The sequence below is a fragment of the Achromobacter sp. Root565 genome (assembly GCF_001427425.1).
Taxonomy (GTDB): domain Bacteria; phylum Pseudomonadota; class Gammaproteobacteria; order Burkholderiales; family Burkholderiaceae_B; genus Achromobacter; species Achromobacter spanius_D.
In genome coordinates, this window is the sequence record NZ_LMGO01000001.1 from 2127028 (window position 1) to 2184698 (window position 57671).

48 protein-coding genes (2 of these 48 only partly in view) are annotated in these 57671 nt (G+C 65.8%); 16 read left to right on the top strand and 32 right to left on the bottom strand.

Translation table 11 applies throughout. From position 1 onward, the window contains the following. A protein-coding gene (locus tag ASD71_RS09530) for an ABC-F family ATP-binding cassette domain-containing protein (RefSeq protein ID WP_156395108.1) crosses the window boundary here: on the top strand, positions 1 to 181 show its final stretch. Its footprint begins 1754 nt before the window's first position; only the last 181 of its 1935 coding nucleotides appear in the window; its start codon lies off the left edge, out of view; the stop codon is at positions 179 to 181. A 94-nt stretch (positions 182 to 275) separates the two neighbouring features. Here ASD71_RS09530 and ASD71_RS09535 read toward each other — a convergent pair whose 3' ends face one another. Genes ASD71_RS09535 through ASD71_RS09545 form a run of 3 tightly spaced genes read right to left on the bottom strand, consistent with a single transcriptional unit; the run spans position 276 to position 4015 of the window. Beyond that, complete coding sequence (locus ASD71_RS09535; RefSeq protein WP_056562507.1) at positions 276 to 581, bottom strand: chorismate mutase; 306 nt, start codon at positions 579 to 581, stop codon at positions 276 to 278. A 6-nt stretch (positions 582 to 587) separates the two neighbouring features. After that, the gene (locus ASD71_RS09540; protein WP_056562510.1) at positions 588 to 2882 is read right to left on the bottom strand and encodes a UvrD-helicase domain-containing protein; all 2295 of its coding nucleotides are present in this window, start codon (positions 2880 to 2882) and stop codon (positions 588 to 590) included. After that, entirely contained in the window at positions 2879 to 4015 is a 1137-nt protein-coding gene (locus ASD71_RS09545; protein ID WP_369818963.1) for a fatty acid desaturase, read from the bottom strand. Before ASD71_RS09545 ends, ASD71_RS09540 begins: the two co-directional genes overlap by 4 nt. On the opposite strand from ASD71_RS09545, the gene ASD71_RS28615 reads away from it, so the two are divergent. Together ASD71_RS28615 and ASD71_RS09550 are read left to right on the top strand one after the other, a co-directional pair. Next, entirely contained in the window at positions 3935 to 4111 is a 177-nt protein-coding gene (locus ASD71_RS28615) for a hypothetical protein (RefSeq protein WP_369818969.1), read from the top strand. The genes ASD71_RS09545 and ASD71_RS28615 overlap by 81 nt on opposite strands. Before the next feature lie 433 nt (positions 4112 to 4544). Further along, positions 4545 to 4832, top strand: a complete 288-nt coding sequence (locus tag ASD71_RS09550) for a hypothetical protein (RefSeq protein WP_235512076.1) — start codon at positions 4545 to 4547, stop codon at positions 4830 to 4832. Here ASD71_RS09550 and ASD71_RS28530 read toward each other — a convergent pair. Further along, the gene (locus ASD71_RS28530; protein WP_056566690.1) at positions 4816 to 6231 is read right to left on the bottom strand and encodes an RsmB/NOP family class I SAM-dependent RNA methyltransferase; all 1416 of its coding nucleotides are present in this window, start codon (positions 6229 to 6231) and stop codon (positions 4816 to 4818) included. The genes ASD71_RS09550 and ASD71_RS28530 overlap by 17 nt on opposite strands. A 1090-nt stretch (positions 6232 to 7321) precedes the next feature. After that, entirely contained in the window at positions 7322 to 7987 is a 666-nt protein-coding gene (gene purN, locus ASD71_RS09560) for a phosphoribosylglycinamide formyltransferase (RefSeq protein WP_056566693.1), read from the bottom strand. A 102-nt stretch (positions 7988 to 8089) separates the two neighbouring features. On the opposite strand from purN, the gene ASD71_RS09565 reads away from it, so the two are divergent. The 4 genes from ASD71_RS09565 to coaBC all read left to right on the top strand — a co-directional run bounded on the left by ASD71_RS09565 (position 8090) and on the right by coaBC (position 13799). After that, positions 8090 to 9055 carry a bifunctional riboflavin kinase/FAD synthetase gene (locus ASD71_RS09565; RefSeq protein ID WP_056562519.1) on the top strand — a complete coding sequence of 322 codons (966 nt, stop codon included), beginning with the start codon at positions 8090 to 8092 and terminating at the stop codon, positions 9053 to 9055. Continuing rightward, a complete protein-coding gene (ileS, locus tag ASD71_RS09570; protein ID WP_056562522.1) occupies positions 9045 to 11906 on the top strand; it encodes an isoleucine--tRNA ligase in 2862 nt (953 codons plus the stop codon). The genes ASD71_RS09565 and ileS overlap by 11 nt, the downstream gene beginning before the upstream one ends. A gap of 2 nt (positions 11907 to 11908) precedes the next feature. Further along, on the top strand, positions 11909 to 12439 hold the full coding sequence (gene lspA / locus ASD71_RS09575; protein ID WP_056562525.1) for a signal peptidase II: 531 nt from the start codon (positions 11909 to 11911) through the stop codon (positions 12437 to 12439). A 163-nt stretch (positions 12440 to 12602) separates the two neighbouring features. Continuing rightward, positions 12603 to 13799 (top strand): bifunctional phosphopantothenoylcysteine decarboxylase/phosphopantothenate--cysteine ligase CoaBC, encoded by a 1197-nt coding sequence (gene coaBC, locus ASD71_RS09580; RefSeq protein WP_056562527.1) that lies wholly within the window; start codon positions 12603 to 12605, stop codon positions 13797 to 13799. A 76-nt stretch (positions 13800 to 13875) separates the two neighbouring features. Here the strand turns inward: coaBC and ASD71_RS09585 are convergent, their stop codons facing one another. The 6 genes from ASD71_RS09585 to ASD71_RS09610 all read right to left on the bottom strand — a co-directional run bounded on the left by ASD71_RS09585 (position 13876) and on the right by ASD71_RS09610 (position 19313). Continuing rightward, positions 13876 to 14865: a tripartite tricarboxylate transporter substrate binding protein gene (locus ASD71_RS09585; RefSeq protein WP_056562530.1), complete on the bottom strand. Its 990-nt coding sequence runs from the start codon at positions 14863 to 14865 to the stop codon at positions 13876 to 13878. Between the two features lie 113 nt (positions 14866 to 14978). Next, positions 14979 to 15668, bottom strand: a complete 690-nt coding sequence (locus ASD71_RS09590) for an AroM family protein (protein WP_056562533.1) — start codon at positions 15666 to 15668, stop codon at positions 14979 to 14981. Next, positions 15665 to 16594, bottom strand: coding sequence for a DUF1177 domain-containing protein (locus ASD71_RS09595; protein WP_056562536.1), 930 nt, complete (start codon positions 16592 to 16594; stop codon positions 15665 to 15667). The genes ASD71_RS09590 and ASD71_RS09595 overlap by 4 nt, the downstream gene beginning before the upstream one ends. Continuing rightward, entirely contained in the window at positions 16591 to 17295 is a 705-nt protein-coding gene (gene pepE, locus ASD71_RS09600) for a dipeptidase PepE (protein WP_056562539.1), read from the bottom strand. The genes ASD71_RS09595 and pepE overlap by 4 nt, the downstream gene beginning before the upstream one ends. 62 nt (positions 17296 to 17357) lie before the next feature. Further along, on the bottom strand, positions 17358 to 18125 hold the full coding sequence (locus tag ASD71_RS09605) for an IclR family transcriptional regulator (RefSeq protein WP_056562543.1): 768 nt from the start codon (positions 18123 to 18125) through the stop codon (positions 17358 to 17360). A 147-nt stretch (positions 18126 to 18272) separates the two neighbouring features. Further along, positions 18273 to 19313, bottom strand: coding sequence for a metal-dependent hydrolase (locus tag ASD71_RS09610; RefSeq protein WP_056562546.1), 1041 nt, complete (start codon positions 19311 to 19313; stop codon positions 18273 to 18275). A gap of 107 nt (positions 19314 to 19420) precedes the next feature. On the opposite strand from ASD71_RS09610, the gene ASD71_RS09615 reads away from it, so the two are divergent. The 3 genes from ASD71_RS09615 (at position 19421) to ASD71_RS09625 (ending at position 21367) form a co-directional block, all read left to right on the top strand. Continuing rightward, positions 19421 to 20059, top strand: a complete 639-nt coding sequence (locus tag ASD71_RS09615; RefSeq protein WP_056562549.1) for a DedA family protein — start codon at positions 19421 to 19423, stop codon at positions 20057 to 20059. A gap of 13 nt (positions 20060 to 20072) precedes the next feature. Beyond that, the gene (locus ASD71_RS09620) at positions 20073 to 20624 is read left to right on the top strand and encodes a hypothetical protein (protein WP_056562553.1); all 552 of its coding nucleotides are present in this window, start codon (positions 20073 to 20075) and stop codon (positions 20622 to 20624) included. A gap of 92 nt (positions 20625 to 20716) precedes the next feature. Then, positions 20717 to 21367, top strand: coding sequence for a dUTPase (locus ASD71_RS09625; protein WP_056562557.1), 651 nt, complete (start codon positions 20717 to 20719; stop codon positions 21365 to 21367). Positions 21368 to 21449: 82 nt separating this feature from the next. On the opposite strand, the gene ASD71_RS09630 is transcribed toward ASD71_RS09625, so the two are convergent. The 6 genes from ASD71_RS09630 to ASD71_RS09655 form a co-directional block, all read right to left on the bottom strand. After that, positions 21450 to 22562, bottom strand: a complete 1113-nt coding sequence (locus ASD71_RS09630; protein WP_056562560.1) for an NADH:flavin oxidoreductase/NADH oxidase — start codon at positions 22560 to 22562, stop codon at positions 21450 to 21452. 94 nt (positions 22563 to 22656) lie between these two features. After that, positions 22657 to 23427, bottom strand: a complete 771-nt coding sequence (gene ehuA, locus ASD71_RS09635; protein ID WP_056562563.1) for an ectoine/hydroxyectoine ABC transporter ATP-binding protein EhuA — start codon at positions 23425 to 23427, stop codon at positions 22657 to 22659. Further along, positions 23424 to 24095, bottom strand: coding sequence for an ectoine/hydroxyectoine ABC transporter permease subunit EhuD (gene ehuD / locus ASD71_RS09640; RefSeq protein WP_056562567.1), 672 nt, complete (start codon positions 24093 to 24095; stop codon positions 23424 to 23426). Before ehuD ends, ehuA begins: the two co-directional genes overlap by 4 nt. Beyond that, positions 24092 to 24745, bottom strand: a complete 654-nt coding sequence (ehuC, locus tag ASD71_RS09645) for an ectoine/hydroxyectoine ABC transporter permease subunit EhuC (RefSeq protein WP_056562569.1) — start codon at positions 24743 to 24745, stop codon at positions 24092 to 24094. The genes ehuD and ehuC overlap by 4 nt, the downstream gene beginning before the upstream one ends. Positions 24746 to 24754: 9 nt before the next feature. Then, positions 24755 to 25666, bottom strand: a complete 912-nt coding sequence (gene ehuB / locus ASD71_RS09650) for an ectoine/hydroxyectoine ABC transporter substrate-binding protein EhuB (protein ID WP_082578843.1) — start codon at positions 25664 to 25666, stop codon at positions 24755 to 24757. Between the two features lie 178 nt (positions 25667 to 25844). Then, complete coding sequence (locus tag ASD71_RS09655) at positions 25845 to 26999, bottom strand: ABC transporter substrate-binding protein (RefSeq protein WP_056562572.1); 1155 nt, start codon at positions 26997 to 26999, stop codon at positions 25845 to 25847. Positions 27000 to 27280: 281 nt separating this feature from the next. Between ASD71_RS09655 and ASD71_RS09660 the strand changes: the two genes are divergently transcribed. Then, on the top strand, positions 27281 to 27706 hold the full coding sequence (locus tag ASD71_RS09660; protein WP_056562575.1) for an OsmC family protein: 426 nt from the start codon (positions 27281 to 27283) through the stop codon (positions 27704 to 27706). Between the two features lie 129 nt (positions 27707 to 27835). Further along, complete coding sequence (locus tag ASD71_RS09665) at positions 27836 to 29125, top strand: Nramp family divalent metal transporter (protein ID WP_056562579.1); 1290 nt, start codon at positions 27836 to 27838, stop codon at positions 29123 to 29125. A gap of 76 nt (positions 29126 to 29201) precedes the next feature. Here ASD71_RS09665 and ASD71_RS09670 read toward each other — a convergent pair whose 3' ends face one another. Both ASD71_RS09670 and ASD71_RS09675 read right to left on the bottom strand, forming a co-directional pair. Next, on the bottom strand, positions 29202 to 29423 hold the full coding sequence (locus ASD71_RS09670) for a hypothetical protein (protein ID WP_056562582.1): 222 nt from the start codon (positions 29421 to 29423) through the stop codon (positions 29202 to 29204). 171 nt (positions 29424 to 29594) lie between these two features. Beyond that, positions 29595 to 30227 (bottom strand): TetR/AcrR family transcriptional regulator, encoded by a 633-nt coding sequence (locus ASD71_RS09675; protein ID WP_056562585.1) that lies wholly within the window; start codon positions 30225 to 30227, stop codon positions 29595 to 29597. Between the two features lie 127 nt (positions 30228 to 30354). On the opposite strand from ASD71_RS09675, the gene ASD71_RS09680 reads away from it, so the two are divergent. Beyond that, positions 30355 to 31638 carry an MFS transporter gene (locus tag ASD71_RS09680; RefSeq protein ID WP_056562588.1) on the top strand — a complete coding sequence of 428 codons (1284 nt, stop codon included), beginning with the start codon at positions 30355 to 30357 and terminating at the stop codon, positions 31636 to 31638. A gap of 35 nt (positions 31639 to 31673) precedes the next feature. On the opposite strand, the gene ASD71_RS09685 is transcribed toward ASD71_RS09680, so the two are convergent. Next, positions 31674 to 32378: a GntR family transcriptional regulator gene (locus ASD71_RS09685; RefSeq protein WP_056562592.1), complete on the bottom strand. Its 705-nt coding sequence runs from the start codon at positions 32376 to 32378 to the stop codon at positions 31674 to 31676. A gap of 127 nt (positions 32379 to 32505) precedes the next feature. On the opposite strand from ASD71_RS09685, the gene ASD71_RS09690 reads away from it, so the two are divergent. From ASD71_RS09690 to ASD71_RS09700, 3 genes are all read left to right on the top strand, one after another. Further along, on the top strand, positions 32506 to 33501 hold the full coding sequence (locus ASD71_RS09690; protein WP_056562595.1) for a tripartite tricarboxylate transporter substrate binding protein: 996 nt from the start codon (positions 32506 to 32508) through the stop codon (positions 33499 to 33501). Positions 33502 to 33566: 65 nt separating this feature from the next. Next, positions 33567 to 34367, top strand: coding sequence for an enoyl-CoA hydratase/isomerase family protein (locus ASD71_RS09695; protein WP_056562597.1), 801 nt, complete (start codon positions 33567 to 33569; stop codon positions 34365 to 34367). Between the two features lie 21 nt (positions 34368 to 34388). Beyond that, positions 34389 to 35660, top strand: a complete 1272-nt coding sequence (locus ASD71_RS09700; RefSeq protein ID WP_056562599.1) for a CaiB/BaiF CoA-transferase family protein — start codon at positions 34389 to 34391, stop codon at positions 35658 to 35660. A 44-nt stretch (positions 35661 to 35704) separates the two neighbouring features. Here the strand turns inward: ASD71_RS09700 and ASD71_RS09705 are convergent, their stop codons facing one another. The 12 genes from ASD71_RS09705 to ASD71_RS09760 form a co-directional block, all read right to left on the bottom strand. Continuing rightward, positions 35705 to 36433: an ABC transporter ATP-binding protein gene (locus ASD71_RS09705; protein ID WP_056324308.1), complete on the bottom strand. Its 729-nt coding sequence runs from the start codon at positions 36431 to 36433 to the stop codon at positions 35705 to 35707. Beyond that, a complete protein-coding gene (locus tag ASD71_RS09710) occupies positions 36430 to 37233 on the bottom strand; it encodes an ABC transporter ATP-binding protein (RefSeq protein ID WP_056562602.1) in 804 nt (267 codons plus the stop codon). Before ASD71_RS09710 ends, ASD71_RS09705 begins: the two co-directional genes overlap by 4 nt. Continuing rightward, the gene (locus ASD71_RS09715) at positions 37230 to 38318 is read right to left on the bottom strand and encodes an ABC transporter ATP-binding protein (RefSeq protein ID WP_056562605.1); all 1089 of its coding nucleotides are present in this window, start codon (positions 38316 to 38318) and stop codon (positions 37230 to 37232) included. The genes ASD71_RS09710 and ASD71_RS09715 overlap by 4 nt, the downstream gene beginning before the upstream one ends. After that, on the bottom strand, positions 38315 to 39244 hold the full coding sequence (locus ASD71_RS09720) for a branched-chain amino acid ABC transporter permease (protein ID WP_056562608.1): 930 nt from the start codon (positions 39242 to 39244) through the stop codon (positions 38315 to 38317). The genes ASD71_RS09715 and ASD71_RS09720 overlap by 4 nt, the downstream gene beginning before the upstream one ends. 150 nt (positions 39245 to 39394) lie before the next feature. Beyond that, the gene (locus ASD71_RS09725) at positions 39395 to 40540 is read right to left on the bottom strand and encodes a branched-chain amino acid ABC transporter substrate-binding protein (protein WP_056562612.1); all 1146 of its coding nucleotides are present in this window, start codon (positions 40538 to 40540) and stop codon (positions 39395 to 39397) included. Between the two features lie 239 nt (positions 40541 to 40779). Next, positions 40780 to 44601, bottom strand: a complete 3822-nt coding sequence (gene putA, locus ASD71_RS09730) for a trifunctional transcriptional regulator/proline dehydrogenase/L-glutamate gamma-semialdehyde dehydrogenase (RefSeq protein ID WP_056562616.1) — start codon at positions 44599 to 44601, stop codon at positions 40780 to 40782. 172 nt (positions 44602 to 44773) lie between these two features. Further along, on the bottom strand, positions 44774 to 45457 hold the full coding sequence (locus ASD71_RS09735; protein WP_056562619.1) for a membrane integrity-associated transporter subunit PqiC: 684 nt from the start codon (positions 45455 to 45457) through the stop codon (positions 44774 to 44776). Positions 45458 to 45463: 6 nt separating this feature from the next. Beyond that, positions 45464 to 47128 (bottom strand): intermembrane transport protein PqiB, encoded by a 1665-nt coding sequence (locus ASD71_RS09740; protein WP_056562622.1) that lies wholly within the window; start codon positions 47126 to 47128, stop codon positions 45464 to 45466. A gap of 46 nt (positions 47129 to 47174) precedes the next feature. Further along, positions 47175 to 48491, bottom strand: coding sequence for a paraquat-inducible protein A (locus tag ASD71_RS09745; RefSeq protein WP_056562624.1), 1317 nt, complete (start codon positions 48489 to 48491; stop codon positions 47175 to 47177). Beyond that, on the bottom strand, positions 48491 to 50803 hold the full coding sequence (gene clpA, locus ASD71_RS09750; protein WP_056566700.1) for an ATP-dependent Clp protease ATP-binding subunit ClpA: 2313 nt from the start codon (positions 50801 to 50803) through the stop codon (positions 48491 to 48493). The genes ASD71_RS09745 and clpA overlap by 1 nt, the downstream gene beginning before the upstream one ends. 55 nt (positions 50804 to 50858) lie before the next feature. Then, positions 50859 to 53069, bottom strand: coding sequence for a penicillin-binding protein 1C (gene pbpC, locus ASD71_RS09755; protein WP_056562627.1), 2211 nt, complete (start codon positions 53067 to 53069; stop codon positions 50859 to 50861). Next, a protein-coding gene (locus tag ASD71_RS09760; protein ID WP_082578844.1) for an MG2 domain-containing protein crosses the window boundary here: on the bottom strand, positions 53066 to 57671 show its 3' portion. 617 nt of this gene lie beyond the right edge of the window; 4606 of the gene's 5223 nt are visible here — the last part of the coding sequence; its start codon lies off the right edge, out of view; its stop codon occupies positions 53066 to 53068. Before ASD71_RS09760 ends, pbpC begins: the two co-directional genes overlap by 4 nt.

Consider the following 57671-nt stretch of genomic DNA (forward strand, 5'->3'; position numbering starts at 1 on the left):
GAAACTGGCGGCCCTGGACGCGGTGATCGCCGATCCGGACCTGTATTCCGACGCGCGCCGCGCCGAACGCCAGAAGGTCATGGCGGAACACGGCGAACACGGCAAGCGGATGGGGGAACTCGAAGAGCAGTGGCTTGAGCTGCAGGGCTCGCTGGAAGAGATAGACCAGAGCGAAGCCTGATCCAAATGAAATCGGCCCCAATTTGGGGCCGATTTCTTTGGGCTTGCTTGTACCCGCACGCTTGCCTGGGCAAGCCTGGGTCACGCGACTGCGGTTACGAGTACGGACGCTCGCGCAGGCGGGTGTGGTTGTCGATGACCGTGTCGATCACTTCGCGCAGGATGGTTTCAGCCAGATCCGGCGGCACGCCCGCTTCCAACGCCAGCCGGCGGATGCGCTCGACCTGCTGGGCCTCGCGCTTGGGATCGACCAGATCCATGCCGTGGTTGGTCTTTAGTTCGCCGATCATGTCGGTGCACCGGAATCGCACACCCAGCAGCAGCATGATCTGCTGATCGATCTCGTCGACTTCGGCGCGTAGGGACGCCAGCTCGGCTTTGGGGGAATCGTTGGTGGCCATATGTAGTCAACCCTGAACAATGTCGAGCTTGGCGATGCCCAGCGCCAACGTCTTGGCGCCTACGTCGCGGAAGTGGATTTCCGCCTGTGCGTCCTGACCCGCGCCGCTCAGACCGATGATGGTGCCGTCGCCGAAACGCGCATGACGGACGCCCTGACCCACACGATACTGCTTGTCGCCCACCGTGACGCCGGTGGCGACGCCGCGGGGTTGACGCGGCGCAATGGTGTTGGTCGGCTTGCGGCCGAAGGCGTCGCCCCGGTTGCCGCCGCCCCAGCCCGCGCCCGTGGCGCTGAGCGGCGCCAGTCCGGCTTTGGGCGTCAGCCACTTCAGGTGCTGTTCGGGAATTTCGTCCAGGAAGCGCGAACGCATGGCATAGCGCGTCTGGCCATGCAGCATCCGGCTTTGCGCCAGGCTGATGTACAGGCGCTGGCGCGCACGGGTGATCGCCACATACATCAGGCGGCGCTCTTCTTCCAGACCCGCCGGCTCGAGGATGCTGTTCTCGTGCGGGAACAGCCCTTCCTCCAGGCCGGTGATGAACACGGCGTCGAACTCCAGCCCCTTGGCGGCATGCACCGTCATGAGCTGGACGGCGTCCTGCCCTTGCTGGGCCTGGTTGTCGCCGGCTTCAAGCGCCGCATGCGACAGGAACGCGGCAACCGGCGTCAGGTTGTCGCCCGCAACCGGCGGCGCGTCCACCACGCCCGGCATGAGCGTGGACGACATGTCTTGGTCGGGCACCACGCCGGCGGGCATGCCGTCGTAGTTTTCCTCGGACGCGAACACCGCCGCAGCGGTGATCAGTTCGTTCAGGTTTTCCAGCCGCTCGGCGCCTTCGCGTTCGGCCTTGTAATGGGCGTTCAGGCCGCTGGTCTCGAGCATGTGCTCGACCATTTCAGGCAGAGGCAGCTCGCGCGTTTCTTCGATCAGGCGATGGATCAGTTGTGCAAACTGGGCCAGATTCGAGCCGCCCTTGCCACCGACCAGCGCCACCGCGCCATACAGGCTGGTGTCGTGCTGGCGCGCGGCGTCAGCCAGTTGCTCGAGCGTGCGTGCCCCGATGCCGCGCGTTGGAAAGTTGACCACCCGCATCCACGAGGTGTCGTCGTGCGGATTGGCCATCAGACGCAGGTAGGCAAGCGCGTGCTTGATTTCCTGGCGTTCGAAGAAGCGCAGGCCACCGTAAACCTTGTACGGAATGCCGGCGGAAAAGATGGCGTGCTCGATGACGCGCGACTGCGCGTTGCTGCGATACAGGACGGCGATTTCGCGGCGGTCGCTGCCTTCGTGGATGAGCGAACGGATTTCGTCCACGATCCATTGGGCTTCCATGCCGTCGGATGGCTGCTCGATGACGCGCACCGGCTCGCCTTCGCCCTGGTCCGTCCAGAGATTCTTGCCCAGGCGGCCCGAGTTGTGGCCGATGAGGGCGTTGGCCGAATCCAGGATGTGACCGAAGGAGCGGTAGTTCTGCTCCAGGCGGATGACGGTGCCGTGCGCGTAGTCGCGCTCGAAGTCGGCCATGTTGCCGACGTTGGCGCCGCGGAACGCATAGATGGACTGGTCGTCGTCGCCCACGGCAAAGATCGCCGCGCCACCGCCGGCCAACAGGCGCAGCCACTTGTACTGCAGGGTGTTGGTGTCCTGGAACTCGTCGACCAGGATATGCCGGAAGCGTCGTTGATAGTGTTCGCGCACGGGCGCGTTGCGAGACAGCAGTTCGTAGGCGCGCAGCAGCAGCTCGGCGAAGTCGACCACGCCTTCGCGCTGGCACTGGGCTTCGTAGAGCTGATAGATCTCGATCAGGCGGCGGCGATGGGCGTCGTAGGCTTCGACGTCAGGGGGGCGCAGGCCCTCTTCCTTGGCGCCGTTGATGAAGCGCTGCACATCGCGGGGCGGGTATTTTTCATCGTCGACGCCGTTGGCCTTCATGAGGCGCTTGATGGCCGCAAGCTGGTCCGTGACGTCGAGGATCTGAAAGCTCTGCGGCAGACCGGCGTCGCGGTGATGCGCGCGCAGCATGCGGTTGCACAGGCCGTGGAACGTGCCGATCCAGAGGCCGCGCGTATCAATCGGCAGGATCGCCGACATGCGCGCCAGCATTTCGCGGGCGGCCTTGTTGGTGAACGTGACCGCCAGCAGCCCAAAAGGCGAAGCCTGGCCGGTTTGAATCAGCCAGGCCATGCGGGTGGTGAGCACCCGGGTCTTACCGCTGCCCGCCCCGGCCAGGACCAGGGCGTGCTGCGGTTCTAACGTTACTGCGGCGCGTTGTTCAGGGTTTAGCTTCTCTAGCATCATGCCGCGTAGCGGCGCAGATGTTGAGCGAACTGCTCAAGCCCAGCGATGCCGCTTTGCTGGGCCCGCTGGCACCAGGCCTGCAGGTCGTGAAGAAGCTGTTCGCTGCTGGCGCTGGAGCTTTCCCAGATGCGGCCGAGTTCGCGGCGCATCTGCACCAGCGTCGACAGCGACTGGTTCTGGGCGATGGCCTTGTCCACGGCAGCCAGTTGCTCGGGCTGCAGGATTTCTTCGTTGCGATGGATGGCGCGGCGCACGCTATGCAGCTTGGTGTAGCCGCATTCGGCGTTGCCTTCCTGACGCGAGGCCTTGAGCTTGGCCAGTTCTTCGCGGGCGGCGCCCTTGATCACGTCCGCATAGCGGGCCATGACTTCGTAGCGGTGCGTGATCACGCCTTGCAGCGTGCGCAGGTCGATGCCCGTGCGGGAGTCGTCTAGCTTGAGCTTGGGCGCAACCTTCTTGATCTTGGCCAGGCCAAAGAACTTCAGGATGTTGATATAGCACCAGCCGATGTCGAACTCGTACCACTTGGCCGAAAACTTGGCCGACGTGCCGTGGGCGTGGTGGTTGTTGTGCAGCTCTTCGCCGCCAATCACGATGCCCCACGGGAACACGTTGGTGCTGGTGTCCGGGCTGTTGTAGTTGCGATAGCCCCAGAAGTGGCCGATGCCGTTGACGACGCCGGCGGCCCAGAAGGGAATCCAGGCCATCTGGACAGCCCAGACCGTGACGCCGGCGGCGCCGAACAGGGCGACGTCGATGGCGAGCATGGTCAGCACGCCCCAGAGGCTGTGCTTGCTGTACACGTTGCGTTCGAGCCAGTCGTCGGGCGTACCGTGGCCGAACTTGGCCATGGTTTCCTTGTTGTTCGATTCTTCGCGGTACAGCTCGGCGCCGCGGAACAGAACCTTCCAGATGCCGAACAGCATGGGCGAGTGCGGGTCACCTTCCTTTTCGCATTTGGCGTGATGCTTACGGTGAATAGCCACCCATTCCTTGGTGACCATGCCGGTCGTCATCCAGAGCCAGAAGCGGAAGAAGTGCATGACAGCCGGATGCAAATCCAGACCGCGGTGCGCTTGGCTGCGATGGAGAAAAACCGTGACCGCAACAATCGTGATGTGCGTCACGACCAAAGTGAAAACGACGATCTGCCACCAAGTCGCTTGGGTCAGGCCGCCGGCAATAAAGGAGAGGATGTAATCCATAAAGCTGTTATGAGCCTCGCATGAGAAGGTGGCTGAAAGTTTAGCGTACCTTAGCCGCCTGATGACAATCTAGTTTCAAAATAGTTATTGAGAGAAATCAATGACTAAGCGGCGGTTTTGAGCCAAAAAGCCGCGCCCGACGCGCTTTGGGCGCGCGCAGAGCCTTTACTTGTGCTGCTGCGGCGGCTTTGCCCAGAGGGGGACAGCATGAATTTCGCAGTCGCACCGGGTTTTGGCACCATTTGGCGTTTAAAGTTCCGGTAAGGCAAACCCGCGGTCTTGAAGGCGCCACGATACCGGGGCACACTGCACCCCGTTCCGCCCGCCAACTGTCTCATTTCTCCCACGAATGCCGCCCAACACAATGCGTCACCGTTTTCTAGCTGCCCTGACCGTACTCGGCATGGGGATCTCGGCCCCAACTTTTGCGCAAACCCTGAAGTCCGGGGACGTCGCCGTGCTGGCTTCCTACTATGAGATCCGTGGTTCGGATTGCCTGGCGCTACGGGCGCCGCGCGTGTCGATTACGCAGATGCCGACGCTAGGCAAGGCCAGCATCCTGCAGACGCGCGGGCAGTCCAATAATTCCGGGCGATGCGCGTACAAGGCGGTGCCCGTGGCGCAGGTGGTCTACCAGGCCGACCAGCCGGGTTCCGACACGCTGTCCTGGGAAGTGAAGTACCAGAACAAGACCATCGGAACCCGCCGCTACAGCGCGACGGTGGGGGTCACGCCGGGTCCTTGACCTCGGATTCCTTGACGTCAGAAGCTTTCACTTCGGCTTCCTCGACAACGGCCTCCTCAGCCATCACGGTCTGAGCGTCGGCTTGAGACTCGGCCTCTGCGCCATCGGCCGCGTCGACCCGGTCGTCCTCTTCTGCGAGGTCGGCTTCAGCAGCCTCAGCGGCATCCGTGCCGGCCCCCTTCTTCTTGCGCTCGAATACGGCGGCGAAGAAGCCATCGGTGCCGTGCAGGTCCGGACGCAACTGCACGTACGGGCCTTCCAGCTTCAGTGCCTCGCAGCGGGCACCCAGGATTTCGGCGGCGTCCACCCGTTCGAAATCGGGGTGGCTGGCCAAAAAGCGCTCTGCCTGGACTTCGTTTTCTTCGGCCAGCAGGCTGCACGTGGCGTAAACCAGTCGGCCGCCGGGTGCGACGCAGCGTGCGGCGCTGTTCAGGATGCGTTCCTGGAGCTGACCCAGTTCCGCCAACGCCTCGGGGTGCTGGCGCCATTTCAGGTCCGGATTGCGGCGCAGGGTGCCGATGCCGCTGCAGGGCGCGTCAACCAGCACGCGCTGCGCCTTACCAGCCAGACGCTTCACGCGGGCGTCGTTTTCATTGTCGATCACCACGGGCACCACGTTCGAGAGGCCGCTGCGCGCAAAACGGGGCTTGGCGCGCGCCAGGCGAGCCGCCGAGACGTCAAACGCGTACAGCCGGCCGGTCGAACGCATCAACGCGCCCAGAAGCAGCGTCTTGCCGCCCGCGCCCGCGCAGAAATCGATGATCATTTCGCCGCGGCGCGGGGCGACCAGAAGCGCGAGCAACTGGCTGCCTTCGTCCTGGACCTCGATGCTGCCGTTTTCGAATTGGGGCCACCGGTTGATGGCGGGCCGGCCTTCCATGCGAATGCCCCAGGGCGAATAGGGCATCGCCGTGGGCTCATAACGGCCCGCGCCTTGCTGCAGCTCCGCCAGCATGGCGTCGCGCTCGGCCTTGAGCGGGTTCACGCGCAGGTCCAGGCTGGCCTGGCGGTTCAGGGCCTCGACCAGTGTTTCCGGGCTTTCCATGGCGCTCAGGCGCTCGTCCAGCCAGTCAGGAATGCTGCCGCGCACGGCGCGGGGCAAGGTGGCGACATCGATACGCGTGACGCGTTGCAGCCACTCGGCCTCGGCGGCGTCCATGCCTTCCTGAAGGAACTCGGCGCCCAGGGTCGCGTTCAAGCCCAGGATGGCAAGACGGCGCGATGCGGGGCCAACGCCGCTTTCGCCGTACTGCCGGTAGCGGCGCAGGTGGCGCAGCACGTCATAAACGGCCTCGGCGACTTCGGAACGGTCGCGCGCGCCCAGATTCGGGTGATGGCGCAGCCAGTGCGAGAGCGCAGCGTCTGCCGGATAGGTCCACTGCAGGATTTCACCCAGCACGCGCTGCACCTGGTCGATGCGGATGGCCGCGTGCGACAGACGGGGACGATTGGACTGGGGCTTTTGCGGCGCGTGATCACGTTCGCCACGATATTCGCCGCGCTGGCCACCGAAGGACGAGCGGGAGTCCGGGCGTCCTTGCCCTTCGCTGCGATCCTGGCCGTACGAATTGCGTTCACCGCCTCGGCTTTCGCCGCGATCCTGCCCAAAGGAGCCGTGACCTTCGCGGCGGTCCTGGCTGTACGAACCGCGTTCACCGCCGCGGCCCTCGCCACGCTGGCCGCCGAACGACGAGCGGGAATCCGGGCGTCCCTGGCCTTCACGGCGATCCTGGCCGTACGAGCCGCGTTCGCCGCCACGGGCTTCGCCGCGATCTTGTCCATAGGAACCGCGACCCTCGCCGCGCTGGCCGCCGAACGACGAGCGGGAGTCCGGGCGTCCTTGGCCTTCGCGACGATCCTGTCCGTACGAACCGCGTTCGCCGCCTCGGGCACCGCCGCGATCTTGTCCTTGGGAACCGCGCCCCTCGCCGCGCTGGCCGCCAAACGACGAGCGGGAGTCCGGGCGCCCCTGCCCTTCGCGACGTTCCTGGCCGTACGAAGCGCGTTCGCCGCCACGGGCACCACCGCGGTCTTGTCCATAGGAACCGCGACCCTCGCCGCGCTGGCCGCCAGACGGCGAGCGGGAATCCGAGCGTCCCTGCCCTTCGCGGCGATCCTGGCCGTAAGAAGCGCGTTCGCCGCCACGGCTTTCGCCGCGATCCTGGCCAAAGGAGCCGCGGCCTTCGCCACGCTGACCCCCGAACGACGGGCGGGAGTCGGGGCGGCCTCGGCTTTCGCCGCGCTCTTGGCCGTAGCCGCCGCGATCGCCCGCACGTTCGTCGCGCGCGCGGTCGCCGGATTCCGCCCGGTCACGCGGCGCCGGTTTGCGGGCGTCGCCCTTGGGACGCGAGAAGAAAGACCGGCCGTCGCGGCCTTCCGAGCCGCCGCCGAAGGAGCCGGCCGGACGGGAACGCGGGGATTGGGGTTTAGTCATGGTGTATTCCAATGGGGCGGAGGCGTTCCGCCCGAAAAATGCTTTTCAGGGCCGTTCAAGCGGCCGGCGACCAGGAGAAAAGGCGCACAGGGTCGCCCTGGACGGCCACGCGGTGATCGTTTGTCAGGGTAACCCGGCCTTCGGCGAGCCAGCGAACGGCAGCCGGAAAGGCCTGATGTTCGACGGCCAGCACGCGCTCGGCCAGCAACTCCGGGGTGTCCCCCGCCAGGACCGGCACGCAGCCCTGGGCGATGATGGGACCGTGGTCCAGTACCGGGGTGACGAAATGCACCGTGCAGCCATGCACGCGCACACCGGTTGCCAGCGCCTGCGCATGCGTGTGCAGGCCGGGAAATGCGGGCAGCAGCGACGGATGGATGTTGACCAGGCGGCCGGCGTAATGGTTGACGAAGCCGGGCGTCAGCACGCGCATGAATCCGGCCAAGATGACGTAGTCGGGCGCATAGCGGTCGATTTCGGCAGCCAGCGCGGTATCGAAGGCTTCGCGGCTGGCGTAGTCCTTGTGATACAGGGCGGCGGTGGGGATGCCCTGGGCGGCAGCCCACTCTAGCCCGCCGGCATCAGGACGGCTGGCGATGACGGCGGCGATTTCCGCCGGCCAGCGTTCGTCGCGGCAGGCCTCGGCCAGCGCCTGCATGTTGCTGCCCCGCCCCGAGATCAGGATGACGAGGCGGCGCTTGATAGAAGAAGTTTCCGGCAAGATGAACAATTCCAAGGGGAAACGGACGGTTCCAACCCCCAAGACCCGGCGCGCGGGCGGGATAAGAACAAACCCGTAATCCAAAATTGTAAACTCTCGCTCGTGAAACCATCGCTGCGCATCTACCGATCCCTGCCCCCGCCCGACCGGCGCGCCCCTTGCGCGCTCACGATCGGCAATTTCGACGGCGTCCATCGCGGGCACCAGGCCATGCTTGCCCGCGTCTGCCACGTGGCCCGCGAGCGCGGGCTGACGCCGGCCGTAATGACGTTCGAGCCGCACCCGCGGGAGTATTTCGCCACCCTCAACCAGCGCCCGGAACTGGCGCCGACCCGAATCTCGGGGCTGCGCGACAAGCTGGCCGCGCTGGCGCGCTATGGCATTTCGCAGGTCGTGGTCGAGCGGTTCAATGCCCGGCTGGCTGAAATGTCGGCCAATGCCTTCATCGAACACCTGCTGGTGCAAGGTCTGCAGACGAAATGGCTGCTCGTGGGCGAGGACTTCCGTTTCGGGCACAAGCGCAGCGGCGATATCGACCTGCTGCGCGAAGCCGGCATGATGCATGGCTTCGAGGTCCAGACGCTGGCGGACGTGACGGACCGCCAGGGCCATCGCATTTCCAGCTCCGAGGTGCGCACCGCGCTGGCGGTGGGCGACCTGGAGCGTGCGCGCCATCTGCTGGGCCACCCCTTCCATATCAGCGGCCACGTCATCCACGGCCAGAAACTTGGCCGCACACTGGGTTTTCCGACCATGAACCTGCGCGTGGCCGAACGATGCGCCGCGCGTTCGGGCATCTACGTGGTGCAGGTTCATGGGTTGGCCGACCGCGCGTTGCCGGCGGTCGCGAGCCTGGGCGTGCGCCCGACGGTCGAGGACCGCGGCAGAGTGCTACTTGAGTCACACCTCCTCGACGAGTCCGTCAACGCTTACGGTAAACTCGTACGCGTTGAATTCCTGCAAAAGCTGCGGGACGAAGAAAAATTTCCTGACCTCCCTTCCCTGACTGCCGCCATCGCCGAAGACGCGCGAAACGCGCGCGCCTATTTTGCCGTTCATGGACTATAAAAAGACCCTCAACCTGCCCGATACCCCCTTCCCCATGCGGGGCGACCTCGCCAAGCGCGAGCCCGCCTGGATTGCGCAATGGGAGGAAAACCACGTCTACCAGGCGATCCGTGCGGCCAGCCGCGGCCGGCCCCGCTTCGTGCTGCATGACGGCCCGCCCTATGCGAACGGCGACATCCACATCGGCCACGCGGTCAACAAGATCCTGAAGGACATCATCGTCAAGAGCCGCAACATGGCTGGCTATGACGCGCACTATGTGCCCGGCTGGGACTGCCACGGCATGCCCATCGAGATCCAGATCGAAAAGAAGTACGGCAAGCACCTGCCCGTGGCGGAAGTGCAGTCCAAGGCCCGCGCCTACGCCCTCGAACAGATCGATCGCCAGCGCAAGGATTTCAAGCGCCTGGGCGTCCTGGGCGAGTGGGATCGTCCGTACATGACGATGAACTACAGCAACGAGGCCGACGAGATCCGTGCGCTGGGCCGCATCCTGGACAAGGGTTACGTGTTCCGTGGCCTGAAGCCGGTGAACTGGTGTTTCGACTGTGGCTCGGCGCTGGCCGAAGCTGAAGTCGAATACGCGGATCGCGTGGATCCGGCCGTCGACGTGGCCTTCCCGTTTGCCGAGCCTGCCAAACTGGCCAAGGCCTTCGGCCTGGATTCGGTTGACGACGGCGCCATCGTGATCTGGACGACCACGCCCTGGACCATCCCGTCCAACCAGGCGCTGAACGTCCATCCCGAAATCGAATACGCGCTGGTGCGAGTTACGCCCACGCCCAAGTTCGGCCCCCTGCTGCTCATCGCCAAGGAACGCGTCGAGGCCTGCCTGAAATCCTGGGAGCTCGAAGGCGAAATCATCGCCACGGCGCCCGGCGAGGCCCTGTCCGGCATCGAGTTCCGCCATCCGCTGGCGCAGTTCAACGCCGCCTACGATCGCAAGTCGCCCGTGTACCTGGGCGACTACGTGACGGCCGACTCCGGCACCGGCGTGGTGCACTCGGCGCCGGCCTACGGTATCGAAGACTTTGTGTCGTGCAAGGAGCACGGCATGAAGGACACGGACTTCATCAGCCCGGTCATGGGCGATGGCAAATACGTGGACAGCCTGGCGCTCTTTGGCGGCCTGTCGATCTGGGACGCGAATCCCAAGATCGTCGAGGCGCTCAAGGAAGCCGGCGCGCTGATGCACGTCGAAAAGCACAAGCACAGCTACATGCATTGCTGGCGCCACAAGACACCGATCATCTATCGCGCGACCAGCCAATGGTTCGCGGGCATGGATGTCTCCCCCAAGGACGGCAACCCGACCCTGCGCGAATCGGCGCTGGCCGGCATCGAAGCCACGGCGTTCTACCCCGCCTGGGGCCGCGCCCGTCTGCACGCCATGATCGCCAACCGTCCGGACTGGACCCTGTCACGCCAACGCCAATGGGGCGTGCCGATGGCGTTCTTCGTGCACAAGGAAACCGGCGAGCTGCATCCGCGCACCGCTGAATTGCTTGAGCAGGTGGCGCAGCGCGTTGAACAAAACGGCATCGAGGCCTGGCAGGCGCTTGATCCCCGCGAACTCCTCGGCGACGAAGCCGACCTGTACGAAAAGAACCGCGACACGCTCGACGTGTGGTTCGATTCGGGCAGCACGCACGCCACGGTGCTGGGTGGCAAGGACGGCGAATTTGCCGGCTCGCATGGCGCCGAACTCGGCTGGCCCGCCGACCTGTATCTGGAAGGCTCGGATCAGCATCGCGGCTGGTTCCATTCGTCGCTCCTGACCGGCTGCATGCTGTACGGCCAGCCGCCCTACAAGGCCCTGCTGACGCATGGCTTCGTGGTGGACGGCCAGGGCCGCAAGATGAGCAAGTCGGTCGGCAACGTCATCGCCCCGCAGAAGGTGTCGGATTCCCTAGGTGCCGAAATCCTGCGCCTGTGGGTGGCCTCCACCGACTATTCGGGTGAGCTGTCGATTTCGGACGAAATCTTGAAGCGTGTGGTCGAAGGCTATCGCCGCATCCGCAACACGCTGCGCTTCCTCTTGGCCAACCTGGCCGACTTTGACGCGGTGTCGCAATCGGTGCCTTACGGCGACCTCTTCGAGATCGATCGCTACGCGCTTGCCATGACGGCGCAGATGCAGTCCGAGGTGCAGGCCAACTACGAACGCTACGACTTCCATCCGGCCGTCTCGCGCCTGCAGACGTTCTGCTCGGAAGACCTGGGTGCGTTCTACCTGGACATCCTGAAGGACCGCCTGTACACGTCGGCCCCTGGCAGCCGCGCCCGCCGCTCGGCGCAGACGGCGCTGCTCGACATCACGCAGACGCTGCTCAAGCTGATGGCGCCCATCCTGTCGTTCACGGCGGAAGAGGCCTGGAAGGAACTGGTTGCCTCCGCCTTGAAGAACCAGGCCGACGCGGCCCGCGCCACGATCTTCACCGAGGTCTATCACGTGCTGCCGCCGTTTGCGGACGCCGATGCCCTGACCGCCAAATGGACGCGCCTGCGCGCCATCCGCGCCGAGGTCCAGCGCAAGCTGGAAGAAGTGCGCACGGCGGGCGACATCGGTTCGTCGCTGCAGGCCGAAGTCGAGCTGTACGCCAACGGCGAAGACCAGCAATTGCTGGCCAGCCTGGGCGACGACCTGCGCTTTGTCCTGATCGTCTCGCGCGCCGCCGTTCACGCGGGCCAAGGCGACACCCGCATCGAGGTCACGCCGTCGGCCCACAAGAAGTGCGAACGCTGCTGGCACTGGCGTCTTGACGTCGGCCAGGACGCCGATCATCCCGAGATCTGCGGCCGCTGCGTGTCCAATCTGTTCGGCTCGGGCGAAGCCCGCGACAAGGCTTGAACATGGCCCGCCCCTCCGCACCCGGGGTGACGGACGCCGCCCCCGCCCGCGCCGCACCGGCGCGCGTGGGTGGCTGGCTGGCGCTGGCCTTGCTGATCATCGTCCTGGACCAGTTGACGAAGATCTATTTCAACACGTCGTTCCAGTACGGCGAACGCGTCAACATCCTGCCCTTCTTTGACTTCACGCTGGTGTTCAACCGCGGAGCTGCGTTCAGCTTCCTCGCCTCCGAAGAAGGTTGGCAGCGCTGGCTGTTCACCGGACTCGGCTGCGTGGCGGCGGTGGTCATCGTATGGATGCTGCGCCGCACGCACGGCCAGCCGCGTTTCAGCCTGGCGCTCACACTCATCCTGGGCGGCGCCATCGGCAACGTCATCGACCGCGTGGTGTATGGCCACGTGGTGGACTTTCTGCTCTTCTACTGGAACGACTGGCAGTTTCCCGCCTTCAACCTGGCGGACGTCGGCATCACCTGCGGCGCGGTGCTGCTGGTGCTGGACGAACTGCTGCGCGCCCGCAAGCCGCAGGCCTGACGAGACGGGGGGCATTGCGCCCCCCCTTCCCTTTCGCTTCCCGCGGCTTTCGTCCGGTTTGATGCCCCCTCTAATACATGACGAACGGCGCATTGCGGCAATGCAGAATAAAATCCCTTCCAATTCCTCGATTACGCGGCGCTGAACCCGCCGCCCCGTCCTCATGCTCGATCTCGCCCGCAAACGCATCGTCCTCGGTCTGACCGGGGGCATCGCCTGCTACAAAATCGCCGAGCTGGTGCGGCGCATGACCGAACAAGGCGCCACGGTGGACGTGGTGATGACCGAGGCGGCCACGCACTTCATCACGCCGGTCACCATGCAGGCACTGTCGGGCCGCCCTGTGTTCGTCGACGCCTGGGATGCGCGCGTGCCCAACAACATGGCGCACATCGACCTGACGCGTGGCGCGGATGCCGTGCTGATCGCGCCCGCCAGCGCCGACTTCATGGCCAAGGTGGCGCACGGCATGGCCGACGACCTGCTGTCCACACTGTGCGTGGCCCGCGCCTGTCCGCTGCTGGTGGCGCCCGCCATGAACCGCGAAATGTGGGCCAACCCGGCCACACAGCGCAACGTCGAAACCCTCCGAGGCGATGGCGTCACCGTGCTGGGCCCCTCGGCGGGCGAACAGGCCTGCGGCGAGACCGGCGATGGCCGCATGCTCGAAGCTCACGAGATCCTGACCGACCTGATCGCCTTCTTCCAGCCCAAGCTGCTGGCCGGCCGCCACGTGCTGCTGACCGCCGGCCCCACGTCCGAACCCGTGGATCCGGTGCGCGTGCTGAGCAACCGTTCCTCCGGCAAGACGGGCTATGCACTGGCCCGCGCCGCCCGCGAAGCCGGCGCCCGCGTCACGCTGATCACCGGCGCCACGTTCCTGCCCATTCCGCGCGGCGTGACCGCCCTGCCTGTCACCACCGCCCGCCAGATGCACGACGCCGTCATGGCCAGCGTGGGCGACGCGGACATCTTCATCGCGGTAGCCGCGGTGGCGGATTGGCGCGTCAAGAACGTAAGCACGCAGAAGCTGAAGAAAACCAGCGAAGGCGGCGGCGCGCCGCTGATGGAATTCGAACCCAATCCGGACATCCTGGCCGAAGTGGCCAAGCTTGAGAACGGCCCCTGGTGCGTGGGCTTTGCCGCCGAAACCGAGAAGCTGGCCGAACACGCCGAAGCCAAGCGCGCGCGCAAGGGTATCCCGCTGCTGGTCGGCAATCTTGCGCACAAGGTCATGGACGCCGACACCACCGAACTGGTGCTGTTCGACGCACAAGGCACGCACCCGCTGCCCGCCGGCAACAAACTGGACGCCGCGCGCCGTCTCATCGCCGAAATCGCGGCGCGAATGCCGGTCTGACGCTGCTAAAAAAAACGCCAGGCCCTCTCGGTTCTGGCGTTTTGCTTTGCAGCGGCTGAAAGCCTTTTGCTGCGCCTTACTGCTCCAGGCTGATGTTCGCAGCCTTGACGATATCCGCCCATTGCTTGCGGTCGTTTTCAAGAAACTCGCTGAACTTCTCGGGCGCCATGCCGGTGACGGGTTCCGAACCCAGGCCGGCCATCTTCTCGATCAGCGCGGGCTGCTTCAGCACGTCCTGCAGCGCGGCGTAATAGGCGGCCAGCACGTCGGCGGGCAGGCCAGCGGGCGCGAACACGCCTTGCCACGTCGGCATGTCAAAGCCCTTCAGGCCTTGCTCGTCCAGCGTGGGCACGTTGGGCAATTGCGCGGCGCGCTTGATCGAAGCCACCGCAATCGCCTTGACCTTGCCTTGCGAAGCCAGCGGCGCGGCGGTCGAGATGTTGTCCATCGTCATGGCGATGTGGCCGCCGAGCAGGTCGGTGATCACGGGCGCGGCGCCGCGGTAGGCGGCGTGCGGCACTTTGACGCCCAGCTTGTACAGCATGGTCTCGGCGATCAGATGGTTGGAGATGCCGACGCCCGCGGTGCCGTAGGTGGCCGTCGGGGTCTTCTGGAAATACTCCTTCAGCTCGGCCAGGTTGTTGGCCGGCACGTCCTGGTTCACGATGACCACATTGGGTTGCACCGCGGCCAGCGTGATGGGCGTGAAGTCGGCGGGCTTGTAGTTCGTGCCCTTGGGATTCAGGACATGGGTGATGGCCATCGAACCGGCCGCGGCGATGCCGATGGTGTAGCCGTCGGCGGGTGCCTGGCTCAGGCGGTACGCCATGATGTTGCCACCGGCGCCAGCCAGGTTCTCGACGACGACCGGTTGGCCCAGACGGGCGGACAGCGGCTCGGCCAGCAGGCGGGCCAGCGTATCGGCCGAACCGCCGGGGGCAAAGCCCACGAGCAGGCGAACGGGTTTGGCGGGCTTCCAGGCGTCCGCGGCATGCGCGCAAGTGGCCGACAGCGCGGCGACGGTGAAGAGTGCGCCAGCGGCGCGGTGCAGGGTACGGCTGATCATAAAAAAACTCCCAACGATTGATTGACGAAGTCGGCTTCGTCTCCTATCGCCGCTCGCCCGGACCAGCCGCGCGAACCTGTGCAGCCGGAACTTCGGGATTGCGTCCGGCGGCGTTATTCCAAGATTTGTGCCAGGGCCTGGGCCACCAGGCGGTTGGACAGCAGCACGGGGCGGCCCGACGCCTGCGCAACGGCCTGGCGCATGGACTGCGCGTAGCCCATGCAGTGCATGACGATCAGATCGCAGGACGCCAGCTCGCGTCCGGCGGCCTCAAAGTTGCGGGCGGCCTGCTGCGCGTCGGCCTCGTAAGGCGACGCGTGCACGACGTGCGTTTCGCATTCCAGCGTCACGGCCATGTGAAAGGCATCGACCTGCGCTTCCAGCGGAACCACCAGCCCGACCTTGCGGCAATGCTGCGCCAAACTTGCGACCAGGTGATCCACGACCTGCTGCGGCTCCACCACGAGGGTGCGCATCGGCGCGATGGCCGTGCCGGTGCACAGCGGCACCAGGATGTCATAGCCCTGCCCGTCCGCCTGGCGCATTACGTCGGCCAAGCGCCTCTCGGCGGCGGCGGCGTCCAGTTCGATCTGGGAACCGTCACGCATGCGCGTGGCAAAGCGGTATTCGCGTGGGCGCGGCGCCAGGGCAGCCAGCGCGGCGGCATCCAAGCCGTCGAGCGCGCCGAACTCGTCGATGCGCACGTGGGCGCCGAGTACGGGCGCCATCTCGGGCACGACGTCGCTGCGGGGCGATTGACCGATGGTGAAGAACGCCACGCGGCGCGGTGTTTGGGCGCTCATTGCGTGGCGCCGTCTTCGCGGCCGATGGTCTGCAGGTGCGCCATCGAACCGTAGCGGGCCTGCAGGGCACCCCACTCGGCGTCGTCGAAGAAGGTCATGACGCGCTGCCCGTACAGCTTGGCGATCTCGATGCAGAAGCGCATGGCGACGTCGGCATCGACGGCATTGGTGACGCCGGTGGCGCAGCCGGGCACGGTGGTCTGCGCCGTCAGGGCCACGCCAACGACCGGCGCGTCGGTGACGATGGCCGGCTGCATCAGGGAGTTCACATGCCACAGGCCGTTTTCGTAGGGCGTGATGTCCTGCGTGGTCAAGGGCAGCGTCACCGGCAGTTCACCGCTGACCCAGCCCATGACGTCCAGCATGGTCTCGGGGATACGCAGCAGGTAACCCTGCTTGGCGACAGGCGTGAGCGCCACGCCGCGCTTGTTCACCAGGCGGTTGCCGCGCGTCGTGTCCACCGACAGGATCGCGTCCATGCGCGGATCCACTTCGTGCGACATCATCTCGCGCATGGGGAACGGCGAGCGCATCATCGGCACCGGATGATGCGGGCGCGTGCCAGCACGCGGGCAGATGTGGGTGCGGATGCGGACCGTGCCGGGCATCACGTCGCCCTGCTTCGCCATCGCCATCAGCTTGAGCGCAGCTGCAATTGCCACGACCGCGCCGTCGCTGTCGGACACCAGGCCCGTCACCGCGGGGCGCGCGCCAATGCCGCCCAGGCGGCCCACGATACCCAATTGCGGAGCCGAATCATCCGCGCCGGGAATGACGATGGACAGGAAGTCCGTGGCCAATCCGTCACGCGCAAGGTGCGTGACCTCAACTTCGCAATTGCCGGCATCGCGCAACACCTGCGCCACGGACTCGCCCGTGACGTGCGCGGACGACAGCAATTCGATGACGTCGATCACCTGCTTCATGCCGGGATCTCCACCGGGCCGGGACGGAACATGCGCGGTTCTTCGCGGCCCAGGAAGAGCGGCGCGTCGTGCGGACCAACCAGCGCGATCTCGTGGCCGCGCACGCGCAGACCTGCGCCTTCGGGCAGGCCCAGCACCGGCATGGCCGGATTCAGCGTGCAGAACTCGGCGAGGCGCTGCGCGCGCGTTTCGCCGCGGTGGCCGGGAGGGTGCGCGTTGGTGTAGTGCGGATTGATCTGGAAAGACAACAGACCCAGCGCGTCGAAGCCTTGCGGATCCGTGATGGGCATGTCGTTCGTGGTGCAGATGGTGGGGCAAGTCAGGTTGGAACCCGCGCTCCAGCCCAGGTAGGCGGCGCCTTCGCGCACGCGCCGCGCCACGACGTCGAGCAGACCCTGGCGGCGCAATTGGCCCAGCAGGTTGAACGTGTTGCCGCCGCCGACGATGATGACCGACGCGCCCTCAAGCGCCGCGACCGGATCCTGCGCGGTGTGCAGGCCCTGGATGGCCAGGCCCGTGTCCGCCAGCGCCGACGTGACCAGCGCCGTGTAGTCGTCCCAATTGCGCGTGACCCCGGCAAACGGCACGAACACGGCCGGCGCGCCTTGCGGCAGGGATTCGATCAGTTCGCGGATGTCGGCCATGGCGTGCACCAGATAACCGGCGTCGCTGCTGGAATTGCTGAGGAGCAGAAGGTTCATGAATAAGGTCCGATGGGTGAAGGTTCTGTAAGGCTGGATTCGTTCGAAAACTGTTGGAACGGTCAGGTCAGCCAGTAGGGATCGTTGAGCTCGCGGCCCAGCGCGCCGACGTGTTGCAGCACGGATTCGCGCAGCACCGCCACGCGCGCGGCATCGGCCTGGAACGAGACGAACGACAGGCATAGCCCGCGCAGTTCTCCGGTGGCCGGGTCGCGCACGGCAGCCGCGACGGCGCCGATGCCCGGCATCGCCTGGTCGATGGCGACGCCGCAGTGATCCGCGCGTGTCTGCGCGACCAGGCGTGTCAGGTCACCGACAGTGGCCGGGCAATCGCGCCCTTCCATGGGCAGGGACTGGGCGGGGTCGGCGCCATACAGGGCCTGGAATTCGGTGTCGGTCAGGCGCGACAGCAACGCCCGGCCCATCGCCGTGCCTGACGCGGCGCGGCGCGATCCGGGCGGCGACAGCACCTGCACCGGATGCGAGCCGTTCAGCCGTTGCAGCACGACCGTTTCGCGCTGATTCAACGTGGAGAGATAGGCCGTCAGCCCGCTGTCGTCGGACAGCCGGGCAAGAACGGCGCGGCAGGCCTCGTCCAGCGGCGTGGCTGCCATGCCGGCTCGTACGGCCTGCGCCAGCAGCGCGCCCGCGCGATAACGGCGCGTGGCCGGATCCTGATCGAGCATGCCGTAGTGCTGCATCTGGTTCAGCAGACGCGAGGCCGTGCTCTTGGGCATGGCCAGGCGCGCGGCGACCTCGGTAAAGCTCAGTTCGGCCGCGCCCTCTGCGTACAGCGACAGCACGCGTTGGACGCCGTCAAGAATACTCATACTTGTTCCATAAAACGGAACCTAAGTTCCTTATTAGAGAACAAGAATAATGCAAGCGACGGAAGCTGGTCAATACAGCGCCAGCAAGAAAAAAGGCTCCCGGATCCCGGGAGCCTTTTTGCTGCGAGGCCATAGCCCCAAGCCGGCCTACTGCTTCGCCAGCTCGGACCATTGCGAAAGCGGCAACGGCGGCTGCGCATGCAGGATGCGTCCGAGCACTAGCTTCAGTTCATTCCAGCCGCCCCGGTTGGTCGGCCAGACCGTCGGCGTGACCGCACGCCACGCACCATCCGGCGTGCGCTCGGCCATCTTGAAGCGGAAGGTGTAGTGACCCGCCATGCCCATGCGCAGGTCCGACACGACCAGCGCATTGCCGATGACGTCATACCGCAGCCAATCGTCGGTGAACCAGCGCAGCCGTTCGTGCAGCGGCTCGCCCGTCAGTACGCGTCCGGCCTCCAGATTGAGCGGCAGGCGCACCCATTCCGGCGGATCGCGGTCGAACAGGCTACTGACCGATTCGTAATAATCGCCATCGCCGGTCTTGGCGAACACCCGCCACACCAGGGTGTTGAACGGCATGGGGACAGCGCGCAGCTGCGTCACGATAATGCCTCGCGCCTGCAGGGCGTCCCTCACGCGGTGCTCGGCCGCCATGCGGCCGCCCAGTCCGAAGCCCAGGTACAGCGTGCTGAAGACCAACGCCCCCACCAGCAGCCGGCGCGCGGTGCGCGTCATGCCTACGCCGAGGGCGAACAGAACGCCCAACAGCAGAGGCACGGTGTACACCGGATCAATGATGAACACGGTCGACCAGCTTTCTGGCGTTAGCGCCAGCGGCCAGAACAACTGGGTGCCGTAAACGGTGAACGCATCCAGGATGGGATGCGTCACCAGGACGAGCCATATCGTCAGGAACAGCCTGCGCCCGCCATAGGGCGCATTAGGCCAATACTTGCGTATCAGCCAGGCCAGCAACATCGCCAGGCCGGTCAGCACGAAAACGGAATGCGAAAAGCCGCGGTGATAGGTCATGAGCGACACCGGATCCGGGTAGCTCATCAGGACATCCAGATCCGGCAAGGTGGCCAGCGCCGCGCCATAGATGAGGGCGCGTCTGCCCTGCACGCGCCCCAGCATGGCGCCTTGAATGCTGGCGCCCAGCACCGCTTGTGTAACTGAATCCATGTTTCTCCAACGTCGAGCGTTACGCCAAATGGCCTAGCCGCGTCACGGCCGGCCGCGCAGGCGTTAACATACCCGATTGCGTTCAGCTAATTTTCAACTTTGCATTCATGGATGAATACATCACCCAGATCGGCCAGTTCATAGAAGCCAACCAGGCTTGGGCAGGACCGATCACCTTTTTGCTTACGCTGGGCGAGTCCATGGTACTCCTGGGGCTTTTCATTCCCGCTACCGCATTGATGCTGCTGACAGGCGGCCTGATCGGCTCGGGCACGCTCGCGCCCTGGGGCGTGATCACCTGGGGCATCGCTGGCGCCATCGTGGGCGACGCGCTCTCGTACTACCTGGGTCGCTGGGCGGGACCCGGCGTGCTGCGGCGCTGGCCGCTCAAGCAGCAGCGCACCGGCGTGGCCCGGGCGCGGCTGTTCTTCTACCGCTACGGCTTTGCGTCCGTGCTGATCGGCCGCTTTCTGGGGCCCATCCGCTCCACCATTCCAACGGTGGCGGGCGTGATGGGCATGGCACATGGCCGCTTCCAACTGGCCAACGTGCTGTCGGCGGTGCTGTGGATGCCACTGATGCTGGCGCCCGGCTACATTACCGCGCGCAGCCTGGGCACGGCGCAAAATGCCCAGCAGATTGCCATGATGATCGGCGCGGGGCTGTCGGTTTTGCTAGGATGCGGGCTTCTCCTCGCCATGGTGCGCAAGCGCCGCCAACCGGTGCGCGCGCGGCGGGGCAATTGATCCGGAGAGCGTCATGGCCATAGATGCCGAGCCCAAGAACGGTGATTTCGCGCGCTATATCGAAGAATTGACCAGCGCAGGAGGCGCCTCGCCGGGCCGCATCGCAAGCCGGCGCGACGCGCGCAGGCAATCGGCCCCGGTTGCCGTGCCGATGCCGGTTGCCGTCCCGCCCTCGCCCACGCCGGGCTCGCTGTCGGACGCGCCCTGGGGCAATACCGCCTCTTCGTCCCCGCGCTCGCGCTCGGCGTCTCAGGCGCCCCTGGCGACCTTGCCGGGCCAGCCCGACCAAGCCAACGTCTCGCTCGCCCAGCAGGCGCGGCGGCGCAAGATCGGCGCCGTGCTGACCGTGGCCGGCATCATGGCGGGCTGGGCCGCGGCCAACATCGGTTTCCGCGCGCTGCACAGCCCCCGGTTCGAACTGGACGAGTTCATGCCCGCCGTGTTCCTGGCGTTCTTTGCCTTCATGCTGTTCAAGGCGGCCAGCGGCGCGCGCAATCCTCGCAAGACGCCCCTGAACAAGCTGCCGCCGCTGACGCCGTCGTCATACCGCAAGGACGGCGCCTGAATCCCCGGGGCGTAACTGGCGGGCGTTGGTGCTAACATTTCCGGCCATTGAACCAGCCCCCTCCCGGAGTGAAAGTGAACAACGTAGTCGGATTGAACCAGGCCCAGGCGGCCACGATGCTGAAGCTGCAAGGCCATCTGAACAGCATGATCAATCCGGACTGGGTCAACGGCGGCGCCCGCTTCCTGCGCGCCGCCTTCGTTGAATCGGCCGAAGCCCTGGAACACTACGGCTGGAAGTGGTGGAAGAAGCAGACCATCGACCTGCCGCAGGTCCAGATGGAACTGGTCGACATTCTGCACTTCTACCTGTCGCACACGATTGTGCAGGCGGGTGGCGACGTTGAAGCCGCCGCGCGCGCGCTGGTCGCCGACCTGGCCACGCCGGCCACTGTCGCGCTGGACGGCAAATCCTACGCCCTGGACGTACTGAACGTGCCGGAATTGCTCGAGCTGATCGGCGGGCTGGCCGTGTGCGGCCGGGCCAGCTTCAAGGTCCTGGAGCAGACGATGACCGCGTGCGACATGACCTGGAACGACGCCTACACGCAGTACGTGTCCAAGAACGTGCTGAACATCTTCCGCCAGCAGCACGGCTACAAGGAAGGCACCTACATCAAGATCTGGAACGGCGAGGAAGACAACGTCGTGCTGGCGCGCCTGCTGTCGCAGCAGGATCCCGCCAGCGCGGACTTTGCCGATGTCCTGCATCGCGAGCTGGAAGCGGCGTACGCCAAGTTGTGAGCGGCGTGGCCGGGGACGGCCAAACCTGAGCGCAAGAAAAACGCCGCAATCGCGGCGTTTTTTATTTGACTTGCCTGACCGCCTAACGCTGCCCGAAGCGCGTCTCCCCAAACAGTGCCTTCAACTCGCGCGGCTGCGACCGCCAGTATTGCTTCGGCGCGCTGACCTGGCCGTCCAATTCGGCCGCCGCATGCCACGGCCAGCGCGGGTCGTACAGCATGCCGCGCGCGAGCGCGACCATGTCGGCCTTGCCCTGCGCCAGGATGTCCTCAGCCTGCTGAGCCTCGGTAATGAGCCCCACCGTGATGGTCGGCATGCCGATCCGGCGCTTGATCTCTTCGGCGAACGGGACCTGGTAATTTGGCCCCACCGGGATCTTCTGCTGCGACGACACGCCGCCGCTGGACACGTCGATGAATTCACAGCCGCGCGCCTTCAGCGCCTCGGCGAACACCAGCGTCTGTTCAAGGTCCCAGCCGCCCTCCACCCAATCGGTGGCCGACACGCGCACGCCCAGCGCCACGGACGGCGGCGTGATCTCGCGCAGCGCCTGGAAAATTTCCAGCGGAAAGCGGATGCGGTTTTCCAAAGATCCGCCGTACGCGTCGTCGCGCTGATTCGACAGCGGCGACAGGAACTGATGCAGCAGATAGCCATGGGCGGCGTGCAACTCGATGGCGTCAAAGCCCAAACGCAGCGCGCGGCGGGCGCTGTCGACGAAGGCATTGCGAACGCGGTCAAGGCCCGCGGCGTCCAGTGCATGCGGCGCAGGCTCGTGCGCATTGTGCGGCACGGCCGACGGCGCCCAGCCCAGCCAGCCGCCGGCGCTTTCGGGCACAAGCTGGCCGCCGTTCCACGGCGCGTCGCTGGAAGCCTTGCGGCCAGCATGTCCAAGCTGGATGCCCAGTTTGATGGGCGAATAGCGGCGCACGGCGGCGACCACCTTGCCCAGTGCGGCTTCGGTCTCGTCGGACCAGAGGCCAAGGTCCCCCGGCGAGATGCGGCCGTCGGCCTCGACCGCCGTGGCTTCAGTAAACAAAAGCGCGGCGCCCGACAGCGCCAGGTGCCCCAAGTGAATCATGTGCCAGTCGGTGGCGCGGCCTTCTTCCGCCGAGTATTCGCACATGGGCGCGATGACGATGCGGTTGGGCAATTCGACGTTGCCGATTGACGTGGGGCTGAACAGATGGCTCATGCGGAAGGCTCCGGGTGCGTTGGACGTCACAGCATAGCGCCCGCCCATGCAAAGGCCGCCAATCCCAACGCCCCCGGCAGGGTCAACCCGGCAACTACTGCCCTTCGATCACCGAATCCAGGAACTGGCGCGTGCGCGCCTCCTTGGGCTGGCTGAACAGCACCGAGGATTCGGCGTCCTCAACGATGTTGCCCTGGTCAAAGAACAGCGTGCGGTCCGAGCTGCGTTCGGCGAATTTCATCTGGTGCGTGACGATGATCATCGTCATGCTGCGGCGGGCAGACAGGTCGCGCAGGATCTGCAGGATCCCGCCGACCAGCTCCGGGTCCAGCGCCGACGTGACTTCATCGAACAGCATGACCTGCGGACACATCGCCAGCGCCCGCGCGATACCGACCCGCTGCTTCTGCCCGCCCGACAGTTGCGCCGGATAGACGTCCAGCTTGTCGCCCAGCCCCACCATCTCCAGGTACTCGACGGCGCGATCGCGCGCCTGGTCGCGCGGCATGCCCAGCACGTGCAGCGGCGCCTCCATGGCGTTGCCCAGCGCCGTCATGTGCGGGAACAGGTTGAAGTGCTGAAACACCATGCCGATCTTGCCGCGCACGTTGCGCAGGTGTTCGGAGTTGACGCCGGCGGGGCGGCCCTGCGGGTCGGTCCACATCGGTTCGCCGTCGATCTCGATCTCGCCGCTGGTGGGCGGATCCAGCGTCATCAGCACGCGCAGCAACGTGGATTTGCCCGAGCCCGACGGACCGATGACGGCCACCGTCTGCCCCGCCGGAATCTCGAGATTGATGCCGCGCAGGACTTCCACGTCTCCAAAACGCTTGTGCAGATTCTTGATGCTTACGCTGGCGCTCATCGCTTTCCTCCAAATCGTTGCAGGCGGGCCTCCAGGCCGCGCACGCCCCAGGCCGCGACCAGGCTCAACGCCAGGAACAGCAGGCCCACCAGGGTCAGGGGTTCGGTGTACCGGAACGTCGCCGATCCGATCATCTTGCTTTGCTGCAGCAGCTCGACCACGGTGATGGCCGACAGCAGCGGGGTGTCCTTGAACATGGCCACCAGGTAGTTGCCCAACGCAGGCACGACGGGCGGGATTGCCTGCGGCAGCACCACGCCCACGGCCGTGCGCCAGCGCGACATGTTCAGGGCCGTGGCGGCTTCCCACTGGCCGCGCGGCACGGCCTCGATGCCGGCGCGGTAGACCTCGGCGCAGTAGGTGGCATAGTGCAAGCCAAGCGCCACGATCCCCGTCATGAGCGGCGACATCTGCGCCCCGGTCAGCGGCAGGACATAGAACAGGAAATACATCTGCACCAGCAGCGGCGTGCTGCGCACGAACTCGATGAAGAATGCCGTGGGCAGCGACACGATGCGCAGCCGGGACCGCCGAAGCATCGCAAGCACCAGCCCCAGCGTCACCGCCACCAGCATGCCAAGCATGGTGGCCTGGATCGTGATGACAAGCGCCGAGGCCAGCGTGGGCAGGATTTCCAGTGCGAAAGACCAGTCGAATATCGGTGTCATCGGACTCGGACCCTCCGCTCAAGCAGGCGCATGCCCGCGGTGATCAGCAGCGCCACGCCGAAGTACATCAGCAGCATCAGCGTGAAGATCTCGGTCGTGCGCAGGGTTTCACTGCGCAGCAACTGGCCGCGGAAGGTCAGGTCGGTGATGGTGATCAGCGAGACCAGCGCGGTGTTCTTCAACAGCTCGATGAGCAGGTTGCCAGCGGGCGGCAGCATGGCGGGTACCGCCTGCGGCAGCACGATGCGCTGCATGATCTGGCGGCGCGTGAGGTTCAGCGCCACGCCCGCTTCACGCTGCCCGGGCGGAACCGCCCGGATGGCGCCGCGCACGACTTCCGCGCCATACGCGCCCGCGTTCAGCGCCAGCACCAGAATGCCGACCAGCATGGCCGGCAACTGCACGCCAAATAGCGGCAACACGAAGAAGAACCAGAAGAGCTGCACCAGGGCGGACGTGCCGCGAAAGACCTCCACGTAGACCGAGGCCGTCCACCGCACCGGCCGCACGGAAGACAGGCGCCCAATCCCGGACAGCAGCGCAAGCGGCACCGCCAGGACCACGGCGCCCGCCATGATCTGGAGCGTGACGGCCAACCCTTCGAGCAGGGGCGGCACAAGCTCCGCGATATGTTCAGACATCAACTGCATCGGCGCCCCTTACTGTCCGCTGCAGAGCTTGTCCGCAGTCACCCCTTGAGGCAGTTCCTCGGCGGTAAAGCCGAACGGCGCCACGAGCTTTTTGTGTTCGTCCGTGCCGATGAACTTGGCGAGTTCGGCATTGAAGGCGTCCGCGAAGGCCTTGTCGTCCGTCCGGAAGGCGTAGGCGCCGTAGCCGCGCACGCCCTTGCCGTCGATGACCGGATCGGTGAATGGATCGGCCTTCTCCAGCCCGCTGCCCTCCTGCGTCTTGCCCATCAGGTCGTTGACGGTCAGCGCGGTAGCGGCATAGGCGTCGGCGCGGCCGGCCTGCACGCCGGACAGCGCGCTGACGGCATCCGGGAACACGACCACCTGGCCGGCCGGAATCTTGACCTTCTCGGCGTACTCGCCCTCGATGGCGCCGACCACGACGCCCAGCTTGGCGTCCGGGCTCTTGAGCACGTCTTCGTAGCTATGCAGATTCTTGGGATTGCCCTGCTTGACCAGGAACGCTTCACCGACGCCATACGTCGGATTGGAAAACGCAACCTGCTGGCAGCGGCTGGGCGTGACATACATGCCGGCTGCGATGATGTCGAAGCGCTTGGCGGCCAGGCCGGGGATCAGCGATCCAAACTCGGTCAGCACGCCCTTGACTTCGTTGATGCCCATGCGCTTGAGCACCACCCGGGCGATTTCCACGGATTCCCCGGTGACCTTGGCCTCTTTGCTATCCATATATGCGAACGGCGCCTCGTTGGCGTAACCAATGCGGATCTTGCCCGCCGCCTTGGCCGCTTCCAGGGTGCTGGCGTTGCTGGCGGGCTCGCCGCCTCCGGCCGCGGACTTGTCGCCGCCCGAGTCCGAACATGCGGCAAGCACGCCCAGGCTCAGGGCCAGCAACAGTCGTCTGGATTGGATGAGGGTCATGAATTATTTCTCCCGAGTTTATTTCTAGGTGCATGGCTTCACTAAAAATAATACGCTAAGAAATGATTCGGACACTAATGATATAGGCATGAAAAAGCAGGCCTAAGCCTGCTTTTCGCGTCCGTTGCCCTATGAAGCGTTAGGACACGTTACGAACGGTAGACAGATATGGCACCGTTTATTGGGCGTACGAAAAGCGCCCATTTTTGACCGTGCCCATCACGCGCGCGCGCTCATCAAAGCCCTGGTGATTGTCCTTGGTGATGTTCAGGACGCCATTGGGCACGACCAGATCGCGAGTGCTTTCCAGCGCGTCGCGCAGAGCGAGGCGGAACTCCGGGGTGCCGGGTTTTGCGCCGGTTTTCAGAGCGCGCGACACGGCCGAGTCCAGCAGCATCCAGGCGCCGTAGGCGTCGCCGGCGAACTGCGTCAGCGTGTTCGGGCCGTACTGCTGCTCGTACTTGTCGGCAAATTCCACCGCCACCTTCTTGACCGGGTTGGAATCGGGCAGCTCGCGCGCCACGACGCCCGGACCCGTGGGGAAAAGCGTCCCTTCGACGTCCTTGCCGCCCACCTGCAGGAATTCCAGCGTGCCGATGCCGTGCGTCTGGTAGACGGCGCCGGTGAAGCCGCGTTCCAGCAGCGTCTTTTGCGGCAGCGCCGCCGGCGTGCCGGAACCGGCAATCAGCACCGCGTCGGGCTTGGCCGCAATGACTTTGAGCACCTGCCCGACCACCGAGGCGTCGGTGCGCTGGAAACGCTCCTGGGCCACGATCTTCAGGTCCGAGCCGGCAGCGGCCGAAAACTCTTTCCACCAGCTATCGCCATACGAATCCGCAAAGCCGATGAAGGCCACGTTCTTCAGGCCTTTTTTCTTCATGTCATCGACCAGCACGGTCGCCATGAGCGAGTCGTTCTGCGGCATCTTGAAGGCCCAGGTGCGCTTGGGATCCGACTGCGGCTCGACGATGACGCTGGACGCCGCCAGCGCAATCATCGGCGTCTTGGTTTCGGCCAGCACGTCCAGCCCGGCCAGCGCCGCGGCGGTGATGTTGGGGCCGACAATGGCATCGACCTTGTCTTCGGACGTCAGCTTGCGCATGTTCTTGACCGCGCGGCTCACGTCCGTGCCGTCGTCCAGCACCACGTAGCGCGCGGGCTCGCCCCCCAGGGTGTTGGGCCACAGACGGATCGCGTTGTTGGTCTGAATGCCGATGGCGGCGGCGGGGCCCGTGGTGGAGACGTCCACGCCGATCACGATTTCGGCTTGAGCGGACAAGGCGGGAACGGCCAGCGCGACAACGCAGGCGTAGCGGGCAAGGATGCGGGGCATGACTACGGCTCTTGGGTAGGAGTGAAGGAGATGCCGCTATTTTGCCTGATGCGCTCGCGTCCCCTCTTGATGCGGCCGGCCCATTGCCGCGTGCCGGCCAACGGCCGCTTGGTCCGTTACATCGGCTTGCCGTTGCGTACCGGCGTTTTCCGCGCGGGGCGGCGTGCCGGGCCGTATCATCGACGGTGCCGCCTGAGGCAAGGCGCGCCGTCCGCGAGACGGCGCCGCTCTCCCACCCCGGACGCGCCGCGCACGGCCGCGTTCCCACACAGGAGTCCTGTATGAAGAAAACCGCATCCGCCGCCTGGTCGGGCGATCTGAAGACTGGCAAAGGCACGATTTCCACGCAGAGCGGCGCGCTCAAGAGCCAACCCTACGGCTTCAATACCCGGTTTGGCGACACGCCGGGCACCAACCCCGAAGAACTGCTGGGCGCGGCGCACGCCGGCTGCTTCACCATGGCGTTGTCCAACATTCTTTCCGAGGCCGGCCTGGTCGCGGACAGCCTGGACACCAAAGCCGAAGTCACGCTGGACAAGCTCGACGATGGTTTTGCCATCACCGCCGTCCATCTGACCGTCGAGGCCGTCATTCCGGGCGCCTCCGCCGAGGCCTTTGAGGACGCTGCGCGCAAAGCCGAAAAGGGCTGCCCGGTTTCCAAGGTGCTGAACGCCAAGATCTCGATGGACGCAAAGCTCAAGTCGTAATTAACGCGAGCGATCCGGCCTCCGAACCGGGGCCGGATCATTGGCGCGCCCTATCCCGGGCGTGGCCAAAATCAATTTGACGGTGCAAAGTCGCTTCTGGACAATGAGAACCATTCTCAGGAGCGACGCATGACCGGATTCATCTACGCGATTTCAGGCGGCAATGCCGCCCAGGCGCAGGACGCGCGGATTTCCGCCAACCTGCGCCGCATGGTCGGGTCCGGCATCCTCGTGGCCGTCGGCTACATCGACCCGGGCAACTGGGCCACCGACATCGCCGGCGGCAGCGGCTTCGGCTACGGCCTGTTGATGGTCGTCATCACGTCGGCCTTTCTGGCGCTGGGCTTCCAGGTGCTGGTGTCGCGCCTGGCCCTGGCAACCGGCCAGGATCTGGCCACCCTCACCGCCCGCCACCTGTCGCCCCGTCTGGCCAAAGCCGCCTGGCTGGCCGGCGAGGCCGCCATTCTGGCCACTGCGCTGGCCGAACTGATCGGCGGCGCCATTGCACTGCGGCTGCTGTTCAACCTGCCGCTCATCGCAGGCGTTGCGGTCACGGGCATCGGCACCTTTGCCGTGCTGGCCATGACGCGCGGCAACGCCGACCGGCATGAACGCGTGATCGCTCTGCTGCTGGCGGTGGTTGCGTTGTCGTTCGTGTTCCTGCTGTTCAAGGCCAATCCCGCCTGGTCGGAAGTGGCGCACGGCGTGACCGAAACCGGCAAGGCGCTGCGCGACCCCCAAGGGTTTCTGATTGCGCTGGGGATTCTTGGCGCGACCCTCATGCCGCACAACCTGTACCTGCATTCCGGCACGCTGGCGCAGCGGGCGCAGGGCTTGCCCGCACAAGCGCGCGGCATGGCGATGCGCGTGGCGCGCAACGACACCATCGTGTCATTGGGCGTGGCGATGCTGATCAACGCGGCCATCATGATTGTGGCCGCGGCGTCGCTGTCCGGGTCGGGGATGGTGGTGTCCAGCCTGGACGACGCGCACGCGGTCATCGGTCATACGCTGGGCATCGTGGCGGCAGTGGTATTCGCCGTGGCGCTGTATGCCGCCGGGCAAAGCTCCACTATCACGGGCGTACTGGCCGGCCGCATCCTGTCGCGGGGATTCCAGGTGGGCAGCAACTGGTCGGACCGCCGCCGTGCGCTCATGACGCGCGTCGTGGCGGGCGCCGCCGCGGCAGGCCTGCTGGCGTTTACGGGCGGCAAGGATCCGGACGGGCTGCTGGTGCTCAGCCAGGTCATCCTGAGCCTGGCATTGCCTTTCGCGTTGGGACCGCTGGTGGTGCTGGCGTGCCGCAAAAGTCTGATGGGCGCGTATGTGCTGCGAGGCGCATGGGCCTGGGCCGCCATCGGGGCGACCGTGGGCATCATCGTTTTGGACGGCTATCTGCTGCTGGACATCGTGGTCTGACCAAGGCGCGTCGCCCAAAAAGAGGGCAAAAAAAAACGCCAGCGATCAAAGCTGGCGTTTTTTCTGGCGGGGGACTTCAGTGGTAGGCGGAGACTACCGGGTGCTGACGGCGGCCAGCGTCCATGTTGTGCAGGACCTCGCCGACGGCGCCGCCCAGCGCGGCCATACGCAGCTTCAGGCGCAACCAGCGCGAGCCTGCAGAAGGACCGGACAGGGTTTCCGCCTTGATGGCCTCGCGGATCAGGGACCGCTCCAGCGCATCCGACATACGGGCATTTTTCAACGCGGTATCGCTCATGATTCTCTCCTTGAGAAAAGCGATGTGGAACAACGTGAAGCCATCTTAGAACCACGTATGCTGCGTTGCAATAAAAATAACAAACATTTTTTTCGCCGTTGCGCAATGGGTACAAACACCACCAAAACGGTGCGCGCCGCACAGGGTTACGCACCGCTTTTGTGCAGCGCCCTAAGCCGTTCGGCGGGGTAAATGCGCCTGGATCAGCTTGTCGGCCATCGCGGCCACCCTGCCCGCCGGTCCGCCTTCACCAAAAAGCTGGCTGGAGACGAAAGCGCCTTCGATCAATAGCAGCAGTCCGTCGGCCAGGGCCTCGGGATCTTCCGCGCCCATGCCGGCGGCCATGGCGTTCAGCCGGCGGCGCAGTTCGCGCTTGTGCTCGACGGCGACGGCGCGGGCGGGATGCGCCGATTCCGGATACTCGACCGCTGCATTGGTCAGCCCGCAGCCCCGGTAGCCGTTCTGCACGGCGCGGCCGGCCATGCCGGTCAGATAGTCGAGCAACTGGGCGCGCGGATCGCCCGGATGGGCGGCGCAGGCGGCGTCAAAGCGCGCCCAGAATTCGGCGTCGTAGTCGCGCAGGTACGCGGCAGCCAATTCGTCCTTCGAGGAGAAACTGCGGTACAGGCTGGGCTTCGTCACGCCCGCCTGATTGACGATGGCGTCCACGCCCACCGCGCGGATGCCGTCGCGGTAAAACATCTCGCGGGCGGTCTTGCGGATGCGGTCGGCCGCCAGCAGCGGCTTGGACGCGGATTTGCCGGTGTTGCCGGCTGCGGCGGAGGGGGAATTCTTACTGGCCATGCTGGGCTCCTTTTCTGCGGGATGGCATCGATCAGCCCGCCCGAAAACAGGGTCGCCAAAAAGCGCTTGACGATGTTACTGACCGGTACGTACTATGCGCAGACCTCAATACGTACCGGTCAGTAACATGAGTATAGCCCACCCTCCTTTCCCTTTCCGCCGCGCCGGACAGAAGTATGCATTCGTGGTCGTCGGCGTGATCTTTCTGTCGCTGCTGGTCGCCGCCGGCTTGCGGTCTTCGCCCAGTGTGCTGCTGGTGCCACTGGAAGAAACGTTTGGCTGGAGCCGCAGCGCCATTTCATTTGCCGCCGCGCTGGGCATTTTTCTGTACGGATTGGTGGGCCCCTTTGCCGCCGCCGCGATGGAACGCTTTGGACTGCGGCGCGTGCTGATCACCGCGCTGATCCTGATGTCGGCCTCCAGCGCCGTCAGCGCGTACATGACCGAGCCCTGGCACCTGCTGATGACCTGGGGCGTGTTCTCAGGCCTCAGTTCGGGCGCCGTGGCGATCGTGATGGGCGCCACCGTGGTCAACCGCTGGTTCGTCAAGCACCGAGGACTGATGATGGGCCTGCTGACCGCCAGCGCCGCCACCGGCACGCTGGTGTTCCTGCCGGTTCTGGCCGCGCTGGCCTCGTCGGGCGACTGGACGCGCGTGGTGTGGACCGTGGCGGCCGCCGCAGCCGCGCTGGTGCCGCTGGCCTGGTGGCTGGTGCCCGACCGTCCGTCCAGCGTGGGCCTCGTGCCGTTCGGCAGCGATCCGCACTCGCCGCCCGCGCCCGCCGCCCCACGTACCGGCATGGTGGCCGCCACGTTCGGCACGCTGGCCCGGGCGGCCAAGACCCGTACGTTCTGGTATCTGTTCGCCACGTTTTTCGTGTGCGGCTTCACCACGAACGGCCTGGTCGGCACGCACCTGATCGCGCTGTGCGGCGACCACGGCATGCCCGAGGTGCAAGCGGCCGGCTTGCTGGCCATGATGGGCATCTTTGATCTGCTCGGCACCACGGCATCCGGGTGGCTGACCGACCGCTACGACCCGCGCAAGCTGCTCTTTGTCTACTACGCGTTGCGCGGTCTGTCGCTGATGTACCTGCCCTACTCCGATTTCTCGTTCTACAGCCTGTCGATCTTTGCGATCTTCTTCGGCCTGGACTGGATCGCCACGGTGCCGCCGACGCTGCGCCTGACGACGGAAGCCTTCGGCGAGCGAGACGCGTCGATTGTCTTCGGGTGGATCGTGGCGGGACACCAGATGGGCGCGGCCAGCGCCGCCTGGATGGCCGGCGCGTTGCGCGAAGCGCAGGGCAATTACCTGATGGCCTTCGTGGTGTCCGGCGCGACGGGCATCATCGCCGCCGTGCTTGCCTTGATGATCGGCAGAAAGCGCGTGGTCGCGCAGCCCGCCTGATTCCCCACCGCATGGCGGCGCCCGCCGCCATGCGGTCAGGCCGCGCCGTTGCCGGTCCGGCCGCGCAGGTTGTAGGCCTTCTTGCCGCCGACGTGCTTACGGATAAGCGCTTCGGCGCGTTCGCCATCGCGCGCCAGCAGCGCCTGCACAAAGGCTTCGTGGTCGGCCACCGCAGTCGTCCATTCATCCAGGTCGAAATTGGATTTGTAGCGCAGGGCCTGCACCTGCAGGTTCAGCCGGTCGTAGGAATGTGACAACGCCGGGTTGCGCGCGGCGCGGTTGATCGCGATGTGCGTGCCCATGCTGGCCGCGAAGTACGCGCGGATATCGCGTTTCTCGTAGTTTTCAAGCATCTGCGCATGCAGGCGCGCGATCTGGGCAAGCTCCGCTTCGGATGCGCGCTCGGCGGCGCTGCGCACTGCCAGCCCTTCCAGCACGGACAGCACGTCGAAGATGTTCTCGATGTCTTCGGCGGACAGTTCGATCACCATCGCCCCGCGCTTGGGCTGCAAGGTCACCAGGCCATCGGACGCCAGCATCCGGTACGCCTCGCGCAGCGGCGTGCGGGAAATCTTGAGTTGATCGCACAGATCCCGTTCGTTCAGCCACGTGCCCGGCTTGAGGGTGCCGTCGATGATCAGTTGGCGCAAACGTTCCGCCACGACCGCCGGCAAGGTGGGATGGTGGATGGCCAAATCGGGGACGGACACATCGGCAATCAGGGGTTCAGGGTTAGCCATGGGTTGTTCATGCTCGCGACATCGACTATTTTTGTATCTGGTATACCAAACACCAGCGGCATACCAACCTGACCCAATCATAGAGCAAGCAGCCCCTGGGCAGGCCTCATCCACCAAAGGAGACCCTATGAAAAAGCATGCTCGCGCCTGGACCGGCGTACTGGCGCTGGCCGCCGGTTTGGCGGCCGCCAGCCCCGCCCTGGCGCAGGACTACTCGAAATGGCCGGAACGCCCCATCCGCCTGGTCGTCGGTTTTGTCCCGGGCGGCGGCACCGACGTGTCGGCCCGGATTCTGTCGGCACGCCTGTCCACCCTGCTGGGCCAACAGGTGGTGGTCGAGAACAAGCCGGGCGCCTCCGGCCTGATTGCGGCCGATTATGTGGTCAAGGCCGACCCGGATGGCTACACGCTGCTCCTGGCCAACATGCAATCCACCGTCGCCGCCCCGTATGTCGTGCAGTCCAACATCGACCCCAACAAGGATTTCACGGCGGTGCGGTACATCGGGTCTGTGCCCAACGTGCTGGTCGTGAACCCCGACAAGCACGCCTATGCCACCGTGCAGAACCTGGTGGACGACGCCCGCGCCAAACCGAAGCAACTGCTATATGCGTCGTCCGGCATGGGCAGCCCGCAGCACCTGAGCGCCGCGCGGTTCTCGCAGATTGCCGGCGTGTCGATGGAGCACGTGCCCTACAAAGGCAGCGGCCAGGCCATGACCGATCTCTTGGGCGGCAACGTGGACCTGAACTTCGACACGCTGCCCGGCGCGATCAACCAGATCCAGGCGGGCAAGCTGCGTCCGCTGGCGGTGACCAGCCCGGAACGCAGCAAGCGGCTGCCCGACGTGCCGACGCTGGCCGAATCCGGCATCAAGGGCCTGGACGTCGTGCAGTGGTACGCCGTCCTTGCGCCGGCCAAACTGCCCCGCCCGATCATGGAGAAGCTGGATCAGGCGCTGGCCAAGACGCTCGCCGACCCCGAGATCGCCGCCAAGCTGGCCGACCAGGGCATGGACCTGGGCGGCGGTCCGCAAACCCCCGCAGCCTTCGCGTCCTACGTGCGGGACGAGTGGAGCAAGTACGGCAAGCTCACCGCCAGCCTGGGCCTGAAGAAGCAGTAAGCCCCCCGCCGCTGACCCAACCCATCCGGCGGGGGACGCTCCCCCGCGCATGCAAAAGGAACCCCATGACTGCCACCGCTACCCCTGACACCTCGCCCATTCTGCTCGAGCGCAACGGCGACATCGCAACCGTGGTGTTGAACCGGCCCGAAAAACTCAACGCCTTCACCATCGACAGTTGGCGGCTGCTGGGCGACACCTTTCTCGAACTGGATCGCGACGACGGCGTGCGCTGCGTGCTGCTGCGTGGCGCGGGCGAGAAGGCGTTTTCGCCCGGCAACGACATCGGCGAATTCGAGACCGCGCGCAGCAACAAGCGGCAGGCCGTGGAATACGGCGCCGTCATGCGCCGCACGATCGAGGCGATCGGCGGCTGCCGCCATCCCGTGGTGGCGCAGATACACGGCATCTGCGTGGGCGGCGGGCTCGAGATCGCCAGTCTGGCCGACCTGCGCATCTGCGGCGAAAGCTCGCGGTTCGGCGTGCCCATCAAAAACCTGGGCCTGGTGATGTCGTACTCGGAGCTGGCGCCGCTGGTTCGGCTGGTCGGCCCGACCGTGGCGCTGCAAGTGCTGCTGGAAGGCAGCATCTTTGACGCGGCCGAGGCGTTGCGCCTGGGCGTCGTCACGCGCGTGGTGGCGGACGACCAGGTGGCCAGCGAGGCGCAGGCGGCCGCGCGCCGGATTGCCGATGGCGCGCCGCTGGTGGCCCGCTGGCACAAGAAGTTCGTGCGCCATCTGGTGCAGGGCAAGACGCTGACCGACACCGACCGCGACGAAGCCTTCGACTGCTTCGATACCGAGGACTTCCGCGCAGGCTATCGCGCCTTTCTGGCGAAGGCCAAGCCGCAATTCACCGGCCGCTGAACGAACGATCGAGGAACACGCATGCACAACGACACCCGCGGCTCTGGCCGCTCGCACTCCCCCGCCTCCGTCACCCCTGCCGGCGCGCTTGCCGGCATGCGCGTCATCGAGCTGTCGCAGATCATGGCCGGTCCCACCTGCGGCATGATGCTGGCCGACTTGGGCGCCGACGTCATCAAGGTCGAAAAGATCGACGGCGGCGACGATTCGCGCCAGTACCGCGACCCGCAGATCAACGGCATCTCGGCCCCCTACCTGATGCTCAACCGCAACAAGCGCGCCATCGCGCTGGACCTTAAGCACCCCGACGGCAAGAAGGTGCTCCTGCGCATGATCCGCGACGCCGACGTGGTGACCGAGAACTTCCGCAAGGGCACGATGGAAAAGCTGGGGCTCGGCTACGAGACGTTGCGCAAGGAGAATCCGGGCCTGATCTATTGCGCCGTATCCGGCTATGGCACGACCGGTCCCTTTGCGGACAAAGGCGGCTTCGATCTGGTGGCGCAGGGGTTTTCAGGGCTGATGGCCATCACCGGCGAACCCGGCGGCCCGCCGCTTCGCACCGGCAATTCGGTGGCCGACATCAACGCCGGCCTGCTCGCCGCGTTCGGCGTGCTGGCCGCGTATCAGCACAAGCAACGCACCGGCGAAGGCCAGATCGTGGAAACCTCGTTGCTGGAAGCCAGCCTGCAGCAACTCTATTGGCACGCCGCCATCTACTTTGGCAGCGGCGTCTCGCCCGGTCCCACGGGATCGGCGCATGTGCTGAGCGCGCCCTATCAGGCGTTTCCCACCCGCACCGACTGGATCATCATCGGCGGCGCCAACGAGAAGAACTGGCAGCGCATCGCGCAGGCGCTGGGCAAGCCGGAATGGGCGGAAGACCCGCGCTTTGCCCGCAATCGCGACCGCATGCAGAACCGCGACGAATTGGTCGAGGGCATCTCCGCCATCCTGAAGACCCGCGACGCGCAGGAATGGCTGGACATCTTCGATGCCGCCGGTGTGCCCGCCGGCCCGGTGCATTCGATTGCGCAGGCGTTGTCGCACCCGCAGACGCTGGCGCGTGAAATGGTGGTGGAACAGGACCATCCCGTGGCCGGCAAGGTCCGCACTGTGGGCATGCCCGTGAAACTGTCGGCCACGCCCGCCCGCTATCATCGCGCCGCGCCACGGCTGGGCGAGGACTCGATCGCGATCCTGGGCGAATTCGGCTATGGCAAGGAAGAGATCGACGCGCTGATCGGCGCCGGTGTGGTCGCGGCCGTGGACCGTGAGCCGGTACAGGCTTAAAGCGGGGGAACGCAAGGCGGCAAGACCGCCTTGCGTCCGCTTGATTACTCCACTTCGCCCAGGTACGCCGCGCGCACCTTGGGATCGTGCAGCATGTCGCGCGCGGGGCCGGACAGCGTGATCTCGCCGGATTCCATCACGTATCCGCGATGGCTGTTCTCCAGGGCCAGACGCGCATTCTGCTCGATAAGCAGAATGGTGACGCCTTCGCTGGCGATGGTGCGCACCACGTCGAACACCTTTTCCACCATCAGCGGCGCGAGGCCCATCGACGGTTCATCCAGCAGCAGCAATTTGGGACGCGCGATCATCGCGCGGCCCATCGCCACCATCTGCTGCTCGCCGCCCGACAGCGTGCCGGCGGCCTGCTTGCGGCGTTCGGCCAGGCGGGGGAACAAGGTGAAGACGCGATCCGTATCCTGGCGGATCTGGGCCGCGTCGCGGCGGATGTAGCCGCCCATCGCCAGGTTTTCCTCGATCGTGAGCTGCCCGAAGATGCCACGGCCTTCGGGCACCATGACCAGGCCCTTGCGGACCAGTTCGTGCGATTTCTGACCGCCGATGGATTGCCCGGCGTAGACGACTTCGCCGCCGGCCAGCGGCACCAGTCCGCAGATCGCGCGCAGCGTCGTGCTCTTGCCCGCGCCGTTCGCGCCGATCAGGCAGACCAGTTCGCCATCGTCCACGCGCAGGTCGATGCCGCGCACCGCGCGGATGCCGCCGTAGGACACTTGCAGGCCCCGCAGTTCGAGCAGGGGTTGGGATGCCGTCATGTTGCCTGGCCCTCGTTATGGATGAGCGGATCCTGTGCGGCGCCCGCGCCCAGATACGCTTCAATGACCTTGGGATCGCGCTGCACCTGGGCGGGTTTGCCCATCGCCAGCACCTTCCCGTACTCCAGCACCAGCACGCGGTCGCACAGGCCCATGACGAGCTTCATGTCGTGTTCGATCAGCAGCACGGTGACGCCGTCCGCGCGGATCTTTTCGACCAGCTTGCGCAGCACCACCGTTTCCGACGCGTTCATGCCCGCGGCGGGTTCGTCCAGCGCCAGCAACTTGGGATCCGTCGCCAGCGCACGCGCGATTTCCAGGCGGCGCTGGTCGCCATACGGCAGCGACCGCGCGACGTCGTTGGCGCGATGCCCGATGCCGACGTAGTCGAGCAGCTCCTGGGCGCGCGCCTCGATGCCGGCTTCTTCCGCACGCGTTGCACGCGTGCGAAACACCGCGCCCAGCACGCCGGCGCGGGTGCGCATGTGGCGGCCGATCATCACGTTCTCGATCGCGCTCAGGTTGGCGAACAGGCGGATGTTCTGAAAGGTGCGCGCCAGGCCCGCGTAGGCAACCTCGTGCGGCTTCTTGCCCGACATGGATTCGCCATTGAACGTGCAGGTGCCTTCCTCGGGGATGTACAGGCCGGTCAGCACGTTGAACAGCGTGGTCTTGCCCGCGCCGTTCGGTCCGATCAGCCCGTAGATCTCGCCCTGTTCAATATCGAAACTAACGCCCGACAAGGCCTGCAGCCCGCCGAAGCGCTTGCCCAGTCCCTGGGCTTGCAGCAGTTTGCTCATGCCGCGCCTCCTTGCGTCTTGGTGGCAAGTTCGCGCTTGCGCACCGCCGACGGCCACAGGCCGGCCGGACGGAACAGCATCACGCACACCATGGCCAGGCCGAACAGCAGCATGCGGATGCCTTCGGGATCCAGCACCACGGCGCCGAACAACAGGTGCTGCACGGGTTCCACCACGGCACGCAGGAACTCCGGCAACGCCGCCAGAATGAGCGCGCCCAGGATGACGCCCGGAATGTGGCCCATGCCGCCCAGCACCACCATGCACAGGATCGAAATGGACTCCATGAGCGAGAAGCTTTCGGGGCTGACGAATCCCTGCATCGACGCAAACAGCGCACCGGCCACGCCGCCGAACGACGCGCCCATCGCGAAGGCCAGCAGTTTGATGTTGCGGGTGTTGATGCCCATGGCCTTGGCGGCGATTTCATCTTCGCGGATGGCTTCCCAGGCGCGGCCGATGCGGGAGTTCTGCAAGCGCACGCAGACCACGATGATGATCAGCGTCAGCGCGAGCAGCAGGTAGTAGTACTTTTCCGGCCCGGTAAAGCGGATGCCCAGCAGGTTCTGGGTGCGCCCGAACGCAAACTCGCCGACCTTGAACGTGTCGATGCGATTGATGCCCTGAGGCCCGTTGGTGATGTTGATGGGCGCATTCAGGTTGTTCAGGAAGATGCGGATGATCTCGCCGAACCCCAGCGTCACGATTGCCAGGTAGTCGCCTCTTAACTTCAGCGTCGGGGCCCCCAGCAGCACGCCGAACAGGCATGCCACCGCCAGCGCGATCGGCAGGATCGCCCAGAACGGCAAATGCAGCCCGAAATGCGGCGACGCGAGCAGCGCCCAGGTGTAGGCGCCCACCGCGTAGAACGCGATGTAGCCCAGGTCCAGCAGGCCCGCAAAGCCCACCACGATGTTCAGGCCTAGCGCCAGCATCACGTACAGCAGCGCGAAGTTCAGGATGCGGACCCAGCTTTGCCCGGCCATGCCGATCACGAACGGCAGGACGGCCAGCACGACGCCGATCAGCGCGATGCCGATCAGCGTGCGGGTTGAGAACCCGCTTTTCTTCAGATGCGTGCTCATGCGCGATCCCCCACCCGTTCACCCAGCAGGCCCGAGGGACGGAAGATCAGGACCAGCACCAGCACAAAGAACGCGAACACGTCCTGGTAATGGCTGCCCAGGAAGCCGCCCGTCAGGTCGCCGATGTAGCCCGCGCCCAGCGACTCGATGATGCCCAGCAGCAGGCCGCCGGCCATCGCGCCAACCAGGTTGCCGATACCGCCCAGCACCGCGGCGGTAAAGGCCTTCAGGCCCAGCATGAAGCCCATCGTGTATTGCGACACGCCGTAGTACGTGGCGACCATCATGCCGGCCACGGCGGCCAGTGCCGAGCCGATCAGGAAGGCGGCCGAGATCACCGTATTGATGTTCACGCCCATCAGGCCCGCGACCTCGCGATTCTGCGCGGTGGCGCGCATCGCGGTGCCGAGCCGGGTCTTGTGCACGACGGCCAGCAGTCCGCCCATGATGAGCGCCGCGATCACCACGATGGCGATCTGCAGCGTGCTCATGCGCGCGCCGGCAAACTCGAACACCTGCGGCGACAGCACTTGCGGAAAGTTCAGGTAATTGCGGCCCCAGGCCATCATCGCGACGTTCTGCAGGATGATGGACACGCCGATGGCCGTGATGAGCGCCGCCAGACGCGGCGCGCGGCGCAACGGCCGGTAGGCCACGCGTTCGGCCGTCCAGCCCACCGCCATGCACAGCGGCACGGAGACCAGCAGGCCGACGCCCAGCACCACGAAGGCCGAGGCGCCGGGATCGCCGCCCACCAGCGTAATGGCGACCGTGGTGGCCGCCATTGCGCCGATCATGACGACGTCGCCATGCGCGAAGTTGATCAGCCCGATGATGCCGTACACCATGGTGTAGCCAAGGGCGACCAGGGCGTACACGCTGCCGAGCGTGACGCCGTTAATCAGTTGTTGAATGAAGATATCCATAGGGGCCGCTGAATAAGCCTGGAAGAATCGCGCGTGGCGGCCAGGGCGCAAAGGCCTGACCGCGCGTCGCGCGCAGCACGCGCCGGACGGCGCCTGCGGACAAGCGGGCGGACCGTGGCGCAGCCAGGTTCCGCCCTCGTTCAAGCCGGCTTAGTTAGCCTGGCTGACCATCGTTTCAACCATCTCCCACTTGCCGTTCTTGACTTCGTAGATGGTGACCGAGATTTCCTTCAGATCGCCCTTGTCGTCGTAGGAAATGTGCTCGCTCGTCGCGCCCTTGCGGTTCAGCTTGGCCAGCTTGGGCAGGTACTTTTCGGGGTCGGCGGAACCGGCCTCTTCGATGGCCGTGATCATGTTCCAGGCGCCGTCATAGGCATACGGCGCGTAGACGCCGGGGGCCTTCTTGAACCGGGCCTGGTATTTCTGATCGAAGTCCTTGCCCGCGGCCATCTTGTCCAGCGGCACGCCGGCCAGCGAGGCGTAGGTGCCATCGGCGGCGTCGCCGGCCAGCTTGATGAAGGTGTCGCTACGCGTCATTTCGCCGGACACCAGCGGCGCCTTCAGGCCCAGCGTGGCGAGCTGGCGCTTCATCGGGCCGGACTGCGCGTCCAGGCCGCCGTAGAAGATGGCGTCAGGCGCGGAGCCCTTGATGTTGGTCAGAATGGCCGTGAAGTCGTTGGCCTTGTCGGTGGTGTATTCGCGGCGCACCACCTGGCCGCCGGCGGCCTTGACGGCCTTCTCGACTTCGTCGGCCAGGCCCTGGCCGTAGGCGGTGCGGTCGTCGATGATCGCGACCTTCTTGGCCTTCAGGTTCTGCACGATGAACTTGCCGACCGCGGCGCCCTGCTGGGTGTCGCTGGTCATCATGCGGAACGTGGTTTCGTAGCCTTGCTTGGTGTATTCGGGCGACGTTGCCATGGCGATCTGCGGCAGGCCGGCTTCGTGGTAGACACGCGACGCGGGAATCGTGGTGCCCGAGTTGAAGTGGCCCAGAATGCCCACGACGTCCTGGTCGACGAGTTGCTGAGCAACCTGCACGCCCACGCGCGGATCAGCCTGGTCGTCGCGCGAAACCAGCACGAACTTGGCCGTCTCGCCATCAATCTTGATGCCCTTCTTGTTCGCTTCTTCGAGGGCCAGGTTCAGGCCGTTCTGCATGTCCTCGCCGTAGTGCGATTGCGGACCGGTCAGCGGGGCTGCGAAGCCGAACTTGACGTCGGCGGCCTGCACGGCGGCCGTCATGCCGGCGGCGGCGATGCTTGCAGCGAGAAGCTTCAAAGTGGTGCGGAACTTCATGGGAAATCCTCCGAAATATCGGACTAAGGCCTTGTTATACCTGAGCTTTTAGTCAGGCTTTTGGTTTTTTACTACCGCGAGCCCAGTGATATCCGGGTCCCGCGCATGCATTTTCTGCAGAGCCTGAATGCCGGATTGCGGCAGCCAGACCAGAGGTGCGACCGGATTTTCGTTCCAGTGCAACCCAGCCCGATATTGGAGATAACCCTCAGTTTTCCGAGGGTTACCCCTGGTCACGCTTAGCCGATGGTCATGAGGCTGGCGTTGCCGCCCGCCGCCGCCGTGTTGACGCTGACGGAACGCTCGGTCAGGAGGCGTTCAGGCACATAGCTGGCGCCCGCCGCCAAGGCGTCGGAGGTCAGGCCATGCACCGCCAGGATAGGACCCGGACGCCGCGCGATGCGCTGGTTCAGCGCCTTGAGCGCGTCGCCATCACCTTCAAACAACACGGCCTGGTAGTCGGCCTCGTCAACGTCGGCATCCGGAAGGATGCCTGCCTGGCCCTGCTGATCGGCGTCCAGCGTCGCCAGCAGCGCCTGCGCCGCGGGCGTGTCCGCAAACCAGGCATGGTTGCCGGTCAGACGGGCCACGGACCACTGCGCCCGCGCGCCGGCCTCGGTAGCGGCCACGCAGTACACGGCGCCGCGCGGCTCGACCATATAGGTGTTGGTCTCGCCCGTCGGGCCGGGCAGCGCGATGCGCTGCGGCAGCGGCGCCGCGGCGTCCAGGGCCGGCGGCAGGCCTGCGGGACGCGTACCCAGCAGGCGATACATGTACAGCGGACCGCCCGCCTTCGGACCCGTGCCCGACAGCGCTTCGCCGCCGAACGGCTGCACGCCCACCACGGCGCCCACGATGTTGCGGTTGACGTAGACGTTGCCGGCGTGAACCTGGCCCGTCACGTGCGCAATGGTTTCGTCAATGCGGGTGTGCACGCCGAACGTCAGCCCATAGCCCGTGCCGTTGACGGCGTCGAGCAACGCGTCGAGTTCGTCGCGCTTGTAGCGCACCACGTGCAGGACCGGCCCGAAGACTTCACGGGTCAGCTCGCTGACGTTGTCGATTTCGATGATGGTCGGCGGCACGAAGGTGCCGTGGCGGCATTCGCCGTTCAGTTCGACCTGGTCGATGCGATGGCCGGCCGTGCGCATGGTTTCGATGTGACGCTGGATGCCGTTGCGGGCATCGGTGTCGATCACAGGGCCCACGTCGACCGACAGGCGGTCCGGGTTGCCGACGGCCAGCTCGCGCATCGCGCCGCGCAGCATCGTCAGCACGTGGTCCGCGTTGTCTTCCTGCACGCACAGCACGCGTAGCGCCGAGCAGCGCTGGCCGGCCGAATCGAAGGCCGAACTGAGCACATCGAACACGACCTGCTCCGACAGGGCCGACGAGTCCACCACCATGGCGTTCTGGCCGCCGGTTTCCGCGATCAGCGGGATCGTGTGGCCGTTATCGTCCAGACGGTCGGCCAGGGTGCGGGCGATGATGCGCGCCACGTCGGTCGAGCCCGTGAACATCACGCCGCGCACGCCAGGATTGGCGACCAGTTGCGCGCCGATGGTTTCGCCGCGGCCCGGCAGCAACTGCACGGCGCCGGCAGGCACGCCGGCCGCGCGCAGGATGGCCACGGCTTGCGCCGCGATCAGCGGGGTTTGCTCGGCCGGCTTGGCCAGCACGGTGTTGCCCGCCGCCAGCGCGGCCGCGACCTGGCCGGTAAAGATTGCCAGCGGGAAATTCCACGGGCTGATGCACAGCACGGTGCCCAGCGGACGGTGCGTATCGTTGCTGAATTCCTGCTCGGCCTGATCGGCGTAGTAGCGCAGGAAATCCACGGCCTCGCGGACTTCCGCGATGGCGTTGGGCAGCGATTTGCCGGCTTCGCGCACGATGAGGCCCAGCAGGGTCTGCATCTGCTCTTCCAGCAACTGCGCCGCACGGCGCAGGCACTGGGCGCGTTCGGCGACAGGCGTGGACTGCCAGATCGGCGCGGCATTGGCGGCAGCGCGCAGGGCGACTTCAGCGTCGGCCGAATCGGCTTCGATCACATGGCCGACCACGTCGCGCAGATTTGCGGGGTTGCGCACTTCGATCGCCTTGGCGGCATCCCAGTGCTCGCTCCCTTCACCCAGCATCGGACCGGCGTGCCATGGCGTACCGGCGCTGGCCAAAAGCGCCGCCGACAACGAGCCCAGGCGATGTTCGTTGCTGAGATCCAGGCCCGCCGAGTTGGCGCGGGCGCCGTCCTGCGGATTGCCGTAGAGCTCGCGCGGCAGCGGAATCTTCTCGTGCGGGGCGCCCAGCGGCGTGATGCGCGCGGCGGCTTCCACCGGGTCAGCGACCAGCGTTTCGACCGGGATGGTTTCATCGCCGATGAGGTTCACGAACGAGGTGTTGGCGCCGTTTTCCAGCAGGCGGCGCACCAGGTAAGCCAGCAGCGTTTCGTGCGTGCCGACCGGCGCATAGATGCGGCACGGACGGTTGAGCTTGCCCTGGGCCAGCGGACCGACCACTTCTTCATACAGCGGCTCGCCCATGCCGTGCAGGCACTGGAACTCGTACTGGCCGGGGTAGTAGTTCTGGCCGGCAAGCTGATAGATCGCGGCCAGCGTGTAGGCGTTGTGCGTGGCGAACTGCGGATACACGGCCTCGGGTGCGGCCAGCAGCTTGCGGGCGCAGGCAATGTACGCCACGTCCGTGTACAGCTTGCGCGTGTAGACCGGGTAGCCTTCCAGGCCGTCGACCTGGGCGCGCTTGATTTCGCTGTCCCAGTAGGCGCCCTTGACCAGGCGCACCATCACGCGGTGACGGCTGCGGCGGGCCAGGTCGATCACGTAATCAATGACGAACGGCGCACGCTTCTGGTAGGCCTGGATGACGAAGCCAATGCCGCTCCAGCCTTCGAGTTCAGGCGTGAAGCACAGCGCTTCCAGCAGGTCCAGCGAGATCTCCAGACGGTCGGCTTCTTCGGCGTCGATGTTCAGGCCGATGTCGTAGCTGCGCGCCAGGATGGTCAGCGCCTTCACGCGCGGCAGCAGTTCCGCCATGACACGCTCGCGCTGGCCGCGCGAGTAACGCGGATGCAGGGCGGACAGCTTGATGGAGATGCCGGGGCCTTCGTAGATGCCGCGGCCCGCGGCGGCCTTGCCGATGGCATGGATGGCCTGCTCATACGACGCGTAGTAGCGCTCGGCGTCTTCGGCCGTGGTCGCGGCTTCGCCGAGCATGTCGTAGGAGTAGCGGAAACCGCGCGATTCCATCTTGCGGTTGTTGGCCAGGGCCTCGGAAATCGTCTGGCCGGACACGAACTGTTCGCCCATCATGCGCATGGCCATGTTCACGCCTTTGCGCACCAGCGGCTCGCCGCCCTTGCCGATCAGGCGCGTCAGCGCCTTGGACAGCGACTGCTCGCTGCTCACGGCCACCAGCTTGCCGGTGATCATCAGACCCCAGGTGGCGGCGTTGACGAACAGCGATTGTGAACCGCCCATGTGCGACTTCCAGTCGCCGCGAGCGACCTTGTCGCGGATCAGCGCGTCGCGCGTGGCGCGGTCGGGAATGCGCAGCAGCGCTTCGGCCAGGCACATCAGCGCCACGCCTTCCTGGCTGGACAGGGAGAATTCCTGAATCAGGCCTTCGACCCCGCCACCGGTGCGCTTGCCGCGCAGCTTCTTGACCAGGCCGGCCGCCATCGCGTGCACCTTTTCCAGGTTCGGCACGCGGGCCTGGCCCAGCAGCAGCGGCACGCACTCGGGCTCGGGACGGCGATAGGCCGCGGTGATGGCCGCGCGCAGCACGGACTGCGGCTGTACGTCCTGGCCGAATTCATAGAACGGCGGCGTGGGTGCTGCATGGGATTCGGCCGCATCCTCGTCCCCCGCGGCATCCGCGCTCAGGTGGGACATCTCGGCGGGGAGATGACCGCGTTCGATCTTGTCCAGATAGGACAGGATCGCCTGCTTATGCAGCCAGTGCGGCGTGCAGTTGAGCTTGTTGGCGGCGGCTTTCAGGCGGTCGCGGAGTGCGTCGTCGACTTTGACGCCGAGGGTCGTGCTGGCCATAAGAGATTGCTTCCTGTCGCATGGCAAAGGTGTAACTGGGCCCAATCGGGACCCAGTATGGGTAGGACCGTATGCTAGACAGGTTGCAACCGCGTTTGTATTAAGGTTAACCCTAGGTTTAACCCAGTTAACCGCTTGAGATCGCGAGGTTTATCCCGAAACCCGGGGTGGATCATTCCTTCAGCGCGGAACATCCCATCATCTGAACCGAGCCCGACCCCGCTGGGGTCTGGCCGAGAATCGCCGCTGCCATGACGCCCGCCAGGCTGACCACCGCGCGTTGTTGCGCGGCGATCAGGGTGGGAATGGCGTCATCGGAAACGTTCTCGGTGACAACGCTGCGGCACAAGAGGCCCGTACCCTTGGTGTCGACGGGCCGCACGCGCCACGTGGCATCCAGTTGCGCCATGCTGCCGGACACCATTTCAAAGCGCTGCACGTCGGTCTGCACGCGCCAGATCGGCGCCCCCGGCCCCGGCTTGACCATCTGCACGTCGAGCGCACCCAGATCGCGCTTGAGCGCATCGGACAAGGCATTGCGCAATTCGTCGCCCAGCGGCGAACTCCAGCGCTCGGAATACAGGGCGGAGATGCTGCCATCGCCGGTGCGCACCATGAGTTGCGGCTGGTCGGCCTGCGTCGACAGCGTGACGGGCTGCACCTCGATCAGGAACGAGGCCGAGCCCGGCGCCGCACCGGGCGCCGCCGACCGCTCGGGGGTCTGCAGCGTGTAGTAATGAACGGGCGGCGACGAGCCGCAGGCCGCCAGCGCGCCGGACAGCGCCAGCACGGCGAGCGCGGCGCGCGCGCGTCCGTTGCGGGACGGGGTTGCGGAGCAAGAGAGTCGGCTTTTCATGAGCGTCTAGTTCCTGACTGGGCCGGCGCCCGGGATGGGGTCTTCACCTCTGCCGCGCAGCAGGGCTTCGGGATTGGATTGCAGGAAGTCGGCCAGCGCGCGCAGCGAACGCGCCGCCCGGCTCAGTTCCTGCATCGCCCGTTCGGTATTGACCGGCAGCGAGGCGTCGGAGGCCAGCAGCGAGTTGATGTTCGCCATCGAGTCCTTGGCCGCCTTGAGCGCCTTCTGCGCTTCGGGCGCCACCTGCTTGTCCAGGCGGTTCATGAGTTTGGACGTGCTGGCCAGCGTGGCGCGCAGGTCCTCGCCGATCTTGTCGAACGGAATCTTCTCGATCTTGGTGACGATGTTGGTGACCTGCTGCTGGAGCTGATCCAGGTTGCCCGGCACCGTCGGGATCATTGCGGGCTCGGACATCACGAACTCGACGGGCTTGGCGTTCGGCACGTTGTCCAGCACCACGTAGAGCTGGCCGGTCAGCAGGTTGGCCGTGCGCAGTTGTGCGCGCAGGCCATGCTTGACCATCACGCCCAGCAAGCGGCCGCCCGCCACATCGCCGTCCTTGATCGCACGCTCGCGCACCTCTTCGTAGACGCGGCCCAGCCGCTCCGGATACAGGGTGGCGTCCACCAGCGAATAGAAGCGCTTGGTGGCGGGATCGAAGTCCAGCGTGATCTGCGTGACGTCGCCCAACGTGATGCCGTTGAAGTCGACAGGCGCACCCACGGTCAGCCCGCGGATCGACTGGTCAAAGCGCATGCGGATCGGGAAGGCTTCGCCGTCCGGGTTGGCCTTGGCAGCAGCCTCGGTGGCGTACAGGTCGAACTCGGCGTCGGGTTTGGCGGGCGCTTCGCCATCGCGGGCGTTCTGCACGGACGCGAACGCCACGCCGCCCACCGCCATCGACACGAGCGATTGCGTGCGCACCTTCAGGCCGTCGGCGTTGACACTGAAGTCCACCCCGCTGGCGTTCCAGAAGCGGGTGCCATTGGTGACGAACTTGTCGTTGGGTGCATCGACAAACACCTCGACGTTCACGGCACTGCCGTTCTCGTCCAGGGCGTAGCCGATCACGCGGCCCACGTTGATGCGGCGGTAATACACGGGSGAGCCGATATCGAGCGAGCCCAGGTCCGAGGCCTTGAGCATGAAACGCTTGCCCGCGCGATCATGGGTCACGGCGGGCGGGGTTTCCAGGCCTTCGAAAGACAGCTTGGTGGCGCGGTTGCTGCCGTCCTTGCCCTCTTCCGCGTCCACGCCGATGTAGGCGCCCGACAGCAAGGTGCCCAGTCCCGAGACACCGCTTACGTCCAGCCGCGGCCGCACCACCCAGAAGTTGGTGCCTTCGCGCGCCAGGTCAGAGACCTGCTTGGACAGCTCGGCTTTGACAACCACCTTGCTGCGGTCGGAATTAAAACCAATGGATTTGACCGTGCCGATGTTCACGTCCTTGTAGCGAAGTTGGGTCTTGCCCACCTCCAGACCCTCGGCAGTATTGAAAGAGATGGAAATGTCGGGCCCGGCCTGCATCCAGGTCCGCACGACCAGCGACAGGCCCATCAACGCGGCAACAACGGGGACCAGCCAGATCCAGGAGATCCGGCTTTTCTTCTTGCGCGAGATCGCGGGCGACGCGAACTTCTCTTCACCAGATCCGGGGGCTTGCTCGGACATCTACTTTTTCCTTTTCTGAGCGGAAAACAACGGCGGGAGGCCTTTCCTAGCCCACTTGCTTGCCGGAGACGGACACCGGCGCATGCCGGCCCTCCACCGGCGCTGATTCAATCTCGGTCTGACCTTCAAGGTCCCAGCTACGGCGCAGGTCGAAGCTCATGGCCGCCAGCATGGTCAGGATGACGACCACGCCGAACGCGGCAGCGCCCGCACCGGCGCTGATTTCCATCAAGCCCTGAAAGTCGGCCAGCGCCGCCAGCAATATAACGACAAATACATCCAGCATCGACCACTGGCCAATGAATTCAACCATCTGATACAACCGCGTACGCGCCCCCAGATTGGTTGTGCTACGCCATTGTTCAGTAAGCAACAACAGGATCAACGCCAACAGTTTGGTCAGCGGCACCGCCACGCTGGCGATGAACACGATCAGCGCAATGTCCCATGAGCCCATCTGCCAGAGTTCCACGACGCCGCCCAGAATGGTGTGGGCGCTGTCGCCGAGCAGCGAATTGACTTTCATCACCGGCAGCACGTTCGCGGGAATGTAGAACACCACGGCCGCCAGCAACAGCGCCCATGTGCGCGCCACGTGATCGGGCTTGCGGTAATGCACCACCGCGTCGCAGCGCACGCAGTGATGGTGCGCCTCGGGATCGGCGTCCCGCGGCAGGGCCTGCACCTGGCCGCAAACGTGGCAACCGGTCAACACGACGTCGGGCCCGGCTTCGGGCACATGCACGGGCACCACGCCGACGGATTCGGCATACCGCCACAACACATGGGGCGACAACCTGCCCAGAATCGTGAGCAGCACGGTCAGGACGCCGAACGCGGCCAGGCCGATGCCCGGCGCGACCGCGGCCATCCCCGCCAGTTTCACCACGGCGACCAGCACGCCCAACAGAAACACGGGCACCATGCACCATGGGCGCAAGACGCCCAACAGGCGCATGGCGGCGTGGAAATCCGCCGGTTCGCGGCCCCGGGACAACGGGCCCAGCACCCACAGCAGCACGATCAGTTGCAGAAGCGGCAGCGCGAAGCCCGCCAACCCGGTCATGATGGACACGAGCCAATGGCCCTGGCGCCAGGTAATGGAAATGGAGTCCAGCAGAGAAGCCTGCTGCACCATGCCCTGCACGGACATCGAAGCGACCGGGTAGGCATTGGCCACCCCGAAGACGATCAGGGCGGTGATGGCGAGCGCCAGCCAATTGGACAAAGTAAGCCCGCTGTAGCGCCAGAGGACGGCACCGCAGCGGGCACAATTGGCGGTCTCGCCAGGTTCAAGCTGATGTCGGCGATAAATGCTTGCGCAGTGTTCGCATTCGATCAGCGGCTGGCGGTCCGCGGTCATCAGTCGACGAGTTCGACTTCCTGCTTGTCCGGCGCGTCCGACGAAGGCGGCTTGCCGCTGTCGTCAAAGTCCAGCGTAACCTTGCCCGACTCGTCCAGATCCACTGTGACCGAGCCGCCGTCGACCAGCTTGCCAAACAGCAGCTCGTCGGCCAGCGCGCGCCGGATGGTGTCCTGGATAAGGCGTTGCATGGGACGCGCGCCCATCAGCGGATCGAACCCCTCCTTGGCAAGGTGTTCACGCAGGCGCGAGGTGAATACGGCTTCCACGCGACGTTCGTGCAACTGGTCTTCAAGCTGCATGAGGAACTTGTCCACCACGCGCATGATGACCTCGTGGTCCAGCGCGGCAAAGGGAATGATCGCGTCCAGGCGGTTGCGGAATTCAGGGGTGAACATGCGGCGGATTTCCGCCATTTCGTCGCCCACCATCCGCGAATTCGCGAAACCGATCGACGGACGGTTCAAGGTCTCGGCGCCCGCGTTGGTCGTCATGATGAGAATGACGTTGCGGAAGTCTGCCTTGCGGCCGTTGTTGTCGGTCAGCGTGCCGTGGTCCATGACCTGCAGCAGGATGTTGAAAACATCCGGGTGCGCCTTTTCGATTTCGTCGAGCAGCAGCACGCAATGCGGCTGCTTGGTGATCGCCTCGGTGAGCAGGCCGCCCTGGTCGAAACCCACGTAGCCCGGCGGCGCGCCGATCAGGCGCGACACCGCGTGGCGTTCCATGTATTCCGACATGTCGAAACGCAGCAGTTCGACGCCCAGCGTGAATGCCAACTGACGCGCGACTTCGGTCTTGCCGACGCCCGTGGGGCCCGACAACAGGAAAGCGCCGATCGGCTTTTCCGGTTTGCCCAGGCCCGAGCGCGCCATCTTGATGGCGGCGGACAGCGCGTCAATAGCGCCATCCTGACCAAATACCACCGTCTTGAGGTCGCGGTCCAGCGTGGCGAGCTTGCTGCGGTCGTCGTTGGAGACGGACTGCGGCGGGATGCGCGCGATCTTGGAAACGATGTTCTCGATATCGACCTTGCCGATTACCTTTTTCTGGCGCGAACGCGGCAGCAGACGCTGCGCGGCGCCGGCCTCGTCGATCACGTCGATGGCCTTGTCAGGCAGGTGGCGGTCGTTGATGAAGCGCGCCGACAGTTCGGCCGCAGCCGACAGCGCCGCAGCCGAATAACGCACGCTGTGGTGCTCTTCGAAGCGGCTCTTCAGGCCGCGAAGAATCTGCACGGTCTGTTCGATGCTGGGCTCGGGTACGTCGATCTTCTGGAACCGGCGCGACAGCGCGTGGTCTTTCTCGAAGACGCCGCGGTATTCGGTGTAGGTGGTTGCGCCGATGCACTTCAACTGCCCCGACGACAAGGCCGGCTTGAGCAGGTTGGAGGCATCCAGCGTGCCGCCCGACGCGGAACCGGCGCCGATCAGCGTGTGAATTTCGTCGATGAACAGGATCGCATCGGGATTGCCGCGGATCTGCTTGAGCACGCCTTTCAGACGCTGTTCGAAATCGCCGCGGTACTTGGTGCCGGCCAGCAGCGCGCCCATGTCCAGCGAAAAGACCTGAGCGGCCTGCAGGACTTCGGGCACTTCGCCGCGCGTGATGCGCCAGGCCAGGCCTTCCGCGATGGCGGTCTTGCCCACGCCGGCCTCGCCCACCAGAAGCGGGTTGTTCTTGCGGCGGCGGCACAACACCTGAATGACGCGCTCGACTTCGTGCTCGCGGCCGATCAGGGGATCGATGCGGCCGGCCAGCGCGGCGGCGTTCAGGTCGGTGGCGTACTGATCCAGCGGCGACTGACGCGAATCGCCCTGCTCTTCACCATTGGGCTGTTGCTCTTTCTGCACGGCGGCGGACTCCACCTGCGGCTGTTTGGTAATGCCATGGGACAGGAAATTGACCACGTCCAGGCGCGTGACGCCCTGCTGTTGCAGGTAGTACACGGCGTGCGAGTCCTTTTCGCCAAAAATGGCCACCAGCACGTTCGCGCCCGTCACGGGCTTCTTGCCCGTGCCGCCGGCGGAGACATGCATGATCGCGCGCTGAATGACGCGCTGGAAACCCAACGTGGGCTGCGTGTCGACTTCGGCGCCACTGGGAATTACCGGCGTATTTTCCGAAACGAACTGGCGCAGGTTGCGGCGCAGGTCATCCAGGTTGGCCGCGCAGGCGCGCAGGACCTCGACCGCCGAAGCGTTGTCGAGCAACGCCAACAGCAGATGCTCGACGGTAATAAATTCGTGCCGGGCCGAACGGGCCTCGACGAAAGCCATATGCAGGCTGACTTCAAGCTCTTGAGAAATCACGCTTCCTCCGTAACGCATCGAAGCGGGCTAATACACGATTCATATTCTATGCCGATCATGGCGTAACGCCAGCGATTTCAAAAACCACACTGTCGTGCCGGCCATGTGTATCCATGACGGTTAGCGTATACCGGCCGTCGTGCGCCAGCACCAAATTAAACGGATGACCCGCGGCGCCATGACTTGCGACACGACCATCGAGCATCCACCATACTTCGCCTTCAGCGCCCTGGACATCAACGTCCAGCGCGACTTGCCGCATGCCGGGCACGGGCCGCAGCACCGAGCCGTTGGCCACGCCACCGAGCCGCAGCGGTCCCTGGGTGGCATCGGCATAACCGGCAAACGACGGCGGCGCCGTTTCATTGAGCATCCAGGCCGCGCGCTGCTCGGGACACGTGCCCGAGGGCTCGCTGCCCAGCCTGTAACCCAGGGGCCAGCATGTCACCACCGCCTGCACCGTTTCGGGCCTGACGCGGACTTGCTGGGCGCCTTCGGGCAATGCCGCCACGATATCTTGCAGTAGCGGCGCCGCCACATTCGCCCCGAAAAATCCCGGATTCGGCGTACCGTCGGGCCTGCCGACCCATACGCCGATCGTCCATCTGTCGGTCACACCGATTGCCCAGGCGTCCCGGAAACCGAAACTGGTCCCGGTTTTCCAGGCCAGTTGCCGGCCGGGATTGCCCGACTGGTAAAACGGCCGGTCCGGGTGTCCACCGCCTTCGAGGATGTCCCGGACGATCCAGGCCGCGCCAGGACTCATCATACGGGACTCGACAAGGGGCTGCTCCGGCCTGAGACGGGGCCGCCCCGAGACACCGTCCCGGGCCAACGCGCGATAAGCGCCGACCAGTTCTTCCAATGTGGTGCCACCCCCGCCCAAAATCAAGCTCAGATTTGGCTCGGCGCCCGCGGGCATACGTAACTTCACGCCGCCTGCCAGCATAACCGAGGCAAAACTGACCGGCCCGACCCGGTCCAGCAGGTCCACGGCGGGCACATTCAGCGACCGTTGCAACGCCTGCGCCACACTGATCGGCCCCGCGAAGGCGGCCTGGAAATTGCCGGGCGCATAACCGCCGAACGACATCGGCGCGTCCATCAGCAGACTTTCCGAATGGATCAGTCCCTCGTCCAGCGCCTGGGCATACAGAAACGGCTTGAGCGTCGAGCCCGGCGACCGCACGCCGCGCACCATGTCGACGTGCGAGTACCGCGAATCGTCCGAAAAATCCGCCGATCCGGCATAGGCCTTGATCTCCAGGGAGTCGTTGTCCATGACGAGCACGGCCATCGACACCTTGGGCGGAAGGTTATCGACCCGGTCCAGCAACATTTGTTCCACCGATGCCTGCATGTCGGCGTCCAGCGTCGACGTGACAAGCGGCGGGCGGTCGCCGGCACGGCGCGCGCCGCCCGCCTCCAGCAGCAGGCGCTGGGCCGCCAGCGGCGCCAGCCAGCGCGCTCGCAGCGGCGGCGCAATGACCGTCTCGATCTTGGCGTCGGCGACCTCGGCCGGGGTCCAGCGGCCCAGTTCGGCCATACGGTCAAGCACCTTGTCGCGGGCGGCCTGGGCGGCCTCGGGGTGGCGGTCGGGACGCAGCCGCGACGGCGCCTGCGGCAAGGCAGTGAGCATGGCGGCCTCGGCCGGACCCAGATCGCGGGCCGGCTTGCCCAGCCACAGCCGCGAACCCATTTCCACGCCTTCGACGATGCCGCCCATGGGGGCATGCGTCAGGTACAGGGAAAGGATCTCGTCCTTGCTGTAGTGCATTTCAAGCTGCACGGCGCGCCACGCCTGCCGCAGCTTGGCCGACATCGTGCGCGACGGCTTGCCCGCCAGTTGCGGATCGATCAGCCGCGCCACCTGCATGGTCAGCGTGGATCCGCCGGACACGATGCGGCGGTTGGTGGCCCATTGCCAGCCCGCGCGCGCAAGCGCCACCGGGTTCACCCCGGGGTGCCAGTAAAACCAGCGGTCCTCATAGGTAAGCAGCGTTTCAAGATAGCGGGGCGAGACCTGATCCGGCTGGACCGGGTAGCGCCAGATGCCGTCGCGGCTGGGATAGTTGCGCAGCGGCGTGCCGTCGGCCGCCACGACAACCGCCGCCCCGCCCGAGTCGATGGGGGGCAGCGGATACAGACGGTCGAGCGCGAATAACAACGCGGCCAGCGCTGACAACGCGCTGGCCGCGATGATGCCGCGCCGCCGCCAGCGGCGGGCGCGCGATGCGCCCGCCCCGGAAGCAGCGGCGGCGTTCAAGGACGCTTGGCGCCGCGATCGCGGATTTCGACCGTGCTCCATTGCTCACCCACGCCGCGGATTTCCGGCCGGTACATATCCTCGGCCACCGTCGACGGCACCGCGTAGCGGCCCGGCGTCACGACGCGCACCAGATAGAACACGTCCACCTTGCCACGGCCCAGCGATACCGCCGCGACGTAGCGGTCGTCGCGGAACTCGCGATGCTTGACGTTGGAATCCGACATTGCGTCGGCCACGCGGCGTCCGCCAATCGACCAGTCCTGCATCTCCGGGCTCTGCGACAGATTGAGGTTTTCGACCTCGAAGCCTGCCGGCACGCGGTCAACCAGCAGCCCGTCCGGGATGTTCTGGTTGGCGCTGGCCTGCACCCACACCACCAGCATGTCGCCGGTCTGCAGGGTGCCGCCATCCCACGGACGGCCGTCCGGACGGTACCAGCCGCGCTTGAGCTGGATGATGTCGTTGCGCGGCGCGGGGGTCGCGGTCGGGCTGCCCTGGATGTCGTATTCGACAAACAAGGACTGGCTGCCGGTGTTCTGCAACTGCGTACCCGCCAGATCCGCGGCCGACAGCGAGACCGTCTGGTCGCTCTTGCCGCCGGTCAGCGGCTTGCGCTCGCCGTTGACGGTCAGCACCGCTTCCCATGGCGTGTTCTTGCTGCCGCCCGCGGCACGCGCGGCCAGCAGCAGGGCCATCTGTTCCTGCGTGGACAGGTACGAACGGTTGCCCAGGCGGCTGGAGAGCTGCGTCAGCAGGTTTTCACTGCGCTCATGGCGCAGCTCGTACTGCGAGACCAGCGCGTAGGACAGCGCGTAGTCGCGCACGCTGCTGCCGTAATCGCCCATCCATTCGTCGTAGTAGGCGCTGCTGCGGTTGTTGATGTTGATGCCGTAGGCGCGCGCCATGGCCAGGTCGAGCGCCTGCTTCATGCGCCCTTCATCGCCCATCAGCTTGAAGGCGGCGGCCAGTTGCACCAACGGCAGCGGCGAGCGCGCGCGTTCCTGGTAGTTGTCGAAAAGCTGACGCACGGTCGACAGCGGCGCCTTCTTGTCGCGCGCCAGCACGAGTGCGGCGGTGGCCAGGCCCGCGAAGCGGCGATGGTCTTCGCGCAGCACGTTGGCGTCGCTGCTGTCGATGCGGTTGGCCTCGACGTTGCGGCGCAGGTTGGCCGACCACGTGCCGAATGCGCCCGCGCTCTGCTGCACCTGTTCCAGCAGCCAGGTCCGCGAGCGGTCCAGCGAAGCCTCGGGCACGTCGAAACCACGATCCCGGGCGTCCTGCATGAAGCCCACGGCATAGGCCGTCAGCCACACATCGCGCGAGGACGCGCCGCTCCAGAGGTTGTACGAACCGACCGAGTTGCGCATGCCCGACAGGCGGCCGATGGCGCCCGCGACCTTGGCGGCGCGTTCGGCCTCGGTGCGCGGCTTCAGGCCGAACTGCTTGGCGGCATCCTCATCCAGCATCACCCACGGCATGGTCGCGCTGATGGTCTGCTCGGTGCATCCATAGGGATAGTTGAGCAGGTCCTCGACCAGGCGGTTGACGTTGAACGGCGGTCGGTTGGACACGGTCAGGCTGACGGTCGTCGAGTCCGGGTAGTAGGACGCGACCCAAGAAGCCTGCGCCGATTGCGACTCGCCCGGATTCAGGCGCAGACGCCGGACCTGGCGCTCGGGCGCGTGCGCCGGCTGCACCTGCAGCACGGACTCGCGCACGATGTGCACCGGCTTGGCGCCGCCCTGCCCGTCTACCGTCAGGCGCATCAGACCCAGGCCGTAGGAACCGGTGGTCGTCGCCGTGAAGCGCAACGTCGTGCGCTGCTTGTCTTTCAGCGTGACGGTGCGCACGCCATCAACGATGGCCAGCGGATCCAGGGCCTCGAGCTTGACCGAGATCTTCTGCTCGGCGCCGCTCAGGTTGGTGACGTCCAGCGCGATGGCGGCCTGGTCGCCCGGCGTGATGAAACGCGGGGTGTTCAGTTCCGCCACGATCGGCGCGGCCACGACCATTTCGGCGTCGGTGCTGCCGTAGTTGTCGGGCGTGAACGCCACGGCCATCAGGCGCAACGTGCCGTTGAAGTCGGGCAGGTCCAGCGGGATGTCCGCCTCGCCCTGCGCGTTGAGCGCAACGGGGCCAGAGAACAGATCCACCAGCTTGACCTTCTTGGGCAGGCTCTTGCTGTCGCCGCGCATCGCGGCGTCACCACCCCACTTCAGCTTGCCCTTGGTGCCGTCCATCTTCTCGATGAGCTTGCCGTACATGTCCAGCAATTCGGGCGCGTAGCGGTGCTTGCCGAAGAAGTAATCCAGCGGATCGGGCGTGGCGTACTGGTTGATGTTGAGAATGCCCACGTCGACCGCGGACAGCGTCACCATCGCCTGCTTGCCCTGCGCGCCGTCAACCTTGACGCGCACGGTCGTCTTGGTTTCCGGCACGGCCTTGGGCGCGGCGGTGAGCTTGACGTCCAGCTTGCGGTCGGCGCTGGCGATCGGCAGGAACGCCAGGCCCAGCGCGCGGGCCGGCGTGACGCGGTCACCCTCGCTGCCCGGGCGGAACACTGCCGCAGCCACGTACAGGTCGTGACGCTTCCATTCCTTGTCGACCGGAATCTCGACCTCGGTGCCAGTGGCCTTAACGGCCACCCATTTGGACCACAGCATGCGGTCGCCTTCGACGGTGATGAGCGCCTGCCCATCATGCGGCGGCGTCAGCGTAAGCTTGACGGTGTCGCCCGGCTTGGCGGGCACGCCTTCCAGCTTCATCTGCACGCGGTCGGGACGGTTGCCCATGGCATCGGCGTCCTGCGCGTTCCAACCGGCATAGAAGCGATAGCGCATCGTCTCGCCGGTTTCCGGATCCGTGATTTCCAGACGGTAGCGGCCCCACTTGACCGGGACGGTCAGTTGGGAGCGATCGTTCAGCGCGATCTCGCGCGAGTCGACCAGTTCTTCGGTTTCGGTGTAGCCGCTGTTCCAGCCGCGCTGGTCGTCGAACCGCCAGTAGTACTGGCGCTCTTCGCGGAACAGACGCATCTGCGCCTGGGCGAGCGGTTCGATCTTGCCTTGCGCGTTGGCGCGGATCACTTCAAAACCGGCCGGCGAGTTCTCGCGTGCCACGTCGCTGTCGAACTGCGGACGGACGGCGATCAACTTGTCGGCGGGCCAGACGGTGCGCTCGATGGAGCGGACCACCGGGCGGCCGCCGGATTCCAGCAGGCTGGCCGACACCCGGACCTTCATGGGCGAATGCGTGCCGGCGGCGTTCGGGTTCACGTCGAGCTGCGCGCGGCCCTTGTCGTCCAGCGCGGACTCCGGCAGTTCGCCGAAGCTGCGGCGCGTGTCGTCGGCCACATCGCCAAAGATGAAGCCCGGCCATTGCTGGGCCAGCGCAAAGCGGTCACGCTTGACCTGGAACGTCGCCAAGAGGCGGTTGCCCGCGGCTGGCGCGCCGTACAGGTAGTCGCCCTGCACATCGACGGTCAGTTCCTCGTCGGGGGACAGCACGTCCTGGCCCGAGGTCAGCGCCATCTTCATGCGTTCGGGCAGGAACTCCTCGACCTGAAACTTCCACGAGGCATCCGGGGCGCGCGAGGACGGATCCACGCGCAGTTCCAGCAGCCACGTGCCGGTCTGCGCATCCAGCGGCAGATCGATCGCGCGCTCGACATAGCCGGGCAGATCCTTCTGCGGTTGCCACAGCGCGGTCTGCATTGTGCGGCCATCCGGACGCTTGAGGGTCGCGGTCAGCGGCGACGGCGTCAGCACGCGGCCGTCCAGGTCGCGCGGCAACACCGATACGTGGAACGTTTCGCCGGGGCGGTACAGGTTGCGGCCGGCGTAGACGAACAGATTGTTCGCGCGCGATGCGTGGCCGCCCGTATCGAACTCGGACAGGTCCAGCGCCGGCTCGCCCAGCGCCAGCACGGTCATTTCCTTGTCGCGCGAAGCGCGGATGACGCGGGCATTGGCAAAGCTGCCGTCAAAGCGGACATGGCCCTGCGCATCGGCGGCGGCCTTGGCCAGCGGCTTGCCGGCGCCGTCCACCAGTTCAAACACGGCGCCCGAGATGGCCTGGCCGGACTTCAGCGACACCGAATACGCTTCGATGCGGTCGCTGTAGCGGCGTGCGTGCAGCCCGATGTCGCTGACATAGAAATAGGTGACTTGATATTCGTAGCGGAAACGGCCCGGCTGGCTCATGACCGCAACGTAGATGCCCGGCTCCTGCAGTTCCTTGATGCCCTCGACGGGCAGGAACGTGACATGGCGGCGATTCGGCTTGTCGTCGGTGACGAAACGGCCTTGATAAACGCTGGTCGTCAGCGAATTCAGCCGGTCCAGGTCCCAGTTGCTGACCGAGCCCTTCAGGCTGCGATTGCCGGCATAGCGCCAGTCGTTCTCGTCATAGTTGCCGTCGTCCTCGTCTTCCGAGGCGGCGGGCGTGCGACCCACGCCCAGGACAGCGTCGAAGAGTTCGGGCACGCGGTCGGGGGACACGCGCAGGAACTGCACGTCGACCTCGGGCACGTTGACCGTCGCCACCGGCAGACCGCCGTTCTGGCCAGCCGGCAGCACCACGCCGCGGCTCGCGAAGTAG

What these genes read in the sequence shown, in the direction of transcription:
- ASD71_RS09535 (WP_056562507.1), bottom strand. Translation starts at nt 581, where the DNA reads ATGGCCACCAACGATTCCCCCAAAGCCGAGCTGGCGTCCCTACGCGCC.
- ASD71_RS09540 (WP_056562510.1), bottom strand. Translation starts at nt 2,882, where the DNA reads ATGATGCTAGAGAAGCTAAACCCTGAACAACGCGCCGCAGTAACGTTA.
- ASD71_RS28615 (WP_369818969.1), top strand. Translation starts at nt 3,935, where the DNA reads ATGCAAATCCAGACCGCGGTGCGCTTGGCTGCGATGGAGAAAAACCGT.
- ileS (WP_056562522.1), top strand. Translation starts at nt 9,045, where the DNA reads ATGGACTATAAAAAGACCCTCAACCTGCCCGATACCCCCTTCCCCATG.
- lspA (WP_056562525.1), top strand. Translation starts at nt 11,909, where the DNA reads ATGGCCCGCCCCTCCGCACCCGGGGTGACGGACGCCGCCCCCGCCCGC.
- coaBC (WP_056562527.1), top strand. Translation starts at nt 12,603, where the DNA reads ATGCTCGATCTCGCCCGCAAACGCATCGTCCTCGGTCTGACCGGGGGC.
- ASD71_RS09585 (WP_056562530.1), bottom strand. Translation starts at nt 14,865, where the DNA reads ATGATCAGCCGTACCCTGCACCGCGCCGCTGGCGCACTCTTCACCGTC.
- ASD71_RS09590 (WP_056562533.1), bottom strand. Translation starts at nt 15,668, where the DNA reads ATGAGCGCCCAAACACCGCGCCGCGTGGCGTTCTTCACCATCGGTCAA.
- ASD71_RS09595 (WP_056562536.1), bottom strand. Translation starts at nt 16,594, where the DNA reads ATGAAGCAGGTGATCGACGTCATCGAATTGCTGTCGTCCGCGCACGTC.
- pepE (WP_056562539.1), bottom strand. Translation starts at nt 17,295, where the DNA reads ATGAACCTTCTGCTCCTCAGCAATTCCAGCAGCGACGCCGGTTATCTG.
- ASD71_RS09605 (WP_056562543.1), bottom strand. Translation starts at nt 18,125, where the DNA reads ATGAGTATTCTTGACGGCGTCCAACGCGTGCTGTCGCTGTACGCAGAG.
- ASD71_RS09610 (WP_056562546.1), bottom strand. Translation starts at nt 19,313, where the DNA reads ATGGATTCAGTTACACAAGCGGTGCTGGGCGCCAGCATTCAAGGCGCC.
- ASD71_RS09615 (WP_056562549.1), top strand. Translation starts at nt 19,421, where the DNA reads ATGGATGAATACATCACCCAGATCGGCCAGTTCATAGAAGCCAACCAG.
- ASD71_RS09620 (WP_056562553.1), top strand. Translation starts at nt 20,073, where the DNA reads ATGGCCATAGATGCCGAGCCCAAGAACGGTGATTTCGCGCGCTATATC.
- ASD71_RS09630 (WP_056562560.1), bottom strand. Translation starts at nt 22,562, where the DNA reads ATGAGCCATCTGTTCAGCCCCACGTCAATCGGCAACGTCGAATTGCCC.
- ehuA (WP_056562563.1), bottom strand. Translation starts at nt 23,427, where the DNA reads ATGAGCGCCAGCGTAAGCATCAAGAATCTGCACAAGCGTTTTGGAGAC.
- ehuD (WP_056562567.1), bottom strand. Translation starts at nt 24,095, where the DNA reads ATGACACCGATATTCGACTGGTCTTTCGCACTGGAAATCCTGCCCACG.
- ehuC (WP_056562569.1), bottom strand. Translation starts at nt 24,745, where the DNA reads ATGCAGTTGATGTCTGAACATATCGCGGAGCTTGTGCCGCCCCTGCTC.
- ehuB (WP_082578843.1), bottom strand. Translation starts at nt 25,666, where the DNA reads ATGACCCTCATCCAATCCAGACGACTGTTGCTGGCCCTGAGCCTGGGC.
- ASD71_RS09655 (WP_056562572.1), bottom strand. Translation starts at nt 26,999, where the DNA reads ATGCCCCGCATCCTTGCCCGCTACGCCTGCGTTGTCGCGCTGGCCGTT.
- ASD71_RS09660 (WP_056562575.1), top strand. Translation starts at nt 27,281, where the DNA reads ATGAAGAAAACCGCATCCGCCGCCTGGTCGGGCGATCTGAAGACTGGC.
- ASD71_RS09665 (WP_056562579.1), top strand. Translation starts at nt 27,836, where the DNA reads ATGACCGGATTCATCTACGCGATTTCAGGCGGCAATGCCGCCCAGGCG.
- ASD71_RS09670 (WP_056562582.1), bottom strand. Translation starts at nt 29,423, where the DNA reads ATGAGCGATACCGCGTTGAAAAATGCCCGTATGTCGGATGCGCTGGAG.
- ASD71_RS09675 (WP_056562585.1), bottom strand. Translation starts at nt 30,227, where the DNA reads ATGGCCAGTAAGAATTCCCCCTCCGCCGCAGCCGGCAACACCGGCAAA.
- ASD71_RS09680 (WP_056562588.1), top strand. Translation starts at nt 30,355, where the DNA reads ATGAGTATAGCCCACCCTCCTTTCCCTTTCCGCCGCGCCGGACAGAAG.
- ASD71_RS09685 (WP_056562592.1), bottom strand. Translation starts at nt 32,378, where the DNA reads ATGGCTAACCCTGAACCCCTGATTGCCGATGTGTCCGTCCCCGATTTG.
- ASD71_RS09690 (WP_056562595.1), top strand. Translation starts at nt 32,506, where the DNA reads ATGAAAAAGCATGCTCGCGCCTGGACCGGCGTACTGGCGCTGGCCGCC.
- ASD71_RS09695 (WP_056562597.1), top strand. Translation starts at nt 33,567, where the DNA reads ATGACTGCCACCGCTACCCCTGACACCTCGCCCATTCTGCTCGAGCGC.
- ASD71_RS09700 (WP_056562599.1), top strand. Translation starts at nt 34,389, where the DNA reads ATGCACAACGACACCCGCGGCTCTGGCCGCTCGCACTCCCCCGCCTCC.
- ASD71_RS09705 (WP_056324308.1), bottom strand. Translation starts at nt 36,433, where the DNA reads ATGACGGCATCCCAACCCCTGCTCGAACTGCGGGGCCTGCAAGTGTCC.
- ASD71_RS09710 (WP_056562602.1), bottom strand. Translation starts at nt 37,233, where the DNA reads ATGAGCAAACTGCTGCAAGCCCAGGGACTGGGCAAGCGCTTCGGCGGG.
- ASD71_RS09715 (WP_056562605.1), bottom strand. Translation starts at nt 38,318, where the DNA reads ATGAGCACGCATCTGAAGAAAAGCGGGTTCTCAACCCGCACGCTGATC.
- ASD71_RS09720 (WP_056562608.1), bottom strand. Translation starts at nt 39,244, where the DNA reads ATGGATATCTTCATTCAACAACTGATTAACGGCGTCACGCTCGGCAGC.
- ASD71_RS09725 (WP_056562612.1), bottom strand. Translation starts at nt 40,540, where the DNA reads ATGAAGTTCCGCACCACTTTGAAGCTTCTCGCTGCAAGCATCGCCGCC.
- putA (WP_056562616.1), bottom strand. Translation starts at nt 44,601, where the DNA reads ATGGCCAGCACGACCCTCGGCGTCAAAGTCGACGACGCACTCCGCGAC.
- ASD71_RS09735 (WP_056562619.1), bottom strand. Translation starts at nt 45,457, where the DNA reads ATGAAAAGCCGACTCTCTTGCTCCGCAACCCCGTCCCGCAACGGACGC.
- ASD71_RS09745 (WP_056562624.1), bottom strand. Translation starts at nt 48,491, where the DNA reads ATGACCGCGGACCGCCAGCCGCTGATCGAATGCGAACACTGCGCAAGC.